A 57,671-nucleotide genomic window follows, 5' to 3' on the forward strand; every position below is an offset into this window, starting at 1 on the left:
TTCCATGAACTTACCGATGCCGGAATCGTTCGATCCACTATCGCCGACGGCGATCGATATTAAAGGCAATAATGCAGTCAGGCTCAGTCCTTCGGCAATACCGGCGATCAACAGCGCAACGAGCACAAAGGCACTACGCTGGGGGAAAACCATAATGTACGTAAATAATGTACGCATAAGCCGGTTATAAAAATAAATCGAAAATCATGGGTTTTTTTACGTGATTATGATGCATCGGGCAGGTCGCATAAAACGCCGTCGATCAATTGCTGGATGCGCTGAGCGCGATTGGCCAGGCGCGTGTCGTGCGTGACGATGACCAGACTGGCATTGATTTTATGATTCAGCTCCAGCATCAGATCAAATACGTGTTCAGCCGTCTGCCGATCCAAATTGCCGGTCGGTTCATCTGCCAGAATACAAGCCGGTTGCGTCACCAATGCGCGTGCTACGGCGGCACGCTGCCGTTCACCACCGGACAACTCACCGGGAGTGTGTGTCAGACGATGGCTCAAGCCGACCAGTTTCAGCATATCGGCGGCGCGGTCATACGCTTCTTTGTTCGGCAGGCGGCGGATCAGCAGCGGCATGGCGACATTTTCCAGCGCGCTGAATTCCGGCAGCAAATGATGAAACTGATAAATGAAACCGAGCGAACCGTTACGCAGGCGGCAGCGTTGTTCTTCGCCAATGTGGGCGATGTCTTGCCCGAGAATCCGGATATCGCCGCTACTCGGCGCATCCAATCCACCGAGCACATGCAACAGCGTGCTTTTACCCGAGCCTGACGCGCCGACGATGGCCAGCATCTCGCCCTTGTGCAGATCCAGGTTGACACCTTTCAGTACCGGTACCGCCAGATCACCTTGCGAAAACTGCTTAACCAGGTTGCGGCAGGAGATGACCACATCATTCATAGCGCAATGCCTCCGCCGGGTTTACTTTGGACGCGCGGTAGCTGGGGTAAATCGTGGCCAGCAAACTCAAGATAAACGACGTTGTAGCAACGGTGGTGATATCCGCCATTTGCGGATCGGTTGGGATCTTGCTGATGTAATAAATTTCGCGCGACAGGAATTGCACGTTGAATAGGCTCTCAATGAATGACACTACTTCACCGACATTGTAGGCCAGCAGCATGCCGCCGGTCACGCCGAGTATCGTGCCGAAAACGCCGATGAACGTTCCCTGCACGATGAAAATTTTCATGATGCTGCGCGGGCTGGCGCCGAGTGTGCGCAGAATCGCGATATCGGATTCTTTATCGGTCACGGCCATCACCAAGGTCGAGACGATATTGAACGCCGCAACCGCGATGATTAACGCCAGAATCAGCGACAGCATGCGTTTTTCGATCTGGATGGCGCGGAAGTAATTGGCGTGTTGTTTGGTCCAGTCGCTGATATGACTGTCGACGCTCAGCAGCGCGGGCAGTTCTTGCACGACTTTGGGCGCTAGAAATAGGTCGGTCAGTTTTAAACGCACGCCGGATACATTGTCGTTTTCCATGCGATACAGCTTTTGCGCATCGAACATATGAATCAAGACCAGACCTGAATCGTATTCAAAATGCCCCACATCGAAGATACCGACGACGGTGAATTGCTTCAGCCTGGGTAAAATGCCTGCGGGGGTGACTTGGCCTTGCGGGGAAATCAAAACAATTTTGTCGCCGACGAATGTCCCCATCATGCGTGCCAGTTCCATGCCGATGACGATGCCAAATTCTCCCGGCGCCAGATTGTCCAGTGCGCCGCTGATCATCGAATCGGAGAAATCAGCCACCTTATCTTCCATCGAAGGCAAAATGCCGCGCACGATCACGCCTTGAACCACTTGGTTATGCGACAGCATGCCCTGTGCGCTGACATACGGCGCGGCGGCTTCGACGGCAGGATGTTTTGCTGCTTCTTGCGCGATTTGCTGCCAGTGGCTCAAATTGCCATACGGACTGCCGATCTGCACATGCGACGCGACACCCAGAATGCGTGTGCGCACTTCTTTCTGAAAGCCGTTCATGACCGACATGACGGTGATCAGCGCCGTCATTCCCAATGTAATGCCCATCAGGGAAATCAGTGAAATAAACGAGATGAAGTGGTTGCGTTTTTTGGCGCGCGTATAGCGCAATCCAATGAAAAGCTCGTAGGGAGACACGAATTAAATTACCCGTAATAAGTTCAACTGCGAAGTTTGCCACATTTAAGCAAAACTTAACAAATAATCGGGCATCGTACGCCGGGAAAGTTACAACAGTGCAGGCAGTTAGAAACTGCCGCGAGCCTCATTGACCATTTGAGTCAGCTTGGCGATATCGAGCACATGTAAATCATGTCCTTGGCGCAGGATGAGGTTGCTTCTGACGAGATTGTTCAGTTCACGCGAGACCGCTTCACGGTGAGTGCTGACCAAATTGGCGATTTCGGTTTGCGTCGGCGACGGTGAGATGACTGCAACATTCGTTGAAGTCATGTGATTTCTTGCCAGGCGCAGCAATTCCGATTGAATGCGGTTACGTACCGCCAATGTGCTGTAATCGTACACACGTTCGGTCAGGCGGCGGACCTGTCCGGTCAAACGTTTCAATATGGTTTCCGCGATCAGCCGGTTGGAATACACCAGATCTTTGAAATCCAGCGCCGGCATCGATGCCAGCAATGTGCTGGTTCTGGCGATGGCCGTGGCGGAGCGGGGGTGGCCGTCGATGGCCGTCAGCTCGCCAAACATTTCGCCGGTGGGCAAATCGCACAGGATCACTTCCTGCCCGGACAGGCTGTGATACATCACGCGGATTTCACCCTGGACAATGAAAAATGCGCTATTGGTGTGATCGTGATAGCGCACGATTTCATTTCCTTCGTCATAGCGGTGCCATTGGCAAGCGGCTGCGACCATTTCAATGTCCTTGGGCGGCAGATGTTGAAACTCTCTAATAACTGACAACATGGCCGTAGCGCGGTCGATCGGTATATTCCGCATGCTCATCCTTTCCCGGTTTTCTAAAAAGTCTTTGTCCATTTTCAGATTTTAAACAACTCTTCTATCCCCTGATAGGGGTGATGATATATCAAAATAGAATAAGGTAAAAAGACTTCTTATTTGACTGGAAAAAAAACAGAAAAGCCTTGGAAAGCAATGAAAAAGATCATTGCTATCGACAAAACACTTAGGATTTGTTGATAATGATCAATGTTCATTTGCATAATCACAAAAGTTTTTGCAAAGATTGGTAAGATGAAATTGTAGTTTGATGAGTTTGTTGTCAATGTAGATGCATGCCGTTCAGTCTCACTTAACTAGCAAATAGTAAGGGGAAGATCCATGACAGCTTTTCTGAACAGTAGCAATTTCACAACGGGTTCCAGTGATGAACAGCAATCACTGGCTCAGGCATTAAGCGATATTCTGAAAAACGAGTATCACGGCAGTTTCTTCGTGCTGCTGGCTGAGTACCAGCGCATCCTGGCGGATAACCATCAGCGTCAGCGCTGGCCGGAAATCCATAAAAAGCTCGATACTTTATTTAAGTGCGGCAGTGCGGAAGTTATCAGCGGACCGATGATCGGTATTCCCGTTTCCATTCGCGACAGCGATTATTTCAAGGAATCGGCCCAGTTGATCGGCAAGGAAAGATCCATGATGGCCACCATCGAATGGATGGCCACCGCCTGGAATGCAACGTATGCCGACACCGGTTTGTGGATGGGAAAAACCTTTGAGCCGGTATCGCGCGAAACGGTGGCGGCAAAAACCCGCAACGATGCAAAAACAATGAGCGGTTATGATCCGGCCACTGTGCGCATCGGACGCAATTTTTTCCGTGAACCGCCCGATCCCAATGCGCTGCAAGCGATCGGATTGCCAGCGCTGACGCAATTATGGAAGTTGAAAGACCGGCCGATGCGTCCCGATGTGCGCGGATTTGACTGCCAGCTGCTGACGGAAAATCTGGCTAAGGAGAAAGCCATTCCGTACAGTAAAACCGGCGGCTATTTTCTTTGCAATATGGGCACTTCCGTGGTTCCGGAAATGAATGGTAAAGCTGTGTACCAGCTCAATTACCGCTGGCCTGACCTCGGTCCGGTGTACCCCATGACGCGCTTGATCGATGAAATCGTTCGCATCGACGACGGTATTTATTTGGGTCAATTGGTGTTCGCCACGCAGCATTACAGCTTGGGAGTCTTGGTTTTGCCGAATGGCCATGTCGTATCGATCGGCGATAACTACCCGTACTGCTCGATGATCGACAATATCAAACGAATTTTCCCCATGGGCTGGATGGATGAAAAAGATCCGTACGGCTATCAGAACAACGGGTTTTTCCTGATGATCGATCCGGCTTATGCCAAGGCATTTTATGCGGACGATGCATTTCCGCAATTGCGCCCGCGCCCGGGTGAAACCGGTTTCAACGAGCTGGGGTATGCGCAAACGGCATCCATTGCGTGCGTGTCCGAGGGTGAGAAAGCCGCAGCGGCGGGAGTGCAGCACTGGCCGGAAATCACCGATTGGGTTGATGGTTGGAAACAGAATGAAGCGCTGAAGCGTAAATTCACCACTTTTATTCTGGAAGAATCGACCAAGGGCGCGGAAGATGGCGATGTGACCCAATTGCTGCGCGAGGGCGAGTCGATTTTGCAAATGCTGCAACGCATCAGCGCGGAAATTTCCGCGCAGAGCAATCCGCAAGACAATCTGAAACATTTCGAGAAACTCAATCGCCTGTTCCGCCGGGGCGTCGCGCCAACGGTGGAAAATGGCTTATTTCAGGGACAAGGCGCGCGTGGCTACAACATCCGCATCGACAGCGATGAAACGGCGGATTGGTACGGTGAAACAACACGCACGGCCGGTTTCGATTATTACCACGGCGCAACGCTCAACCTGCATTGCGGCTTTGCTGAAACCTTCTGTCCTGATCCCAACGCCAAGCCGGACGATGAATATCTTTTCCCCGGCCGTCTTGCAAGCGATCTGGCGCTGGGACACAGTACACCCAACGTGCTCAACCTGATTTGGCACAGTATCGGCAAGTATATTTTTCCGTGGGCGGGAAAGTCCTACGAAAAAATATCCGGGCGGAAACTAAGCATGTTGCTCGACGAAAGCGATGATCTGGCCGAGCGCTATCCCGAGCGTGTGCATGCGTTGAAAACACATCTTGCCAGCGCCCCGCATTACACGCTGGTGGAAAAAAATAAAGCGCACTTTTGGGGTGCGGAAGGTGTGTATGCCCAGCATTTGAAAAGCGGCGCTTGGGATCGCGGTATGTCCGGTGAAGACAAGGCATTTTGGGAAAATGAGGCGGCTGCGCATTGGGTGGATGGCCACAATATTCAGGGCAAACGTGTCATTGCGGCGGATCCGCTGATGCGGATTATCGATATGAATTACCGGATTCCGGATGCAGCGCTGCAAGCCGCATCGGCGGCTGGGCCGTCGCCGTTTGCGCGGCAAGGCTACATTTTTCTCGGTGTGGACGATCGGGAATCAATTTTACCGATGAATAATGGCGGCGGAAAAAAGAAAAAGGTATTTCAGTTTCACTACCGCTTTCCAATGATCGGCGGGCCGGTTCCGATCGGTTTTTGTCTCGATGAAATTGTTGAGATCGCCGATGGCCTTTATCTGGGGCAATTGATTTATTCCACGGCATTGGATAAGCCATTCCATTCGTCCGTCGATCCTGCCGAGTATCGATATCAGCTGTTTGGCTATTTTTTGCTGCTCGATGACGCATGGCAGTATCACAGGCTGGCGATAGGATTGGATACATTGAGTTAATCAACGCGGAGGATGGAATCATGAGTAATGACAAGCACAATCGAGGCGGCATCCGGATCGATCTGGAACACGGAACGACCGATACTTCCGCACTCGGCAATATCGCTATTTTTCCTATTCCCAATACCACCCCCGATAAGATCAAGACATTGCGTGATCTTGCGTTGAGCGATATCAAGCTCAGCGATTTTCCGGTGGTGCAAGCGTGGCGCAATCAGCTGTTCGATCCGGAATGGATACCGGAGGTTTGCGATGAATTGCCGCGTTTGTTAACTGATTTTCTGCGCCAGCCCGATCATGCGGCGCTGCCGCCGGTGACGCGCCGCGCGCAGGCGTTGAAGCATGTGTTCAGCCACAAAACACCGCTGGTGCGCAGCACCGATTTGCTGCCGGGGCAAACGACCACCAGCTTTGTCGGGCCGGTTGTGTATATGGATATGAGCGGCTATTGCATTTGGCCCGAACTGGAAACGCTGGCGAAACGGCCGCAAAATCCGTTCAAGATCAAACCGGAAGTGGCCAAGCGGCTGAATGAGGAAATTTTTCCCTTCTGGCTGGAGCGGCGCACGGTGCAGGAGGCGGCGCGTTATAGCGATTACGATACCGCCGATTATGCCAACGATCAGCGCGATGAAGTCGATGGCGGAATGTGCGAAGGCAAGCCGTCCATTGACCCGCCGCTGAAAAAAAGCGCCGGTGAAACACCCAAATGCCAGGAACTGTTTGAACGGGTAGCTTTTTACTTATCCGATAAAGCCACGGCCGTTTCCCATACCGCACCGGATTTCGCCCGGGTGCTGCAATTCGGGTTTAACGGACTGATCGCGCAATTGCAGAAAGATATCGCGAGCGGTATTGCGGATACGCCGGAAAAAATTGAATTTGCGCACAGCGTTATCGCAGTGTACGAAGGCGCCAAGATCTATGCCGGTCATTTGGCCGAGGCTGCTGAGAAAGCTGGGAATAACGAGCTGGCCGCCATTTGCCGCAAGGTTCCGGCGCAGCCTGCCAGCACACTGGCGGAAGCGATTGCCGTCGTCTGGATTTGTTACCACTTGCTGTTGCAGGAAAATACCAATTTTGGCCTCTCGCTGGGACGATTGGATCAGACGCTGAACGAATTTTACTTGCGCGATTGGCAATCGCAGCCGGATGAAGCGGCGAAAACGGCGTATACAAAGCGGGCGGTTGAATTGATGTGCCACTTCTTTTTGCGCTGCTCCGATCATGTGCCGCTGTCGCCGGAAAGCGCGGAAGTATTGTTTGCTGGCAGCGGCTCAAACCAGGCCCTGACCGTGGGCGGCACGCGCTGGGAGAATGGTCAGACGGTCGATGCGGTCAACGACATGACCTACATCATCCTGAAAGCGACGGAGATGTTGTCCATCCGCGATCCGAACGTGCATGCCCGTTATCATAGCGATATTCATCATCGTGCGCCGGATGGCACGCCCTTGGCGGCGGATGAGATTTCCCCGTATCTGAAACGCATTTGCCAGGTGAATCTGGTTACACGCGCCACGCCTGCGCTGCACGGCGATGTGCCGGTGATTCGCAGTATGGCGAATTATTATGCCAAGCACGATCATGTCACGGCGGACGAAGCGTTGGCGGATGCGTACGACTACGCATCGATTGGTTGTATCGAACAGAATGCCGACCATAAGCATTACGGTCATACCGGTTCCACCTTGCTGGTGCTCCCGGCGGTGCTGGAGCTGGCGATGTTCGGCGGCAAGCACCGCAGCGACGGCATCGGCAAGAACGATCCCAATTTGTTTTACGGTAAACCGGACTATACCTCTCCGCCGTTGACGGCAATGACATTGATGCAGGATTTCATCGATAGCTTCCGTTTCCAGCTCGACGAAATGGCGCGGCATTGCGTGCAATTCAATAATTATCTCGGGCGCACGCTGGAAAAAGTCCGGCCTTCGCCGCTGCTATCGGGATTATTCGATGGCCCCACGAACAAACCGGGAGAAAGCGGCGCCAAATTTCGCGATGTATCCTCCGGCGGCGCCAAATATAACTCTTCCGGAGTGGCTATTATCGGATTGGCCGATGTCATTGACTCGTTTTGTGTCATCGATGCGCTGGTGTTTGGCGGCAAAATGTCCGCGCAGGAATTGATCGCGGTGTTGGATGCCAATTTTGGCCGTAGCCCATCGGCCGGTAATGCGGCGGAAGCGCAAAATTTTGTCAAAAACTGGCTGGATCGGATCCGGCAATTGGCAGGCGGTTCCGGCACGCATCCGGTAGCGGTCACGCCGCAACGGCTGCAGGAGTGTATGCGCTTGATCCGCTTAGCGCCGAAATATGGCGCCGGTGTCGATCAAACGCCCGGCGGGATTTATAACAATGCCTTGGCGGTGAAATACACGCGCCTGCTGACCCAAATGATCCAGGAGGTATTTTTCAAGTACCGCACGCACCGTGGCGGGCGCTATCTGACCGGTTACTGGAGTATGACCAATCATGCCGGGTTTGGCATGCTGAGCCGGGCCACGCCGAATGGCCGGATGAATAACGCGTCGTTTGCCAGCGGCATCACGCCGTGTCCCGGCATAGTTAAAGCCAATGGCGATGCGGTGATGCTGCTCGATCACATGCTATCGGTTGCCAGTGTCGATCCGGATACGGTACAAAACGGCTATACCTACAATCTCAGTCTGACGCCGCGCGGCAAAGCGTATTTCAACGAAGACTCCGAGCTTTTTGCCGCGCATATGAAAACATTCATGGATCAGAACGGCGTGCTGGTGCAGCTGTGCGTGACCTCGATTGAGGATTTTATCGCCGCCAACGCCGCCGCAACGGCGGCAAGCCGCGCCGGTGCCGGAGAAGCCGAGCAAAAAGCGCTGGCGCCGTACAAAGATTTAATGATTCGCGTGGCCGGTTACTCCGCTTACTATGTCACCTTGAGTCCGTTGATGCGGCAGGAAATCATCGATCGCGCCAATTTCGATATGAAAAGCGGCGTTGAGCAGCATGAAACCATAGGAGCATAACGATGCATGCCACTATTCCCGCGTTGCCCGGCGGTATTCACTATATTCTGAAATCCGGCATCCAACTGGGTGAAGCGGATGGCGCGCCGAGCGGATTGTTGAACCGCATGGAAGGCACGATGCTGGCTGCGGGCATGGCCGTAATGGTCAAGCTCGGTTTTGGCTTCTTGATCAATCCGGGTTTAACTGAGTCCCAAGCGAAAAAAGCACAGCATTTTTTTGAAAATAATTTTGTCATCAAAGATCCCAATGTTGCGGGCGGTATCCGCTACTATCAGGGGAAAATCCTGATCCGTACCCGTAAACCGCAAGATGACATGAATGTACTGATCAAATTCTGCCCCAATCCGGAAGCGCTCTATATTCAGACACTGCTTGGCCGGCAACTGAATCCGGTTGCCATCGTAACGACCGAAGCGCTCAGCGAAACGGAAGCGGACCGGATCGAGCGCGATCCGAATGAGGTCGATCTGGTGATCCGGTTCAAGGATACCCGGGCGATCCTGGGATTGGCTGAGCGCCCGAATGTGGATGTCGCACAATTATTGATTGAAAATCTAGTGCAAATCACCGGCAATTTCGGGCATATGTTCAAGTTCGGTGCGATTGGCATGAACGTGCAAGCGGCCATGAAGGATTTTTTATGAACGGCGAAAAGGGGCTGGTTTTCGACATCAAACGCGATTGCAGCGAAGACGGCCCCGGCATCCGCACGACGGTGTTTCTGAAGGGCTGTCCGCTATCCTGCGTCTGGTGCCAGAATCCCGAAGGCAGAGCGGTTAAACCCGAGACCGATATTCATGGCACACATATTGGCACGTGGTACACGGTGGATGAGCTGATGTACCGTTTGCTGCAAGACAAACCGATTTTTACTGCCAGCGGCGGCGGTGTCACGCTGTCGGGTGGCGAAGCGACGTTGCAAATGGGATTCGCCAGTAAACTGCTGCAAGCCTTGAAGCGCGAAGGCATTCACACGGCGATAGAAACCAGCGGTTTTTTCGATTATCAACACTTCAAGAATGAAATGCTGCCGTGGCTGGATTTGATCTATTACGATATCAAACTGATGGACGAGGCGGCCAGCCAAGAATATTGCGGGCACTCGAGCAAGCGCATGCTGGATAATTTTTCTTGCTTACTCAAGGATGCGCGGATACCCGTTATTCCCAGAATCCCGCTGATTCCGGGAATAACGGCGACAGAAGACAACCTCCGCGCAATCGCCGCGTTTCTCGATCAGCAGGGCGTTAAATCGTGCGCATTGATGCCCTACAACCCGTTGTGGAGCGATAAGCTGAAGCAATTAGGCTTGCCGGTTCGTTACGAGCACAAAGGCTTCATGACCCCTGCTGAGCAAAAAGCCTGCATCGGTTATTTTACAAAAACCAGTCAATCCAATTGAGAGGAGATCATGCAAAAAGACTTTCATCATGCGACAACTTACGTGCTGGCGCGATTGGCCGGTTTTGATCACCCTGAAGCGGATATCATTGCCTATGCTTCGCAGTACGTCGATGATGCGACCAATACCGGTGTGATTCACTTCACCGATGGTTCCATGTATGAACATATCAGCTCGGCGCATAAAACATTCGATTACAAAAATTTTGACGAGCTGGCCAACCACCAGGCATGGCTACCGTTCCATTTTTTGCCGGGTAATAATGAGGCGAATGCCGGACAGAATCCGCAGGATACCTTCATGGACAAAATCGTCTGCAAACCGGATAGCCCCATTGCCAGGGACATGGTAGCCGCGTGCATCCATAGCAAGAACAGTCCGCACGCGTTGCAGCGGCTCGGCATTACCCTGCATGTCTATGCCGATACTTGGTCGCATCAGGGTTTCGCCGGAGTTAATCACAAGAACAACGATATAAGTAAGCTGAACGATGAGGACAATCCCGGTAATTATCTGGCATCCCGGTTGAAGGATTTCTTCGGCGATGCGTTTGATGATGTTGCCAGTAAGCTGGTGGGCGATACCTTGCCGCTGGGTCACGGTGCCGCGCTCTCCTATCCGGATCGCCCCTATTTAAAGTGGAGCTACAAAGATCACCATAAGAACAAAGTCGTTAGAGATAACGCGGCGATTTTTTTACAAGCTGCGGAGAGAATGTTTATCGCGATGCAGCGTTACCGGCTAGGCGATGCCAATGCCAATGTACCTGGGTTGCAGGCTACGGATAAAGCCCGAATCGAAGCATTGTTTCGCAATATCAAGCACGAAGAGGAAAATGCCCGGCATCAAGCATGGCTGGAGCGTATCGCAACCGGTTATTTCAATTTTCCGCCGGTTAATCTCACGTATATCGCAAAAGGGCCCGGCTCGTGGAAACACAAGGCGCTGGGCACGATCAGAGTTACCGACGATAAAAGCGAGAGGTTTGAACTCAAACCTGACTTTCTGACCAGCCATTGGAAATTGTTCCACGATGCGTTGCAATTACACCGCTTTTATGTGATTCATGAGCTGTTGCCGCGCTATGGTATTTGCGCGGCGTAGCGGTAATGCGTTGAACGCTCTATTTCTGGCTGATTTTTTCGTCGAGATGCTCGACCTTGACTCTGGCCACACCGTGCAAGCCGATCTTTTTAGCCGCGCCATGCGATAAATCGATGATTCTGCCTTTCTTGAACGGTCCGCGGTCATTGACCAGAACGTCGACATGACGGCCATTTTGCAAATTGGTCACCCGGACGCGTGACGGCAACGGCAATGTTTTATGTGCGGCGGTCAAGCCTTGCGGGACGAAGCGTGTTCCCATCGCGGTGCGATTGCCCGATTCCGAACCATACCAGGAGGCATGGCCGACTTCGCGGTAGCCAGCGGCCGAGCGCATCGGGTAGTAGGTGACGCCCTTTATCGTGTAAGGTTTGTTGTACGGTGCGGTGAGATTGGGGTAGCGTTGACTGCCCGCATCGGGTGAACGCTGCGAAGTGCCGGAAAACATCGAAGCGCAGCCGCTGATCAAACCGGCGGTCAGCAATATGACGCTCAAATGCTTGCGATAGGTTGACTGTTGCATCGTATCTTTCATACAGAAATGTTTCCAAAACGCGCTGGATTATAGCGGTATCCGGCTGCCATTAGCTATGATCGGTGGCATGAGCTTTTGTTCGCATCACAAAATCTTGAATTTGCATTGATCAATCATATTATCATCGCAAGCCGGTGCTGAAATGACAAGATTGCGCCAGCGCATTCAACGACAGAGGAAGAAGGATTGAACTATGACCGATAACAGCCACATCAAAATCCATGGCGGGATCGCACACGAGGGTCACTATGGTATGTTGCGCGAGCCGACATTTTCGGGCGTGCTTTCCTTCATGCGGCGCAATTACAGCAAGGATATTACCGGGGCCGATCTGGTGATCAGCGGTATTCCGTTTGATCTGGCGGTGACTTACCGCTCCGGCACGCGTTTCGGGCCGCAGGGCATTCGCTTGGCGTCGGCGGAAGTCGCGTCGATGAAACCCTATCCGTGGGGGTTCGATCCGTTCGAGAATCTCGCCGTGATCGATTTTGGCGATTGCTATCTCGATGTGCATAATCCGATGACGATCCATGAAACGATTGCCGCTCATGCCCGGCATATTCTGGCATCGGGCGCGCGCATGCTGACGTTTGGCGGCGATCACTATATCAGTTATCCGCTGCTGAAAGCGCATGCGGAAAAGTTTGGCGCGCCGCTCGCGTTGATTCATTTCGATGCGCATAGCGATACCTGGTCAGACGATACGCCGAGTTCGCTGAATCACGGTTCGATGTTTTATAAAGCCGTACAGGACGGATTGATCGATCCCAAACACTCGGTACAAATCGGTATCCGCACCTGGAATGATGACTTCATGGGCATACATGTGTTGGATGCCACTTGGGTGCACCGGCATGGCACCGATGCGGTGATTGCCGAAGTTGAACGTATCACCGGCGATCGCCCGGCTTATTTTACCTTCGATATCGATTGTCTTGATCCGGCGTATGCGCCCGGCACCGGCACGCCGGTGTGTGGCGGATTGACTACCGCGCAGGCGCTGGCGATCATTCGCGGTTTTACCGGCATCAATCTGATCGGCATGGATATCGTGGAAGTGTCGCCACCCTACGACCACAGTCAGATCACGGCGCTCGCCGCGGCGCATATCGCCTGCGATTTGATTTGCTTGCTGGCAAAGCGCAAAGCGGATGGGCTGCTGCACATTTGACTGGGTGGCTTAAAAAACATAGCGTAAATTAATACCGCCACCCCAATCGGGACTGCGTTCCGAGAAACCTTTCAAGCCATAAATGTTGAGTCTGATATTGTTGCTGACTCTTTGGGAAAGATAGAGCGTGAGGTCTCTGCTGTCTTGCAGCCGCACGGGCGATTGTCCCATGTTGTAACTCGTTCCCACAGTGACGGTTCCGGATAGCCGGTAACCGATTCCGGCCCCGCCATAAAATACATTGTGAAACGTTACATGGGACGGATTGCCGAGTATCCGGTAACCAAAAGTGGCGCTGAGTGTGAAATTCGAGATGGTTTTATATAGATCTCCTTGAATTGCGTAATCGACCCGGCCGGTACCCAGATTCTGGCTGGTGCTGGCCGTGGGGATTTTTAACCGGGTGGTGATATCAAAAGCGATACCGGTCGGCGCATGATCGATTAAGTTGTAGCTGAAGGCGGTAACCATATCGCCCAACCCGGAGCGGCTTGTGCTTGAAAGCGCAGAACCGCCCAAAGGAATGCCGCCCGCCAGGCCGAGTGTGCCGACTTTACGCTGTCTCAATTTGCCGCTGCTATCGTCAACACCACTGCCGTCGTCAATGCCACCGCCACCACTGCCATCGTCAACACTACCGCCGTCGTCAATACCTCCGCTGCCACCGCCTCCGCCACCACTGCCGCTATCGTCGCCGCCGCCGTCATCGGTGCCTCCGCCACCACTGCCGCTGTCGTCACCACCGCCGTCATCGCTGCCTCCGCCACCACTGCCGCTGTCGTCGCCACCACCGTCATCGCTGCCTCCGCCGCCACTGCCGCCATCATCGCCACCACCGGATCCGGAATTTCCACCCGAGCCCGAGTTGTTTTCATTTTCGGAGATAATCACCGGACAATTGATGTTTAGTTCATCGCAAATAACGATACCGCCGCCACTGGAGCCTCCACTGACACCGCCTCCATTAATGATGGTTCCTCGGCCATCGATACCGCCGATCCCGGGACCCAGCACATTGCCCGGTCCGGTCATATTGAGGTATGGAAGGGTTATCCGGAAGGATGCCCGGCCCTTGTCGTAGCGTGCCGTGAAAGGGACATACCAAATATCGGTCGCGGATGGTCCGCCGTATTTGCCCGTTGTGAAGTCGGTTGCAGTGCTGAAGCTGAATCCATCCGCAAATACTGCGGGGGAATTACCGGCAATCGATAGAAGTAGAATGAACTGGAACGGCGGTGATGATAAGAATCGGCGCATGGAGACTTGCTATTGTTGGGGTTAGTTTTGTGCTCGACATGTATGGAATTATTTCCTACATAGTGGAGTGTAATTATCCTACATAGGATAAAACTAACAATTTGAGAAGTAAATAAGTATTTTACTGATTTAGGTTTGAGAAACCATTAATCGCGCGTGCTTGCTTAGCGATCCAAATCCCGGTCGCGATGACTGAAGTCCCTGTCTCGATGATCGCTATGATCGCGAATTTGATCTCGATCCAAGACATGATCTCTATCCAAGGTATGACTTCTATCAAGGGCATGATCTTTATCCAGAGTATGATCCCTGTCGCGGTTATGATCTCTATCCGGGGTATCGATGTCGCGGAGATTGTCTTTGTGATCGCTTGATTTCTCCAGGCGATCCGCCCCCTCTGAGGGCTTCTCGGGTTTATCCGCGGATCCGTGACCGGAAAGATTTTGCTCGCGGCTATCTTGCGGCTTTTCATCATGATCCTTTCCGGAAGAGCTAGGACGATCTATTTTCTGATCACTGTCGGGTGCGATTGTAGTGTCTTTGCCATGAGAGCCACCCCCGGATGTGTGATTCTTGCCCGAATTACTGTCAGTGTCCTTTTTTAATTCCCCTTTATGACCTGAGCCGGACCCGCCGCCCTGGTTCTGATCGCTCTTGTCACCGTGAATCGATTTGGCTTCGGGCTCAGTGCCGGAGTTATTTTTTTTGCCGCGATCGCTGGTGTCGATTCCATCGTTGCCGATTCTTTCCAGAATTTGCAGTTGCACCGGCACTTCTTGCTTGAGTTCAATCCGTTCGGGATTGATCCGCTGATCCGCACCGGGCCGGCCGCTGATCTGAATGCGTTGATCCAGTCTGAGATCGCTCCTTACGTTGCCGGATACCGGGCTGCCCGGATCCAATGTGACAATCCGGTTACTCAGGTTTAATTCCTTGCCCTCCAGCGCATGGATATAACCTTCGATCACGACATGATCGACATTGCCGATACTCTGCCGGGTTGGTTCCGCTTGAACCTGATGCGCCTTCATTTGAAGACCATCCCAACGGCCGGCAATGGATATTTCCATGCCTTTCGCGAGACCTTGCGGCATTAATTTGGCATCGTGATGAATGCGGGTGCCATTGACTTCAATGCCCTGTTCGTCGATTTGCGTGATATGGCCGTTTAATCTGGCTTCGGCACGCGGTGCAATGGTCTCGACGCGTGAAGCGGCAATGGTGCCGCTGGAAAGACGGTGACCGCTGACTTGTACCCAATCGCCGGTTTTGAGATTGGAGAGGCTGCTGTGTTCTCCGCCTTGTCCGATCCGAACGGTTTGACCCAATACTTGCATTTCTCCCTTGGTGGTATCGAAGTGGCTGACCGGCCCGACCGCGGCATGGATTACTGCAATGTTGCGCGCTGTGAGTTTATCGCCTGTGCCCAGTGCCCGGGCGGCAACGATCTGGCCCACGGCCAGTTCGCCTGCGCTGGCTGGCTGGCCATCCATGGAGATGGTTGTGCCGGAGCTGTAATGAATTTCAATGCCGTTGACACAAATGCTGGCGAATCCGGTGATGACACCTACAATTCCTGTGCCGCCGATACCGCCATCGTTTGCGATGCTTCCGGTTCCACCGATTCCGCCTTGCGGGTTGCCGGTGCCGCCCATTCCGCCATCGTGCAGTCCAGTCCCGCCGACGCCGGATTGAGCCGCACCGGTACCGCCGATTCCGGAGTGGGTAAGCATGACGGGATTAATGAGAGAAGCGTTGTCATCGCAGTTATTTTTTGCGAATGCGCTGACAGCGCATAAGAATGTCAAAGCGATCATGCCGAATTGATGCAAACTGGCTTGGCATATCGCCGCTAATGAAATTTTTTTCATTCGGATAGATTCAAGTTCTTGTGCTAGGAATGCGAATCGCTTGTGTGCCCGGGGGTTTTTTTCGGTTCGACCGGTTCGCTGTAATAATAAATGCCAAATGTCATGCGGTAATCCGGCTCGCATTTTTGCGCATCGGTTTTTTCCAGCTCCAAAGCGGTCTTGTTGATTGCAAGCAAGGATTCCATGCCCAGTTGCGCGGATTTCTCAGCGAGTAGTTTGACTGAGTCGGCGCTCAATCCATCGTAGTAAACACTGCGCTCCAGGAAAGGCTGGTTGTGACCGAGCAAGTTGCTGGTTGCGGCCGCCGCGTGATCATGCAAGTTATGGCCAAAATAAAAAACTTTTTCATCAAAGCCATGTGCGGGAATGAACGCTGCTGTATTAAGACAAACACGGTTTTCTTCGTCGAAGTGAGCAACGCCAAGTCTTAGCCACTCATCCAGCACAACCCGTGAGCGGATATCGCAGCTCACACTGGCAACCAATCCCTCAAAAGAAATATCGCCACCTTCCCGGGCAAATCTTGGCAATCGTTTGGGTTGATTGTTTTCGTCCAGATAACGAGGGTCGCTGCTCCAGAGACTGACCAGCCGGGCGCCGAGTGAAATCGCTTGCGGCGTGGTTTCGGCGCCGGAATAACTGCCATGGCGTAATCGCTTGATGTCTTTGCGGTGAATACCGGTCAGCAAACTGAGATGACTATCCGTCGAGGGTTTATCACCGATTTTGAAGTCGTTTGCGGCTACTTCAACATATAAATCTTTCAGCATTTCCGTCAGAAAGGGATAGGTAATTCCTTTGGCCAGCATCAGTTTGATGAATGGCCGTAATACCCGGCGCACTGCTGTGATCAGTGCCGGTGAAAGATTGGAATTGGTTGAATGAACGCCATGCATAACGATTGTCCGCGAGGAAGTGAATGCCATTAACGAATGATTGCAAAACATTTTAGCATGTTGTGGGAAAATATCACACAAATTGTTGACATGGAAAATTTTCCCACGTATAGTATTTCTTGTGCGGGAAAATGTTACACGTAAATAGCTTTCATCAATGATGAATCGAGAGCTGCCGTTTTAGTTAATGTTGAATGAGAGATTCACTATGTTTGAAATATCAATAAAAAGAAAGAGTAAAAAGGTTATTGCCTGCGGTGCGGCGATCCTGGCTTTATCGGCAAATAGCGTTGCTGCTGATAACCAAGTCAATTTTGCACTGACCGATATCCCGGGCCGCTGGTTTGATACCGGATCGTCAGTCGCGGGCAGCCGCTCGATTGCCATCGCCTCGCCGGGCGCAAGAGTCAATTTTTCGGGAAACTCCAATACCGTGCATACCAGAACCAGTTTGATTTACCCAACTGGCGCGGCGGGCATGCCATTTAATACCGATCCCAAAAAGGGTGGCGACAGTCTGATACTGACGACACCGGGATTGTATGTCTTTACTTGCAGCATTCACCCGTACATGTTCGGTGCGGTGATTGTGGACGATCCGGCAACTACCGGATTGGACCTGGGTTCTTCACTCAGCCTGATCAACGGTATTACGGTTCCAAGCAGCAGCGATCTCGCTACGCGGTTGTTACGAACATTCTTCATTGCGACCAATCCGGCTAACTGGCAGAACTACGCCAGTAATGCTAAGTGGCATATTACTTATCCCAACGTGGATGTGCGCGTGGACATCGGTGTCGTCAATTTGCCCGCCGTATTGAATGCGCGCTACGGCAATGACATCAATCTATCCGCGTTGCAAAATCCCGCGATTCCGGCGGTTGGAGAAATCTGGGCGGCAACGCAATTTGAAATGACTGCGGGAAAATCCAAACCGGGAACCGTTTCTGCAATTGATGGCACTAATTGGCAAGTAACGCGCAAGGTGGCGCTGCCTTCGATCAAAATGAACAATCCGCATAATATGTGGACTGATAGAGATCAGAACGTTATCTATGTAACGCAATGGTTTGACAAAAAACTGACGGTTTATGACCGCAAAACCGGCGCGCTGATCCGCAACGTATCCGTTGGCGAAGCGCCAGCGCATGTGATGACGCTGACCGATACTGATAGATTGCATATTACCAACAATGGCGATACCCGCACGGATTCGGTGATGGAATTGAGTCCACTGGCTGCTCAAGTGTTGCGCCGGGTGGATATTGGACGAGGCAATGCGCACGCGCACTGGATGAGCCATGACGGCAAAACCATGGTGACGCCGAATGTGCTGAGCGGTGATACCACGCAGTACAACTTCAAAACAAATTCCATCGAAGCCATTCTGCCCGTGAGTGGTCATTTCAGCCATCCGCTGGCTACCGGCATGATGCCGGATGCCAGTAAGTATTACGTCGCTAATTTGCTGGATAGCACTATCACCGTGGTTGACATGAAGTTACATAACGTTATCAAGCACATTAACCTGATTGAGCATTACGACCCGCTATCCGGCGTTATTTCCGGTCCTGTCGGCGCGTTACCGGTGCAAACGCCGGTATCGCCGGATGGGAAAAATATGGTTACGGCGAATACGCTCACCGGCACGATCACTATCGTCGATACACGCCCCAATCTGGCGACAACCGATGAAGTGGTGGCCATGCTGCCGTGCGACCCGGGCTGTCATGGCGTGCAATATGGCGCCAAGAAAGGCGGTGGCTACTATGCCTATGTCACCAGTAAATTCTCGAACAGAATGCTCGTTATTGATCCTGATCCCAACAGCGATGGCGATCCATCCGATGCCAAGATAGCAGGTAAAGTCGGACTGTTCGCCGCAAACTCTACCGTGAAGGATGACACGATTACGGCTAATCCTGGCATGGGAGGACAAGGTATTCTGCCGATTCCGCTGGTTTATAACGGCTGGGTTCAGAATTTGCCTGCAGCATGGCGCAATCAATTGACTGCGGCACAACAAGATCCAATTAAGTAACGGAATGTTGGATAAGAAGATAGTTTCAGAAATAGGTTGTTAATTTAAATGTTGTACAGTGTTTGTTACTTTTATCAATGAGGAGAAAAAAATGAGTTCAGGACATGACGGACGTGATGATGATTCATCGGGACACGAGCACAAAGCTTTTAAATTCACGATTGTGGATAGTAAGGTAACAGCTGCATTTGAGCTGGATGATGGCGTGTGGGAATCAAAATCGATCGACGATGACGGCAGTGAAACCTACGTAGTGGAAGGAACCGAGGTCGTTCGTACCGAGGTCAAAGCTTTCGGCACGGAAATAACCCGCTATGCCGACGTCGATGGCGACGGCACTTACTTGCGTGTTTCGGAGCAATGGACAGTTTCACCGGGTGCTAACGGCACGGTTCCAAAGTTTTCCGGGATACTGAGATTCTCACCTACCGATAGCGATGATGCGATTGCAGTGCGCGCCGGTGAAGACTGCTCTGGTGGACGTGGTTCCGATGATTTTGTAATCCGCGATGTATCGCATTTGCGCATCGATGATTTCAGCTCGCTGGAGCATGATACGCTGGTTTTTGATACCGGCCTTGGCTTAACGTCGAAGGAACACTTGGCCAGCTTTGTTACTGATATTCATCAGGAAGGCACCAATTTCATCGTGAACTTCGGTTCCGATGTATCAATCACGCTGGTTGGCGTTCAACCGGATCACATCAGCTGGGATGATGTTAGCGTGCTGAGCTAACATCCGCGCATCAAGAGGTTTTTAACTCCTCCCGTTTATCAATTTCAGCTTCTCGCGGAACTTCCCAAAACAGGCCGTATCGCGCCTTTTTGGGAAGCAGGGGGATTATTTTCTAAAAAATTGGCTAACCCGGCATTTTTTGGAATTCACAGATAAAGGAATTTACCATGAACACTTTACTTATCAGCCAAGAGCGTTTGCTGCAAGCGAAGATTGCTTATACGCCGCGCAACTTAAAATTGGAAACAGTAGCGGCGTTGTTGCAAGGGGACGAAGTAATTCCCGATGCCGGCGATATGGTGCTGGCGAAGGTTACCAAGATTGGCCACCATAGCGGGCTGGAATTGGCGCACGGACGGCGTTCCGCTCTATTTGCAGGCGATGAAATCATTGTCTGCTATGGCGATCGTTATGCGCCCGATCAGTTTGAGGCGAAAGTGCCGGATGATTTGCAGGCATGCGATCTGGTGGCATCCGGCGGCATAGCTTCGCGTGTTAATTACCGTCACGCCAGTGTCAAAGCACCCACCAGCATCGAACCCATCGGTTTATTGCTGGATAGCCATAATCAGCGCATCAATTTGCGGGATACCGCACTGCCTAAACTGGTCAGTTTGTTTCCACGCCCCTACACAATAGCGGTAACCGGAACTGCGATGAATGCCGGCAAAACAACCACTGCGGCCACTTTGATTCGCGGCCTGGTCAATGCAGGCTATACCGTAGGCGCAGCAAAAGTGACCGGCACCGGTTCCGGCAGGGATACTTGGCTCATGACCGATGCCGGATCTAAATTAACGTTGGATTTCACGCACGCCGGTTTTCCTTCGACGTATATGCTTACGCCGGAGCAAGTCGACCATATCGTGGAAACGCTTGTTATGCATCTGAGCGCAGCCAGAGTGGATGCGATTGTGCTGGAAGTGGCCGATGGCTTGTTGCAGCGCGAGACAGCTGCTTTGCTGGACTCCAAAGTCTTTGCACGAGCCGTGGATAGCGTAATTTTCGCCGCAGGCGATGCCATGGGCGCGGTGGCAGGTATTGAGCACTTAAAGCGTAAGAAGCTGCCGGTAAGCGCGGTCAGCGGCCGGTTGACAGCTTCTCCTCTGGCGATCATTGAAACAGAAAAGGCCACCGGATTACCTGTGTTTGATAAGGCTGCGCTCAGTTCTCCAGCTATCGCCAGTGCGCTGCATATTCCGCTGCAAGGTTCATCGCTGCGGAAAATATTGGCAGGCTAGCCAGCGTGCGAAGCGCACATTACTCTCAACATTATTAAGTCCGCACAATGAAAATTCCTCCGATACTTCACGGCTACCGCCGTATTCTGTTCATCCGCCTGGTTTCCAATGGGTTATTGCAAGCGGCATTGGCGATTGGCACGGCGTGGCTGGTGAAGGAAATATTCGACGGCTTTCTGACCGTGCAACAGCCGGTGTTGGATACGCGTGCGGTATGGCTGGTCGCAGGATTGATTATGGCAGCGGCGTGTATTGGCTGGCTGCGCATGGCGGAACGCATTGATGCTGAAAAAATGGGGCAGCACTATGCTGCCGAAGTGCGGATCTTGTTGTACGACTGCTTGAGTTTTTTGACTCCCCGGACATTACAAAAGCGCAGCCGGGGCGGTGTATCGCTTCGCTTTGTTGGCGATATGACGTCGTTGCGGCGCTGGATCAGCATGGGATTGGCGCGTGTCACCGTAGCGGGTGTCTCAACCGTATCCGCATTGCTGCTGTTGGGAATGATCAATTGGCAGCTCACCGTCACGGTAACCGTATCGCTCGCCATGGGCGCATGGTTGACTTATCTTTTCGGTAAGCGTATGCGCGCTGCGGCAAAAGAATCGCGGCGGCGCTTATCCAATTTGGCAGCCAATGTGAATGAAAAAGTAACCAGCATCGCGGTTGTGCAGGTATTCGGCCAGGTTGATCGCGAGCGTGAGCACATTATCCGTCAAGGAAAATATTTGCAGGATTCGATGGTTGCCCGGGCGCGCATAGCGGGTCAGATTCTGGGTATTACTGAATTTTCCGCTGCCATGACATCGGCAACCACATTGCTGGCCGGTATTTTTGCGGTAACAACCGGTACCGCGAGTGTCGGTGCGGTTATCGCGGCCATTACCATCGTCGGTATTCTTCTGCCGCCTTTACGTGACTTGGGGCGTATTCAGGAATATTGGCATGGCGCAGGTATAGCACGGGAAAGAATCAAGGAATTTTTGGATAGCCCATCCCTGGTGGCGCAAACAACCAATGCGCCCGATTTGACCGTACGATCAGGCGGTTTGAAGTTTGACTCAGTCAGCGTGACGGGTGGATTGAATAAGCTGAGCGGTACCATAGCGCCGGGTAAAGTGGTTGCAGTGGTTGGGCCCAATGGCGCGGGCAAATCAACGTTGTTGCTATTGGCTGCGCGGCTGATCGATCCGCATGAAGGCAAGGTGTTTCTCGATGGGCAAAACCTGGCGGAACATAGCTTGAATTCAGTTCGCCAAGCGGTTGGTATGGCTGGCCCAGATCTACCTTTGTTACGCGGCACAATCGAAAGAAATTTACGTTATCGCTGGCGCAATGCGCCGGACGAGGAAGTGGCCAGAGTTCGTGCACTGTGCGGGATTGATGAAATGCTAGTGCCGTTTCCGGAAGGAGACAAAACCCGGGTTGCGGAAGGCGGATTGAATTTATCGGTAGGCCAGCGTCAGCGTATCGCATTGGCCCGCGCTTTGCTGGGAAATCCTCCGCTGCTGCTGCTGGATGAAGCGGATGCCAATCTCGACAGCCAAGCCAGTAAAGTCATCGACCGCATACTGGCTAGCTATCAAGGGACTGTTCTCATGGTGACGCATCATGTAGACCATATCATGGCGGCTGATGAAATCTGGTATCTCGAAGCGGGCCGCTTGCTGGAAGCGGGTCCACCCGCTGCGCTGTTGTCCGGTGATGGGCCGGTTGCGCGGTTTTTCGGTATTAGCAAGCCGGTTGCGATTTGAAACAGATTGTTTGGGGAGCGATATTGATGCTATTACCGCTATCTTGCACTATGGCTACGAGTATTGTGCCGCGTTCAAAACCGATGGAGCGTGGCGTGGTGTTGCAACGTACTCTGCAAACGGATTCTCGCCAGAAGTATTTTCTGTACGTTCCGCGGCAGGGCGGAAACGGTGCAAAAATTTTTATTACGGTACATGGCATTTCGCGCAATGTGCGCCAGCATGCTAAAGAATTCGCGGCTTATGCTGAGAAATATGGCGTTGTGATGATCGCACCGTATTTTCCCGCGGATCGTTTTCCCGATTATCAGCGGCTGGGGCGTAAAGGCAACCGCGCGGATATCGTGCTCAATGCAATTGTGGCCGAAGTTGCGCAGCTAACGGGTGCCAGCTCAGATAAGCTTTATCTGTTCGGTTATTCAGGCGGAGCGCAGTTTGTGCACCGTTACATGTTTGCCTATCCGGAACGAGTCGCCAGAATCGTTTTGGGAGCACCGGGCTGGTATACCCTGCCGGATGCCTCGCTTAAATTTCCGATCGGGATACAGCCAGTTCTGAGCATACCGCAAGTACAATTCAATTCCACCCGTTTCTTGAACATCCCGGTATGCGTGCTAGTGGGAGAAAAAGATAACCGGCGCGACGCAGAACTGAACAAATCAACAACCATTGACAGACTGCAAGGTAAAACCCGGATCGAACGCGGCCGGCACTGGGTGGAGGAAATGAGCTACCAGGCCCGGTTGCTAGGCTTGCCGACTACTTATGCTTTTCATCTGCTGCCGGATTCGCCGCATTCGTTTGCGATCAGCATGGAGCGTGGCGGTATGGGAGAGAGAACGTTTGATTTTTTATTTCCAGAGAGCTGAGCATGTGCAATCACTTTCATCCGGCAAAGCAATCTCATTGAACAAACATCAGAACGATTTTGGGATAGTGAATTCACTCGCTCCGTCGTTTATTCCGATGAAAGTTACCTGGCTAAATCTCATGCTGGGCGCGGTTCTGTGCAGTTTTCTTGCCAGCACGGTCACTGTTGCGCAGGAAGATACTTCCGTGCGATCGCAGCAGATTGTCAGCAAAAAATCTTCCCAAGATAAGAAAAGGAAAAAAAGAAAGTCAGGTTTTTTCTATGGCAATGCAGGAACCGGATTCAGATGGAATAAAGGAAAAAGTGAAGTGCGGCTGGCTGGGTTTATGCAGGCGGATACCCGTACTTATTTTGACGATGTGGCGGATTCCGGCAAAGACAATTTTTTCTTGCGGCGGATTCAACCTTCACTCGAAGTTAAATTTAATAAAACGCATAGCGTTTTTATCATGCCGAGCTTTTCATCGGCGTTGGGAATTCTGGATGTGTACTGGGAAGGTAATTTTTCTAAGCCATTCAACATTCGAGCCGGTAAATTCAAAGCCCCATTTGGCTTAGAGCGCTTGCAGTCAGCTACTGCACTGGCTTTCAATGAGCGTGCTTTTCCCACCAATTTGTCACCCAATCGCGAGATTGGCGGGCAAATTTTCGGCGATATTTTGTGGGGTACCACGGAATATCAAGTCGGACTTTTCAGCGGCATGGTCGACAATAGCACCGGGTTGCGCGATAGCGTGATTTATTCAAACCACAGTGGGGTAGATTTCGTAGCGCGGCTGTTTTCCCATCCGCTCAAGCATAGTGATGTTGAGCTTGTAAAAGGTCTAGGGTTCGGAATTGCGTACAGTTATGGCACGCAGCAAGGCAATGCGCAACGTGGTGAGTCTCATTTGCCGGTGTTTATTTCTCCCGGCCAGCAATCGATCGCTTCCTATGTGCGGGGTGCTTTTGCCGATGGCAGCCGGGAGCGGATTGGTCCGCAGCTTTATTATTCCTACGGTCCATTGGGCGTGCTTGGCGAGTATACTGTCTCTCAGCAGAATGTGAGACTCGGTGCAGTGACCGATAAAGTCACCCATGATGCTTTTCAAGCGCAATTGTCTTGGGTGCTGTTTAACGGCGATGCTTCCTTCCGCCGGATCCGGCCGTACAATCCGCTTACACTGGAAAACATCAGTTCGTTGGGCGCGGTGCAACTGGTCGGGCGATATGCGGTATTAAACCTCGATGACAAAGCGTTTGCGCATGGCCTGTTTGACCCGGATCACGCGGTTAGAAAAGCGCAGGATTTCGGCGTCGGCATTAATTGGTATCTCAATCGCAATATTAAATTCCAATTGGATTACAATCAGACCCATTTCACGGGCGGTGCCGGTGGTGGAGCGAACCGGACGGAAGAAAAGGTGCTGTTCTCGCGCATGCAAATTGCGTTTTGAGTTGTTTCTCACGGGTTCAAATCAACCGGTTTTCACTTTCAGCTTCGGAATGAATGCGCTATAGTAAAACGGTTATGTTCCGGTATCGCAATTTCGTTATGATGCGCGGGCAATTGCATCACATACAAAAAGGAAAACTCATGGCAAATTGGTTTGAAAATAATTCATTATCGATTGGGCGTACCCCGCTGGTGCGGCTCAATCGGGTGACTGACGGCGCGGCAGCGCTGGTGCTGGGGAAAATCGAAGGGCGCAATCCGGCATACTCGGTGAAATGCCGCATTGGCGCGGCGATGATCGACGACGCTGAACGCAGAGGTTTGCTGGGTCCGGGCAAAGAGATTGTCGAACCGACCAGCGGCAATACCGGGATTGCATTGGCATTTGTCGCTGCGGCACGGGGAATTCCGCTGACCTTGACGATGCCGGAAACGATGAGTGTGGAGCGGCGCAAATTACTGGTTGCGCTGGGCGCCAAACTGGAATTGACTGAAGGCGCGCGCGGCATGAACGGCGCTTTGGCTAAGGCGGAAGAAATCGTCGCTTCTAATCCCGGGCGCTATGTGTTGTTGCAGCAATTTAGAAATCCGGCCAATCCGGCCATCCACGAGAAGACCACCGGTCCGGAAATCTGGGACGATACCGACGGCGCTGTCGATATTTTTGTCGCAGGCGTGGGAACGGGCGGCACGATTACCGGTGTTTCACGTTATCTCAAGCAAACCAAAGGCAAAGCCATTACCTCGGTGGCAGTTGAGCCTATCGCCAGTCCGGTACTGTCGCAAAAGCGCGCAGGCGTGTCGCTGGCACCCGGGCCGCATAAAATTCAAGGGATCGGCGCCGGTTTTGTACCGGATAATCTCGATCTTTCGCTGGTGGACGAAATTGAGCAAGTCAGCAATGAGGAAGCTATCCTGTATGCGCGGCGTCTGGCGCGCGAAGAGGGTATTTTGGCGGGTATTTCCTGCGGTGCTGCAGTAGCGGCTGCGGTGCGCCACGCCAAGCGCCCTGAGAATGCAGGCAAAACCATCGTGGTGATATTGCCGGATTCCGCCGAACGTTATCTGAGCAGTATTCTTTTTGAAGGTATGTTTGATGCGCAAGGCTTGGCAACAGAGTGAACAATAGCAAGCAGACACGGGATCTTTTGCTGCGCAGCGCGCAGCTGGATGTGGATAGTATCGTAGCGGAGCTGCGCACGCTGCGGCTGGCGTCATTGGAAAGCCGCAACCGGCATGACCGGCCGCCCAGGTTGCCGTCGCGCAGGATTCTGGCCAGTGTTGCGGAAGGCTTGAGCGCGGCCATGTTTCCGAACCGGCTGGGTTCATCGGAGCTGGCGGATGAAGGCATCGATCATTATGTCGGGCATACCTTGAATATGACGTTGCGCGAGCTGATGGTGCAGATTCAAAATGAATTGCACTACAACTCGGGATTGGAAATGCTCAGCGATGAAGATCGCGCGCAATCGATTGCCATTACGCAATCCTTTGCCAAACGTTTACCGCAAATCCGCACCCTGCTGGAGAGCGATATCAAGGCGGCGTATGAGGGCGATCCGGCAGCGCGCAATCTCGATGAAGTGCTGGTTTGTTATCCCGGCATCATGGCGATTTTGCATTACCGGCTGGCGCATGTTTTGCATGGCTTGGGCGTGCCGTTGATCGCGCGCATGATTTCGGAAATCGCGCATTCGGTAACCGGTATCGAAATCCATCCCGGAGCGCAGATCGGCGGCAGTTTCTTCATCGATCACGGTACCGGCGTGGTGATTGGCGAGACCGCCATCATCGGCCAGAATGTCCGGCTGTATCAGGCGGTGACACTGGGCGCCAAGCGTTTCCCGGTGGACGAGAACGGCGCCTTGGTGAAAGGGAATCTGCGCCATCCGATTGTCGAGGACGATGTGGTGATTTATGCCGGTGCTACGATATTGGGGCGCATTACCATCGGGCGAGGATCGACGATCGGCGGCAACGTCTGGTTGACGCGCAGTGTGCCGCCGGGCAGCAATATTTCCCAAGCGCAGATGCGCCAGGAAGTGTACGAAAATGGCGCTGGAATTTGATCTGTGCGATTTTATTGTAAACAAGGGTAAATTATGACGGCTCATAAACTCATACTGACGCTGGATGACGCAAAGAAAATAGCCGCCGGAGCGGAAGCGGAAGCCAAACGGAACGGCTGGCCGGTTGTCATCGCAATTGTCGACGATGGCGGGCATTTATTGCATCTGCAACGTCTTGACGGGGCGCAGTACGGCAGTATTCAAGTCGCGATTGAAAAAGCGCGTGCGGCGATTGCATTCCGCCGTCCGACTAAAATATGGGAAGAAAATATTGCCGCGGGGCATTTGCGCTATTTGAATTTGCCTGGAACATTACCGATCGAAGGCGGCCTGCCGGTTACGGTCGACAATCAATTTACCGGCGCAGTCGGTGTCAGTGGCGTGCGGTCGCATCAGGATGCGCAGATTGCTCAGGCCGGGATTGATGTTTGTTATCGAATAAGTAAACCGTAGTATCCGCGAGCTGTTTTTTATATCGCCCGAAAAACCGGCGGCCATTCAAATCTGCTGTGCTTCATCCGCTTGGGTCAGGTAAATGAGAATGGCGGCAATGATCATCACTAAACGGAATGCAGCCTGCTGTCCATTGGCTGTTTCCGATTGCCACATCAGAAACCATTCGCCGCCAACCGCCATGAATCCGGTAAACCACAGTAACAAGCCCAGTGTCAGTCCGAGAATTGCCAAACCTTTTGCTTGATTGAAAGCGGCGGGATTTTGGATGCTCCGGTATAAACGCAATCCGCCAAGCCAGCACAGCACGGCAATAACGATTTCGGTGCCTATGATGAGGCCGTAAACGGTGTGATGAATGACCGGAGAATGAATGGCGCGCCATAACCCTTGATTACCGGGAAACGTGGTGTCCATCGTCAGCACGTGTGCTACCAGCGTGAAATTCGAGTTGTAATCGGTGAGGTTATTGAACACCACCAGCGAAGCATACAGTGCGAAAGCCAACACCATGAGAAGTTTTGATAATCTCGTATACATGCTTCTGACTCAAGCGGGAATGCTGAGAATTGATGAAGAATTAGAAAAGAGATTCTGCTTTGGTTGAAACCCGGCCAGATTATAGTGTCAGAGGCTTGTCTGGCCGGGGTGAAGCTACTACCGTAAGAGTTACGAAACTTGTTGAATTCCGGACAATAACCAAGTGGCGTTAGGATCTTTCAAATCTTTTTGCACGTGCCAGATTTCATCAAATGCTTCCGGTTCGCCGTTTGGAAGTTCGCGCAGCTGACCGGTGAAGCGCACGCTGGCAATCGCCATATCCTCGGTAGTTTCCACTTCCAGCAAGTTGGCATCGATAAACATGACTTCCGATTTTTGTTGCGTATCGCCTTGTTCTTTCATCTGTGCGCTTATTTCTGCCAGCATTTCCGCGGTTGTGAAATCACGGATTTCATTGATATCGCCACGATCATGCGCGGCCTGTAAGCGGATAAACGAGGCTTTGGCGTTGCGGATAAAAGGTTCTACTTTGAAATCCGCAGGAATATTCGATTGCTGATATGTGCCTCCGCTGTCTTCACCGGAAGCAGTTTCTGCAGGTGCAGTGAAGGGGGGCGTATTGAAACGGTCTTGCGTACCCGCAGCAGCACCCATGCCGGAATACTGCATCGAAGCGGCGTGCTCCGTTTTGGGTTTTCGCAGCATACGGATGACGAAGAAAACAACGCCGATCAGTAACGCCATAATCACAAAATCCATCATGTTGATATTTTCAAACGCACCGCCCATGAAGAGCGCAGCCAATAAGCCGCCCGCTGCCAGGCCCGCTAATGCGCCGCCCCATTTGCTGCCAGCGGAAGGAGCCGCGGCTGGTGTTGCAGCAGGCGCTGCTTTTTGCGTATTGGGTGCCGGATTGACCGATTGGCGTTGCGTGCCTATATTTTTACCGCCGCCCATACGTTTTGCTTCCGCATCGAAAGCGAGTAATCCAAAACTAAGAAAAGCCAAAGTCAGAAAGGTGAGTGTCTGCTTCATCGTTTTGTCTCCCAAACTGTTATTAAAAGATTGAGTATAGCATCGTGCTTGTATTGCCAGCTATACAGAATTTTTCGACCTTGGATATCCTGAAAAATTTCAAGTTATTTTGTTACTGCAGGTAATGGATGAAGTGTCTTACGTGACTAACGCAGCAAGTGCAGACGGGGAATTGCGTCACGCTCTATCCACACAATCGCATTTTGGTTAAATTGCTGCCCTAATGATTTTGCGCTGTGTATATCGATCCCGGGGATAAAAAAACTTTTTTCTGCCGGCCATACGCCAGCCGGATCCGTGTGCACACTTTCAATGCTTGGATAAGCGTGACAGACCAGAAAATGTCTCAGCGATTCATGCGCCGCTACGTTTTCCTCATTGCTGACTAATTGGCTGCACGGGTTATAGGCGCTGATGATCGCCGCGCAAGATTGATTTGACGTCGCCAAGAATTGCGCGAGCGGTTCTGAGTATTGATCGATTTTTAGCGTAATGCATTCAGTTGCAGTGCCGATCCGGTAATCCGCGTGGGTGTAGTTTGCGATCAGTGAACCGGAGATCGTTGAAGAAATGGGATTTTTCCGGCTAATGTTCATGCGCATGGCTATGGTCATGCGCGGAATCCTTGGCTGAATGGACGAGCTCATCGTATTGCTCGGGTGTCATATGGCTCATTTTGAGGATGAAGGCGGTCATTGCCCAAATCGAATCATCGTCGTGACTGAGCCCCCAAGCCGGCATAGCGGTCATTTTCAAACCGTTTTTGATTACCCAGAAATATTCTTTGGCGCGATCCTGTTTTCCGGCTTGATCGATGACCGGTTCGCGCTGATGAAATACCGGCGGCTGGGGGTACAAACCGATGGAAAGTTCGGTTGGCTTCAAGCCGGGTGCAAGATGGCAGACCGGGCACATGGCATCGTAGTGAACCGCACCTGCCAACAGCAGCTTCTCATCATCCAAAGGCGGTACTTCGAGATCCTTGGCGCGCGCTTCAATGGAGCTTTCACGCACCCATTCGATGATTTTTTCAGTGATGGCCCAATGCTTCTCGGTGGCTGCCATATTGTAAGCACCGGAACCAAGAGCGGTTATGACCAGAACGAGTAATGCCAAAAACAAACTCAGAATCTTTTTCATGTTTCACCTCTATTAGATGATTGAGCGCTGGTTGCTTGGGCCGGATAGCTTTGCGATCATCGTACTTTCAATTCCGGTGAGAATCAACTTGCATTCTCGGGATCGGCGGATTTGCCTCTTTCCAGCTTGCTTTGAATACTGGCGTGATCAAGATGAGGCGCAAACATTTCGATGAAATCAAGAATATAACCACGCATATAGCTATTGCGGCTGATACCGATGCGTGTGGTGCTGGGTTCAAATAGATGACTGGCATCGATGGATCTGAGGGTTTTATCGCGCTTGGCATCGAAAGCCATGTTGGCAAGAATGCCAACACCCAGTCCCAGCTCCACATAGGTTTTAATCACGTCAGAGTCAATTGCGGTGAGTACCACATTGGGTTCTAATCCGCAGCTTGCGAATGCCTGGTTGATTTTTGAACGGCCGGTAAAAGTCGAATCATAAGTGATGATGGGATAGCGATTGATCGCTTCCAGCGTGAGTTTTTTTAATTTCAGCAACGGATGTTTGGGCGGCACGATGATGCAGCGGTTCCACTGATAGCAGGGCAGCATGATAAGCTCTTTATATTGTTCAAGCGCTTCGGTGGCGATTCCAATATCCGCTTCACCCGAAGTGACCAAAGCGGCAATCTGTACCGGGCTGCCTTGCCGCAAAATGAGTTTGACCTTCGGGTAGCGCGCGGTAAAACGCTTGATTACAGGTGGCAAAGAATAACGCGCCTGAGTGTGAGTGGTCGCGATGGTTAACGTGCCGCCGGCTTCGTTGGTAAATTCTTGTGCTATTTTCTTCAGGTTGTCAGCGTCACGCAGCATTTTGACGGCTGTTTGTATGATCAATTGTCCTGGCGGTGTTATTTTTACAATGCGTTTGCCATTGCGCAGAAAAATATCGACGCCGAGTTCTTCTTCGAGCAATTGGATTTGCTTGCTGATAGCCGGTTGAGAAGTGTGCAGATTTTTTGCCGCCCTAGATAAGTTCATGTCCTGATTGGCGGTTTCGCATAAATAGCGCAGTTGCTGAAGTTTCATAGGTTACGCCTGCTAATAAAAAATGGTGATATGTATCTAATATAATATTATTTTGATTTATAAATAGGTATTGGTATCATGCCATGCGGCTAAAAGTGGAAAAATGCGGTTGCAAGATTCATTCTGTCAGGTTCTCTGATTAGTTTCATTTATCATACACACTAGAATTGATTGCCGTGACAAGTTACAGGCGATTCCGCTTGGTTTTTTGATAAAATAACAAATTACGCTAAGCTCCGTAAAAAAATGTGAACAAAGACGGCTAAGCAGCGGTAACGGTTGTCAATACGATTGCAGTGTGTTGAATTTTAATAAAAGTGAAAAAGCTGATGCCGTGCATCAGGATGATAAGGTGAGCGGCTGGGGGGGGCGGATTGCTGATTATTGGCAGGTCTCGGCAATTTCCCATTAATGAAACTAGGATTAATTAATGAGTACAAATATTGAGAATAAACCGAAACAAGTAACATGGTTTAATGGGTGTGGCGGACGGATCGGTATCGTGGTGGGCGAAAGCGGTGAGCATGCCTATATCGGCATGGCATTGCGGCATGATGAAGACGATGATGTGGACCATATCATGAAGTATGGCGCCAAATTTCCATTGGATGCGGCCTTATTGCTGCCGGTATCGAAACGATATACGCAAGAATCCTAAAGGCAAATCCATTGGGTATCTTTGAATGAATAGGCGGGGAAATTAACGATGTATCGCTATGATGAATATGATCAGCAAATAGTGGATGAACGTGTCAGGCAGTACCGCGATCAGGTGCGCCGCCGTCTTTCCGGTGAATTGACCGAGCAAGAGTTTTTGCCGTTGCGGTTGCAAAACGGTTTGTACATGCAAATACATGGGTACATGTTACGGATTGCGGTGCCCTACGGTCTGATTTCTTCGCAGCAGATGCGTATGTTTGCGCATATTGCGCGCAAGTATGACCGTGGTTATGGTCATTTCACCACACGTCAGAACATTCAGTTCAATTGGCTCAAATTGCAGGATACACCCGATATCCTCGCCGATTTGGCGTCGGTGCAAATGCACGGCATTCAAACCTCTGGCAATTGTGTTCGCAACATTACCTCGGATGAATTTGCCGGTGTTGCACAGGACGAAGTGGTGGATCCCCGTCCGTATGCCGAGATTTTGCGCCAATGGAGCACGTTTCATCCGGAATTTGCCTATTTGCCGCGCAAATTCAAGATCGCCATCAGCGGTGGTAAAGAAGACCGTGCAGCCATTTATGCGCACGATATCGGATTGGCGGCTATCAAAAATGCGCAAGGTGAAGTTGGCTTCCGGGTTGTGGTGGGTGGCGGATTGGGACGTACACCGATTATTGGCAGTGAAATCTGTGAATTTGTGCCACGGCAGCATATTTTGACGTATGTCGAATCCATTCTGCGGATATATAACCAGTATGGCCGCCGCGACAATAAGTATAAAGCGCGTATCAAGATTCTGGTCAAGGCGCTGGGGATCGATGAATTCAAACGTCAGGTTGAAGCAGACTGGGCGGATCTGAAAGACGGTCCCGGCACGTTAACCGGCGAGGAAGTCGACCGGGTCGCATCATTCTTTACCGATCCGGCGTATGAAACATTACCCGATCATGATTCGAAGCTGAATGAATTCAAAGCGGACAGCCGCTCGTTCTCGAATTGGCTATCGCGCAACGTCAAGCCGCACCGGGTTCCCGGTTACGCGATTGTGGTATTGTCATTGAAAAAACCGGGCAATGCACCCGGCGATGCCACCGCTGAGCAAATGGATTTTGTTGCGGATCTGGCGGATCGCTACAGTTTCGGTGAATTGCGCATCACGCATAAACAAAATCTGGTATTGGCGGATGTCCGGCAAAAGGATTTGATCAGTCTGTGGCAAGAGGCTTCCGCTCAGGAGTTGACGACGCCTAATATCGGTATGCTGACGGATATTATCAGTTGCCCGGGCGCGGAATTCTGCACGCTGGCCAACGCACGCTCGATTCCGCTGGCGAAATTGATTGCCGAGCGTTTTGAGAATCTGGATTATTTGTACGATATCGGTGAAATTACGCTGAATATTTCAGGTTGTGTCAATGCCTGCGGACAGCACCACATCGGCAATATCGGTATCACCGGTGTGGAGAAGAAAGATCACGATGAGTGGTATCAAGTATCAATCGGTGGCGCGGAAGGTAACGACAGCTCGATCAGCAAAATTATCGGTCCTTCCTTTACCTTCCATCAAGTGCCGGAAGTCATTGAGCGGTTGATTCATGTCTATTTGCGTGAACGCTTCGAAGACGAAAGTTTTATCGGCACGGTACGCCGCATCGGCCATGCGCCTTTCAAAGAGCATGTGTATGCGACCGATTTCGTCGCACAGGAAGATGAAACTGCCAGCAAACACGTCGTGCTGCCCGCGCACTACGAGGTGCCTTATTATTCCCCCAGGTTTTAATGGACATGATTATCAAAAATAAAGCTATTGTCGCGGATGATTGGATGGTGTTGCGGTTGCAGGAACAAGAAACTCCTGAAAACGTTAGTGTTGCACCCGGTAAAGTCATTGTGCCGCTGAAAGTATGGCAAGCGCAACGTGAAACATTGCAACAACGCAAGGAAATCGGCGTATGGCTGGCCAGCGATGAGCGGCCTGAAGAATTGAAAGGCGATATAGAAAAATTTTCCGTAATTGCGGTTGATTTTCCGAAATTCTCGGATGGCCGTGGTTACTCGATCGCCTTTAATCTGCGCGCGCGCTTAGGGTATAGCGGAGAGTTGCGTGCGATTGGCGATGTATTGCGCGATCAGTTGTTTTATTTACAGCGCGTGGGTTTTGACGCGTTTGCGCCGCGCCCGGACCGGAAAATTGAAGATGTGATAAAAGGTTTGGGCGATTTTTCTGAAGTGTATCAAACTTCGTTTGATCAAAAACTGCCGTTGTTCCGGCGCGTACAGCGCAAAGCAAACGAAGCGGCATCCGGTCAATGAGTGATTTGCAACAAAAAATCGAGCAGGTTGTTGCGGTTCTGACCGAAACAACCTGTGACTTTGCGCCAGTTACCTTTGCCAACAGTCTGGGCGCGGAAGATATGGTTTTGACCGATATCATTGACCGCTATCAGCTCGATATCGATATGTTCAGTCTGGATACCGGCCGTTTGCCGCAAGAGACCTATGATTTGATGCAAGTCGTGCGGGAGCGGTACAAAACACCGTTGCGTATCTATTTTCCCAATGTAAAACAGGTTGAGGCCTATGTCGCCGAGCATGGCGTCAATGGGTTTTATGACAGTATCGAGTTGCGCAAGGCATGCTGCCATATCCGTAAAGTCGAACCACTGCGCCGCGCCTTGCAGGGTAAGCGCGCCTGGATCACCGGAATGCGAAGCGAACAAGCATCGACCCGGTCGAATTTGAAAGTATCCGCTTACGACATGGACAACCGCATGCAGAAAGTCAATCCATTACTGGATTGGTCCAATGCGGAAGTCTGGGAATATCTCAAGCACTATGAAGTGCCTTATAACAAGCTGCACGATAAGTTTTATCCCAGCATCGGCTGCGCTCCGTGCACTCGTGCCATTACACCGGGAGAGGATATCCGTTCCGGGCGCTGGTGGTGGGAAGCACCGGAGAATAAAGAGTGTGGATTGCACAGCAGCAAGGTTGTACCCATAAAATAACACCTGCAATTTGTTTGTACGTCATTGTTGTAAATCATTTGAGTTGGGCTGGAATCTGCTTAACTGTTGGAATGATTGCTTGATGGCTGTGATCTGAACAAAAATAAAACTGAACTGAACTGAACTGAACTGAACTTGTGTTTAATATTGCCGTGCCTTTCCCTTGTGAATTAGGGGGAAATTCATTGCGGCCGTAGTGTGTATTTCTGAGTGATATCAAATCAAGTATGCGATAAATTCGCAGATACAGGTAGAATATCGGCTGGAATTCATCGGGCTGGAAGTGCAAGGAAAATATTAAATCAAGCTAACAGTATGAATTTGATAAAAGAACAGAATAAAAAACTGAAGGGATTTACTATCCTGGTGGTGGAAGATAACGAATTGAACCAGCAAGTTGCTAAAGGCTTGCTGGAATATAACGGTGCGACTGTAGCGATAGCCAATCATGGAAAAGAAGCATTGGAGATGTTGAGTAAATCTCCCTTCGACTGCGTATTGATGGATATTCAAATGCCCGTGATGGATGGCTTGGAAGCCACGCAATTAATCCGTGCCAACCCGCAGTGCCCGGATACTTTGATCATTGCAGTAACAGCCAACGCAGATCAGCATCACAAAGATTTATGCCAAAGCGCGGGTATGAATGATTTTTTGACAAAACCAATTGATCCAGAACGGTTGGTCAATACGCTGTTGAAGTGGCTGATGCCAAAACCCGATGCACAGATCTCATGAGCGCTAAAAGATAAAAATGAATGGTTTTTTCTTGCTAAATCGGCTGCTTCTGATTGCGTATTAATTACATTTCTGGATGAATAACGAAAAGCCGATACGTGTGCTGGTGCTCGATGATGACAGATTTATGCTTGAATTTGTCAGTCATTTGCTCAGGGATCTGGGCGTCAGCGAAGTGCTGGTTGCTGAGGATGGCAAGGCTGGCTTGTTTGTTATGTCCGCGCAAGTCTCTGCGATTGACTTGCTGATTTGTGATATTGAAATGCCGGGTATGGATGGTATTGAGTTTCTGCGCAATATTGCGGATCAATATTACAACGGTAAGATCGTGTTATTTTCCGGTGTTAATCCCGATTTGCTCAAAGCAACAGAACGCTTGGCTTCTGTACGCGGGTTGAATGTCATTGGCACATTGGCAAAACCGGTGACGGTCGGTTCGCTGGCAGCCATTTTGGATCAGCTATCGATACCTGTCCCGAGACGTGCTAATCCGGCCCGGATACGGCAGATTTTCACGATGGAAGAGATTCAGCAGGCCTTGGCGGCGGATCAGATTGATTTATTTTATCAACCCAAAATCGACGTCTCCAGCCGCCGTGTTACCAGTGTCGAGTGCTTGGCACGGTGGTGCCATGCGCAATACGGATATGTTTCTCCGGATAACTTCATACCGGTGATTGAGCAAAGTGGATTGATCAATGACTTTACTCGTGATGTATTGAGAAAATCCGCTCTGCAATTGGATTTGTGGCTGCAACAAGGGTTTGATTTAAAGATTTCAGTCAATGTTTCCATGGAAAATCTGGACCGGTTTAATTTGCCGGAAATTTATGCAATGGCCGTGCGCGATTGTTATGTGCCGATTGACCGGATAACGCTGGAAATTACCGAGGGCAAGCTGGGAAAGGATTTCGCGCAATCCTTGGACATTCTGACGCGGCTTAGGCTGAAGGGGTTTGGATTGGCTATCGACGATTTCGGCATAGGCTACTCATCGATGGAAACGCTCAAACATATGCCCTTTACCGAGCTCAAAGTCGATCGTATTTTCGCGCATGGCGCGGCAAAAGATCCGGCAACTCGTGCCATTCTGGAGTCGAGTATAAAATTAGGTAAGGCGCTTGGCTTGAATGTCGTGGTGGAAGGCATTGAGACCCGAGCAGATTACCAGCTGGCGGTAGAACTCGGATGTGATGAAATTCAAGGATTTTTTATTGCGAAACCGATGCCCAGCGGTGAGTTTACCGAATGGTTATCGAAACATGAAAAAACACGGGATGAGCGATTCTAAACGATCGGGGTTTTGGACAATAACCAAACACCGGCTGTAAGTACATTCGTATAAAATTAAGTAACAAGTGACTAATTGATTAAGAATATGACAAAAATGGATGCAACGTTGCACACTCAAACGGGAACAATCGCTGATACGTCTAATTTTAGCTTTGGCTTTACCATAGCCGATTTCTACCGGCGAAGCGGCTTGGTCAGGCTGGATCAAGTATTTCTGGATTTTCTTCGCACCGGCGATGAAGCGCTGTATAAAAAATTAGAGACTGCACGCGCGCATCCGGATGATTTACTGCCTAAAGATGAATCCGCTTTATTGATCGAGATTGCGCCTTGGTTAGAAGATTTCATTGCCCGGTTGTTCAACATTGAGACCGAAGTGCAGCAATTGGCGGCGCGGCATCACGAATTGGCGCCGCTGTATTTTTGTAAGCGGCAATTTGTTCAGCGTCGCGCCAAAAGTAAAGTGAGCGATGAAGAGCTGGCAGGCATTGATGGCTTGGCGCTGGAAAAAGAACTGGCAGCTGAATTCGGCGAGGCTTTCTCAGAACTGATTTTCGCGACCAAAGTCACGCAGTGGATGGACGCGGAAGCGGAAAATGAAGCCCGTTTGAACAAAGCACTGCAATATGCAGCTTGGGCGTTACGCACACCGGCAGGCCAGCAGCATACGCATCAGGGTATTTTGTTCAAATCCCCTGCAAAGCTCGATTTTCAGCATCTGCTCTCGCTGCAAACGGATGATTCTGCCGGTTATACGATGCACCAGCTTGGGCATTTGCGTGAGCGCAACGGTTTTGCACTGACTGATAACGGCACCGATCTGATGGGTGCGCTTGATGAAACCAATTACTGCATCTGGTGCCATGAGCAGGGCAAGGACTCGTGCTCCAAGGGATTGATACAAAAATCCAAATCTTCGGATGAGCCACCCGCGTTCAAACGTAGCGAACTGGGTGCACTGCTGGCAGGTTGTCCGCTGGAAGAACGCATTTCGGAGTTTCATAAACTCAAATCGCAGGGTGTCGCCGTGGGCAGTTTGGCCATGATTACACTGGATAATCCGATGTGTGCCGGTACCGGTCACCGTATCTGCAACGATTGCATGAAATCCTGCATCTATCAGAAGCAAGAGCCGGTTGATATTCCACAAGCCGAGACCCGCACGTTGAAGGACGTATTGGCGCTGCCGTGGGGATTTGAGATTTATAGTCTGCTGACGCGCTGGAATCCTTTGAATCTGCACCGTCCGGTACCGAAACCGGCATCTGGACGCAAGGTTCTGGTGGTGGGTATGGGACCGGCCGGTTACACGCTGGCACATCATTTGATGAATGAAGGGCACACCGTCGTCGGCATTGACGGACTTAAGATCGAACCTTTGCCGGGAGACATCTCGGGTGTTAACCAGAAGGGTGAACGTGTGCCATTTCAAGCGATCCGCCTTGCCAGTACGCTGGAAGAAAATCTGGATCAACGGATGCCGGGCGGTTTCGGAGGGGTGGCGGAATATGGCATTACCGTGCGCTGGAATAAAAACTTTCTGAAACTGATCCGCTTGTTACTGGAACGCCGGGAAGAATTCGCATTGTTTGGCGGCGTGCGTTTTGGCGGCACATTGACGACCGATGATGCTTTTGCCATGGGATTCGACCATGTAGCCCTGGCTGCCGGTGCCGGACGTCCGACCGTGCTGGACTTGCCGAATGGATTGGCGCGCGGTGTACGGGCGGCATCGGATTTTCTGATGGGGCTGCAACTGACAGGAGCCGCGCAGAGCGATTCCATTGCCAATATGCAGCTACGCTTGCCGGTGGTGGTGATTGGCGGCGGTTTGACCGCGATCGATACCGCAACCGAAGCACTGGCGTATTATCCAGTACAGGTGGAGAAATTCCTGCAGCGCTATGAAATTCTAACGGCGGTGCAAGGGGAGGCGGCAATCCGTGCAGTATGGGATGAGGAAGAACAGCAAATTGCCGATGAATTTCTAGTGCATGCCCGCGCCATTCGCGCCGAACGGGCGGTAGCTGAACAGGAAAAACGCACGCCGCGTATCATCCCTCTGCTGCAATCCTGGGGTGGCGCAACCATCGCCTACCGCAAGCGTTTGATCGACAGTCCTTCCTATACGCTGAACCATGAAGAAGTGGAAAAAGCGCTGGAAGAAGGAATCTGGTTTGCCGAGGGAATGACGCCAACGCGGGTTAACATTGATGCCTGGGGACATACTCAGTCGGTGCAATTTGCCGTACAGAAACGCGATGAAACCGGACAGTGGCAGGATGCCGGCAAGGTTGAATTACCGGCGCGCGCTTTGCTCGTTGCTGCGGGAACGCAGCCCAATACGGTATTGGCGCGTGAAGATGGAGAAATTTATCAACTCGATGGCCGCTACTTCAATGCATGCGATGAAGATGGTCATCCGATCAAGCCGACGTACGCCAATCCCAAGCCGGACTATCCGTCGGTATTGCTGAGCCGTTACAAGGATGGGCAAGATGGGCGTTTCATCAGTTTCTTTGGCGATTTGCACCCTTCTTATTCGGGTAACGTCGTGAAAGCGATGTCCAGCGCCAAACAAGGTTATCCGGTGGTAAGCCGGGTATTGGAGCGGATCAAACCGTCGTTGGATCAACCCGCCGGGCAATTTTTCGCAAACTTGAACAACCGGCTGCGGGCAATGGTTTACAAAGTGGAAAGGCTCGCTCCGAATATTATCGAAGTGGTTGTGCATGCACCGATGGCGGCGGAACATTTTCAACCGGGTCAGTTTTACCGCTTCCAGAATTTTGCCACGCTGGCGGCACAGGCCGAAAATACCCGGCTGGCGATGGAAGGTCTTGCATTGACGGGAGCTTCGGTGGACATTGAACGCGGATTGGTTTCGCTCATTGTTCTGGAAATGGGAGGATCTTCCGATCTGTGCGCAATGTTGAAACCGGGTGAGCCGGTTGTGCTGATGGGGCCAACGGGAACACCGACAGAAATTCCATCCAATGAAACCGTGGTGCTGGTGGGAGGCGGTTTAGGCAATGCGGTGCTGTTCTCCATTGGCGCAGCGGCACGCGTAGCGGGATCGAAAGTGCTGTATTTCGCTGGCTACAAAAAGCTGGTCGATCGCTACAAAGTGGCGGAAATTGAAGCCGCGGCTGACATCGTGGTATGGTGCTGCGATGAAGCGCCGGGTTTTACGGCGACGCGTCCGCAAGATAAAAGTTATGTCGGGAATATTGTCCAGGCCATGGTGGCTTACGCCAGTGGCGAGCTGGGTGTGCAGCCGGTGGCCTTATCCGATGCCGACCATATTATTGCAATCGGTTCGGATCGCATGATGGCGGCGGTCGGGGTTGCACGTCATCATCAGTTGAAGCCTTACTTGAAAGCGGATCATTTTGCGATTGGTTCGATCAACTCACCGATGCAGTGCATGATGAAGGAAATCTGCGCGCAGTGCCTGCAACCTCATGAAGATCCCGAGACCGGAAAAATTACCTATGTATTCTCCTGCTTTAATCAGGATCAGCCATTGGATCAGGTCGATTTCCCCGGACTAGCAACGCGCTTGCGTCAGAATACGGTGCAAGAGAAATTGACCAGCCGCTGGATCGACCGTTGTTTAAAATCCGGAGCATGACGAAAGTGATAAAACAAGTCGAAGCAGGATCGGATCCGGAAGCGCCGTTACCGGTTGATATTTCCGTGATGAGTCAGATGTTTCATAACAACTCAGCGTTGGTGCGTAAATTCGGCCTCAAATTTATCGAAGTGGCCAATGACACGTTAGTGGAAATGAAAGCCGCGCAAGCCGAGAAAGATTTACTTGCGCTAGGCCGCTTAGGGCATAAATTGAAATCTTCGGCCAGAACAATCGGTGCCGCGGGTTTTGCCGATTTATGCGAAGCGCTTGAGACTGCGGGCGTCAATAATAACTGGTCCGACGCGGAATCGTTGCTAACGAAGATTCCGCCTTTGCTGGAGCGGATTACGCAGCAATTGGAAAACGAATTCAGCAAAATGGATGAGTGAACTTCGTGGCAGAAACCGCAGTTTTCCAGGCAGCTTAAGAAAAATGCATTGAGATGAGTGGCGGAGCAGTCGCTTTCATCCGCTGCTCTGTACGCTTCATGTGTTGTCATTATCACTACAATAAACTGGGTCAGTTATCAAAGAATCCAGTCATATCAAGTTTTTCCTGATCCAATTAATGGCATTGCGTGCAAATTGATTTATAATCCGCAATTCATTAAAAAATTAAGCACAATTTTAGTTTTTATTTGCAAGCAGGTTGGCAAGAAAAGGGAGATTATCAATGCATATAGGCATACCAGCAGAGATTCGCGGCGGAGAAACCCGTGTAGCAGCTACACCGGAGACCGTGAAAAAATATACTGCCAAGGGTGTTCATAAGGTTTCAGTGCAATCAGGCGCTGGGGCGGGAGCGAGTATACCGGATTCGGCTTATCAGGAGGCTGGTGCGACGATTGTCGCTGACGTGGCTGAGTTGTATGCGCAAGCGCAAATTGTACTCAAAGTGCGTGGCCCGGAATCCGCCGAGCTGGCCATGATGCGCAAAGATTCGGTATTGCTGGGATTATTGTCGCCGCATCATAAGGAAGGTGTCGATGCGCTGACGCAGCACGGGTTGACCGCCTTTGCGATGGAAAAATTGCCGCGCATTTCGCGCGCGCAGAATATGGATGTTTTGTCATCGCAAGCAAACATCGCAGGCTATAAAGCGGTGATCATGGCGGCCAATGTGTATCAAAAATTCTTTCCCATGTTGATGACCGCGGCGGGTACTGTCAAAGCAGCGCGGGTATTAATTCTGGGTGCGGGTGTTGCTGGTTTGCAAGCGATTGCAACGGCGAAAAGACTGGGAGCCGTGGTTGAAGCTTTTGATGTGCGTCCGGCGGTGAAAGAACAAGTGGAAAGTTTAGGCGCCAAGTTTGTGGAAGTGCCGCTCAGCGATGAAGAAAAAGCCAAGGCTGAAACAGCAGGCGGTTATGCGACTGAGATGTCGGATGATTACAAGCGGCGCCAGGGTGAATTAGTGCATGAACGTGCGATCGCGGCAGATATCATTATCACCACCGCGCTCATTCCAGGACGACCAGCGCCTGTTCTGATCAAGGAAGAAACTGTTCGGGCGATGAAGCCGGGTTCGGTGATTGTCGATATGGCGGTGGAAGCTGGCGGTAACTGTCCGCTATCGGAATTAAATCAAACTGTAGTTAAACATGGCGTGCATCTGATTGGTGTTGCGAATCTGCCCGGTTTGGTGGCAGCGGATGCCAGTACTCTGTATGCGCGCAACCTGATGAATTTTCTGAATCTGATGCTTGATCCGGCAAGCGGTGAATTAAAAATAGATCGTACGGATGAGATCATTGCGGGAACATTACTGTGCGGCGGCGGAGAGATCGCCGCTACATCATAATTTAAAGGAGTAATCATGATTGGTGAAGTCGATCCGGTGATTGTTAATTTAACGGTCTTTGTGCTGGCCATTTTTGTCGGCTACCATGTGGTGTGGAACGTCACACCCGCACTGCATACCCCGCTCATGTCGGTAACCAACGCCGTTTCCGGTATCATCTTGGTTGGTGCCATGCTGGCGGCCGGTCCTGCGGAAACCGACTGGGGTGTCTGGCTGGGTGCCGCAGCGGTTACGTTGGCTGCGATTAATGTATTTGGCGGGTTTCTGGTAAGTCAGCGCATGTTGGAAATGTTCAAGAAAAAAGATAAAAAAGGAAACGCCTAAATGTCAGCAAATCTAGTTGCACTTGCATATTTAGTAGCTTCGGTATTCTTCATACTGGCGTTAAAGGGGCTGAGCTCGCCCGAGTCTGCGCGCCGCGGCAATCTTTTTGGCATGATTGGCATGGCCATTGCTGTTGCCACAACACTGACGTTGACGCAAAACTGGATTTTGATTTTGGGTTGTATTGCCGTGGGCGGTCTGATCGGTGCAATCGTGGCGCAACGCGTGCAAATGACCGCAATGCCCGAGCTGGTTGCATTCATGCATTCACTGGTTGGTTTGGCGGCAGTTTTTATCGCGATTGCAGCAGTCAATAATCCGGTTTCGTTCGGATTACCCGCGGTATTGCCTGCGGGTAGTAAGCTGGAACTGTTTTTGGGCACGTTTATCGGCGCCATGACATGGTCGGGCTCCGTCATTGCATTCTTAAAACTGTCAGGGCGCATGAGCGGCACGCCGATCGTATTTAGCGGTCAGCATGCGGTTAATTTGCTGTTGGCGCTCGCGATGGTTGGCTGCGGTTTATGGTTCTTCTTCAGTGAAACGACTAATTGGACCGCATTTATTGCCATGACCGCAATCGCGTTTGTGCTGGGATTCCTGATTATCATCCCAATCGGTGGCGCGGATATGCCGGTGGTGATTTCCATGTTGAACTCCTACTCAGGCTGGGCTGCGGCAGGTATCGGCTTCTCGTTGGGTAATCCAATGCTGATCATTGCCGGATCGTTAGTGGGCAGTTCGGGTGCGATTCTCTCGTACATCATGTGTAAAGCGATGAATCGTCCATTCTTGTCCGTTATTCTGGGCGGATTTGGCAGCGATGGCGGTACTGCGGCGGCGGATAGCGGTGAGCAAAAAACCTACCGCAGCGGTAGCGCCGATGACGCAGCCTTCCTGATGGGGAACGCCGATAGTGTGATTATCGTGCCGGGTTACGGTTTAGCCGTTGCCAGAGCGCAGCATGCGGTGAAAGAATTGGCTGAAAAGTTGCATGAAAAAGGCGTCAATGTGCGCTTTGCCATACATCCGGTAGCCGGACGTATGCCGGGTCATATGAACGTGTTGCTGGCGGAAGCTGAGATTCCTTACGAACAAGTACAGGAAATGGAAGAAATCAACAGTGATTTCTCGAATACCGATGTGGTTTTGGTATTGGGCGCGAATGACGTGGTGAATCCTGCGGCTTATGTTGCTGGTAGCCCGATTTATGGCATGCCGATATTGGATGTGCATAAAGCGCGCACCGTTATGGTGGTTAAGCGCAGTATGGCCGTCGGTTATGCTGGGCTTGATAATGATCTGTTCTACATGGATAAGACCATGATGATTTTTGGCGATGCCAAGAAAGTTGTGGAGAGCATGGTCAAAGCTCTATGATGTAATGGATTTTAAAGTCTAAAACAAAAGGCGCAATTATAGTTAATTGCGCCTTTTGTTTTTATCGATACATTTTTTCAATACTTATGGCGCTAAGCAACCGATTCAAGATCATTGAATGGATGGGGCTTAGCAATACCAAATCCTTGCGCATAGTCCACACCAATTTCCCGCAGCTTTGCCGTGATGTCATCGGTTTCAACGAGCTCAGCGATGGTTTGAGTACCAGCTTTAGTGGCAAATTCGTTAATGCTGATTATTCTGGCTAAGTCTTCCTCATCGCGCAGTATGTTGCAAACAATGCTTCCATCAATTTTCAGATAATCGACTTTGATCTTATCGAGCAGACTGAATGATTCTGGAGTTTCATTGAAGCTGCATAATGACACCAGGCACCCTAATTCACGAATTTTATTGGTAAACGTGCGCGTGTCATTGGTAAGGATTTCCGCATCGGAAATTTCAACTTCAAAACAAAGGCTGGAAGCAGGAACGCCTGTTCTCTTTAATAAATCTTGAATGAAACCGGGGAAGGCCTGGTCATTCAGAGAGTCTTTGGCGACATTCAAATAAAATACTGAATTGGCATTAGGGTGATCCGACAGCCAATGGATAATGTGATTAATGATCCACCGATCCAGCTTGGGCATCATCTTGAATTGATCGACAAGCGGTAGGAACGAGCCCGGGGGCATAAGATTATTTTCTTCCTCGTGCATACGGATCAGAATTTCGTAATGGGAGGACGAAGAAACTGAGGGTTTGATGGGAATTATTTTTTGGCAATATAAATTAAATTCGCCGCCTTCAATGGCTTGAGCGATGCGCGCTGCAGTTACACCCTGTTGTTTAGAAGTCTGTGTGTTTGGCTGAAGGCTTGCTTCGATCTTAATAGGTGCTGGATCGGGTTTCTTCGGTTCTGCTTTTGCTGTGTTTTCTTCTTTGATATTTTTTGGTGAAACACGGGTTTTTTCTTGCGCCCGAGGTGTGTGCAATGTATAGAAGCCGATTGTTTTGCCTTTATTGTCAAGATGCGGAAGGTACTGTTCGGTGAAAATATAAGGAAAACCTTTGGTGGATTTGAGAACGCGTTCGTTATGTATGGTTTTCCCGGCTAAGATTTCTTCAATACGATTTTGAATATCGGAGAAGAATTCTTCATTCGAAAATTCCTTTAAATGCCGGCCATCAATCTGATCCGGTTTTAGTCCGAACCAGCGGCGGAAAATCCGGTTATGGTAGCGGCAGCGCAGATCGTTATTAAAATAAGCCAGCATGACTGGAATGTTTTCATCGATAAATTGCGATTTTACTTTATTCTCGGAAGCGGTTTTTTCTGCCCATAACCGGTGCTTGATCTCATTACCTAATCTTTCCTTGCTTACAATAAGTTGATCGGAAAGATTCCGGGTATTTTTCTCTGCGCGTGCTATCTGAATGATTGTAATCAAGATCATGAAGATTAATGAAAACCATAATGCAGTTTGCAAGTGCGGTGCAATTTCGGCGACCAAGTATGGGCCAGCTGCTAGCGTAACTGCCAGCGTGAACGTAATGCTGGTGGCCAAATAAGGCTTAACAATATTAAATAAAGAAGTTTTTTGCACGGTAATTCCTTATTCCTGTTAGCTGAAATTCTTGATAAAGGGATTAGCTGTATAGATATCGCAAGAATGCTTGTTCATAATCCGGCTAGTGTATTTTACTGTGGATGGAGAGTGGTTTGGTTATGCGCCAAAATTTCCATAAGTCGGAACTTGTCAACGAAAAGTCTCGCGATGAAGTCTCATTTAACGCCGTAATGGTCAATTGATTGATTTTTCCTTCCTTGAGCGCTGTATGTAAAGGAGAGAACCAGTTGTGCTCCATATCTTTAAGTGTCTCACGCCAGCCATAAGCATTTCTGTATTGAGCTTTCTCTCGCAATGAATCCAATACTATAAGATGATCCCCGTTTGGTTGCGTCATGAGCCATTCGTTTGCATCGGCCGGTAGCCTTGAATGGCTTGTACCATCGGCGAGTGCTAATGCGCGAGGTAAATCATCGTTACTCCACACATGCGTATAAGGCGACCGGACAAATTGCGGCATGCTTCCGCCACCCCATAACCAGATGCTATTAATGGTGAGCTCACCACGCGATTCACGTGCTTGATTAACCGGATGTTCATGCAATAACATTTGAATTTCATTGAAAACTTTATGCCATAGCACGCTGTCAGTACCGGATGGCAAGAAATTATTGATGTTTTTACAAGTGACCTGACTAAGCATGTGCGTTTGCATGTCTGCTATCGCAGGTAAGCGGATGTACCACCGGTCCGGTCGTAATGACAACAAAGTGAAACCATCATGACTGAAATTATGATTGATATCCTGTATCAATTCATTGGCTTCTTCTTCGGTGATCCGGAAAGCTTGGCTATCAGCGAGCATGATATGATTTTGTTCAATGCGAAGGTGAACAGGATCGGCACGCATCCAAAAATCTTTACTAGCTTTTGCCAGGTCAGGCGCATCGGTGTGCAACATGATCGGTGCAATAGGCCAGTTATTTTGTTGTCGTGCGATATTAAACTGTTGGCACAGCCAAGCTTCCGTTGCATGGATTGGATTTGTCGAGGAGATGCTTTTTGATAACAGTGTTACCAAGTGACGCATCGGTAATTCATCATAAATGTTTTGCTGCAATGCATCGGACCAAAATAGATCAGGTATGAGAAGATTTAAATTCATTATAGAGAATAAATCACATGAGGTGATTTTGATAATTTATTGATTTTGCTGAATTGAGCTTGAAAACTGATTCGAATGATCAGCATTAATAATGGCCATTGCTGATGTTGTCTGTCATGGAAAGGCATCCTGTTTATAACGTATAATGCTCATCGAGTTTAAGTCCATTCCAGTGCGAGATTGAGAATTTTTCTTGCGATGCGGTCGGGATAGGACGGCCATATAGTTTTGCATAAAAATCCCTGATAATTGGCTCATTATAAATTGTATTTGAATACTTGGAGATACTATGTATCAGCATGTAAAGATACCCAGTGATGGAGAAAAAATTCGGATCAGTACCGATGGTTTGTTGACAGTACCTGATAATCCAATCATTCCTTTTATTGAAGGTGATGGGATTGGTATTGATATTACTCCAGTAATGAAAAAGGTTGTTGATTCGGCAGTTGAAAAGGCCTACGGCGGGAAGCGCAAGATTTCATGGATGGAAATCTATGCAGGTGAGAAAGCAACGAAAGTGTATGGATCGAATGTGTGGTTACCGGATGAAACCTTACAGGCCGCAAAAGAGTTTGTGGTTTCCATCAAAGGTCCGCTTACAACTCCGGTAGGCGGGGGTATTCGTTCGATTAATGTCGCGTTGCGTCAGCAGCTCGATTTATATATCTGTTTGCGGCCTGTGCGCTATTTTAGCGGCGTACCCAGTCCTGTGAAAAGTCCGGAAAAAACGGATATGGTCATTTTCCGGGAAAATTCCGAGGATATTTATGCCGGCATTGAATGGGAGGCGGAATCTGAGTCTGCTAAGAAAGTAATTGATTTCTTGGTTAAAGATATGGGGGTAACGAGTATACGTTTTCCTCAAACCTCCGGTATCGGTATTAAGCCTGTTTCAAGAGAAGGTACTGAGCGTTTTGTACGCAAAGCCATTCAGTATGCCATAGACAATCAGCGTAAATCGTTAACGCTGGTGCATAAAGGCAATATCATGAAGTTTACTGAAGGCGCATTTAAGAAATGGAGTTATGCAGTGGCAGCCAATGAATTCGGTGCAGAGTTGCTGGATGGCGGTCCATGGATGAAATTGCTGCCGGAAAAGGGTGGAATTATCGTTAAAGATGTGATCGCGGATGCTTTTTTGCAGCAAATCTTATTACGCCCGGAAGAATATGATGTGGTAGCTACTTTAAATCTGAACGGTGATTATATTTCTGACGCATTGGCTGCGCAGGTTGGGGGGATTGGCATCGCACCGGGAGCTAATTTGAGTGATTCCGTTGCGATCTTTGAGGCGACGCATGGCACTGCGCCTAAATATGCCGGGAAAGATCAGGTAAATCCCGGTTCGATCATATTATCTGCGGAGATGATGCTGCGTCATATGGGTTGGATGGAAGCGGCCGATATGATTATCAAAGCGATGGAAGCAACTATTCAGCATAAGATTGTTACTTATGATTTTGCGCGATTAATGCCGGGCGCTCAGCAGGTTTCGTGCTCGGCTTTTGGAAATGCGATGATTAAATATCTGGCTTAATAAAGTTAGGGTTTGAAAAAGAAGGTAAAAAAATGCCTCTTCCTATTACAGGAAGAGGCATTTTACTATCAGGCTAAAACCTTATTATTGTCAATAAGTACTAAACCAGTATTTTATAAAAGTTAAGCGGATTGGATATTAGAGGCTTGTTTTCCTTTAGGTCCTTGAGTGACATCAAAACTCACTTTTTGACCTTCTTTAAGGGTTTTAAATCCGGACATGTTGATTGCTGAGAAGTGCGCGAATAAATCTTCACTGCCATCATCTGGAGTAATAAAACCAAAACCTTTGGAATCGTTGAACCATTTTACTGTACCTGTTGCCATTTCTACTTCCTATATAAAAAACTGGGCCGGAAACCCTAATACTATTTGAATTTCAAGACCATTGACGGATAAAACCAGTACCGCTGAAAACTTGAAGTCAAACGCCATTTGCTGTTTTACGCAAATCCAGGGTTAAAGTCAAGAGGTTACGGGATATTTATGTTTGCGGATTTGGTAATTATCTTAAGAGACTTGAAAATTTTGTCGTAATCGTCAAATATGTCATCACTGGAAGGAAGTATTTTTATGCTAATTATATTTATAATTGGAGTCAGATAGGGAAAAGCGTGATGACGGAAAGTAACACGGAAGCCGTTAAACTTGCAGAGGATAAGGTAAAGCATGAGCAGCCCCCGCTGTATAAGATACTATTATTGAATGATGATTTTACACCGATGGAGTTTGTGATTGAGGTGTTGAAACTATTTTTTTCTATGAATCAAGAGCAAGCGACGCGAATAATGTTAAAGGTGCATACGGAGGGAGTTGGAGTGTGTGGCATTTACCCTAGTGATATTGCAAGTACGAAGGTTAAGCAAGTGATTGAATTTGCCAGGAAGAATCAGCATCCACTGAGATGTGTAATGGAGGAAAACTGAAATGATCGCGCCAGATTTGGAAGTCAGTTTGCACATGGCGTTTGTAGAGTCCAGGCAAAAACGCTATGAATTCATTACAGTGGAGCATTTGTTGTTGGCAATGCTGGATAATGCAAGCGCCGCTGAAGTATTAAATGCTTGCTTAGTTGACATTGAAGAATTGCGGTTGGTATTGCTGGATCATATTTCACGGCATACCCCGGTCATTAAAGGCAGTGAAGAAGTTGATACGCAACCGACCCTGGGTTTTCAGCGGGTGATACAACGCGCTATATTGCATGTTCAGTCATCGGGGAAAAAAGAAGTGACCGGTGCCAATGTGCTGGTGTCAATATTCGGTGAAAAGGATTCTCACGCGGTTTATTTCTTGCATCAACGAGGTGTGACGCGTTTGGATGTGGTTAATTACATCTCGCATAATATCCGGAAAGTACCGCAAGAGAATGATGCTAAAACCGGGAGTGAAGGAGAGGCAGAGCATGAATCGAATGCCGGTGGATTGCTCGAAAGTTACACGGTGAATCTCAATCATCTGGCGCTTATCAATAAAATCGATCCATTAATCGGGCGTGAAAAGGAAATCGAACGCGTTATTCAAACGCTATGCCGGCGCCGTAAGAATAACCCTTTGCTGGTTGGTGAAGCGGGCGTCGGAAAAACAGCAATTGCTGAGGGTTTGGCAAAACGTATTGTTGAAGAAGATGTACCTGATCTTCTGCTCAAGCATCAGATTTATTCGCTGGATATGGGCGCATTGTTGGCCGGTACCAAATATCGCGGTGATTTTGAGCAGCGCTTAAAAACGCTGCTAAAACAACTTACTGATAATCCTGCTGCGATTTTATTCATCGATGAAATTCATACGCTCATCGGCGCAGGCGCTGCATCCGGTGGAGTCCTGGATGCATCGAATCTGCTGAAACCGGTTTTAAGTTCGGGGCAATTGCGATGCATTGGTGCTACCACTTTCAGTGAGTATCGCGGGATCTTCGAGAAAGATCATGCATTATCAAGACGTTTCCAGCAAATAGAAGTAAATGAGCCCAGTGTTGATGAGACAGTGGCTATTTTGCGCGGGCTGAAATCACGCTATGAGCAGCACCACAAGGTTAAATATACTGCTGGCGCATTAGTTTCTGCCGCCGAGCTATCGGAACGCTATATCAACGATAGGCATTTGCCGGACAAAGCCATCGATGTGCTCGATGAAGCGGGCGCTGCGCAACGATTATTGCCGAAATCGAAAAAACGTAAAGTTATCGGCAAAAGTGAAATTGAAAGTGTGGTCGCGAAAATTGCACGAATCCCGCCGCAGAATATTTCGACCAATGATCGCAATAAGCTAAGAACACTGGGTCGTGATATGAAAGCAGTTGTTTTTGGACAAGATAATGCAATCAATGCATTAACGTCCGCGATCAAAATGGCAAGAAGCGGACTCGGCAATCCACGGAAACCGGTGGGTTCTTTCCTTTTTTCGGGTCCAACTGGGGTGGGAAAAACCGAAGTTGCAAGGCAACTGGCTTATGCATTAGGCATTCATTTGCATCGCTTTGATATGTCTGAATACATGGAACGTCATGCAGTGTCGCGCTTGATCGGCGCACCGCCCGGGTATGTCGGATATGATCAGGGCGGTTTGCTGACTGAAGCGATGATTAAACACCCCTATTCGGTTCTATTATTTGATGAGATCGAGAAAGCGCATACGGATGTTTTCAATATTCTGCTGCAAGTCATGGATTATGGGACGTTGACGGACAATAATGGCCGTAAAGCTGATTTTCGCAACGTCATTATCATTATGACCACCAATGCAGGCGCCGAGTCTTTGACCAAATCCTCCATCGGATTTACACAATCGAAGTTTGCGGGTGATGAATTGGTCGATATTAAGAAGCTTTTCACCCCTGAATTCCGCAATCGGCTCGATGCCATTATTTCGTTTGCGCCGCTAAATCAGGAAATTATTTTGCAGGTAACCGATAAATTCTTGATTCAGCTTGAAACTCAGCTGCATGAGAAGAAAGTGGAGGCGACATTTACGGATAAATTGCGGAATCATCTTGCAAAACACGGCTTCGATCCGCTCATGGGGGCTCGTCCGATGGAGCGGTTGATACAAGACACCATTCGCAGCGCGTTAGCCGACGAATTATTGTTCGGGCGTTTAGTCAGCGGTGGTAAAGTGACTGTTGACATCGACGGTAACGATAAGGTGGTACTGCTATTTGAGGAAGAGGCCGCAATTATTTGAGTCCCGCCGCAACTAAATAAAAGTGCGATATAGATATTTTCCGGAGTGAAATACTGTTACGCGCTTTTATTTATGTCCTATTTTTATTGCCGCTGATTCAGACGGCGTTTGCGCAGATTTATCAATAACGATTGGCGTGTCTTGGCTGGAAGGCGCGCTAATGTTCCATATCGAAGCAAAGATTTTGATAGAAATTACTGAGAAAATCCACTTGCAAGAGAAGTTATTGAGAGTCAGAAACAATTTCCCGGCCAAGCCGAAGAATGGTCTAAAATTATAGATGCGGACTAGCGGTCATCAAGATAAATTCAAACCTTTTGCAAAGAATTTCCTGTCTTTTTTGTGCTGCTGCCATGAGATCAGCTATCAGCGTTTCAGCAGGTAGTGGTAATATACAAATTTTCTCGGTTCCAAAAAATTTCAAAGGATTGGTATCACCATGTTTTCGCAGAAACACACAATAGAAAATGTCGACCCGGAATTATGGCAGGCGATTAAAGGGGAGATGCAACGTCAAGAAGACTATATCGAATTAATTGCTTCGGAAAATTATGCAAGCCCCGCAGTCATGCAGGCGCAGGGTTCTGTTTTAACCAATAAATATGCCGAAGGTTACCCTGCAAAACGCTATTATGGCGGTTGTATGTATGCGGATCAGGTGGAGCAATTAGCGATTGATCGCTTAAAAGCGCTTTTCGGCGCTGAGTATGTCAATGTGCAACCGCACTCAGGATCTCAAGCCAATGCGGCGGTTTATTTATCCGTGCTGAAGCCTGGCGATACTCTGCTGGGCATGTCGCTCGCGCACGGAGGGCATTTGACACACGGCTCCAGCGTGAGCATGAGTGGAAAGATTTTTAATTCGATTTCATATGGCTTGCACCCGGATACTGAGCTGCTGGATTATGACGAAGTTGAACGGCTGGCTCATGAGCATAAACCAAAAATGATCGTTGCGGGTGCTTCTTCATACGCGCGAGTCATTGATTGGGGGCGTTTCCGCAAAATTGCTGATACCGTAGGCGCCTACTTGTTCGTCGATATGGCGCATTATGCTGGACTGGTTGCTGCCGGTTTTTATCCTAATCCCGTTGGTATCGCGGATTTCGTGACGAGTACCACGCATAAAACCCTGCGCGGTCCGCGTGGCGGCATTATCATGGCCAAGCCGGAGCATGAGAAAGCACTGAATTCCGCTATTTTTCCGCAAACTCAAGGTGGTCCCTTGATGCATGTGATTGCTGCCAAAGCAGTGGCATTTAAGGAAGCGGCCAGCAAGGAATTCAAGGATTATCAAGAGCAGGTGATCGAGAATGCGCGAGTCATGGCGAAAGTGCTGACCAATCGCGGTTTGCGTATCGTATCCGGACAAACCGATTGTCATATGTTCTTGGTTGATCTGCGGGCGATGAATCTGACCGGGAAGCAAGCGGAAGCATCGTTGGAGCATGCGCATATCACGGTTAATAAAAACGCTATCCCTAACGATCCACAGAAACCTTTCGTGACCAGCGGTATTCGTGTCGGTTCACCGGCCATAACCACGAGAGGTTTTAAAGAACTGGAAGCGGAACAATTGGCTAATCTGATCGCCGATGTGTTGGCGGCGCCGGAAGATGCGGCGGTTTTGTCACGTGTGGCTACTGAAGCAAAAAAATTGTGCGCAAAATTTCCGGTTTATGGATAAGCCTCATTAACCTGGATGGAAGTGAATAATCGTCTGTTCAGGTTGTTAATGCGGGTTTAACTGCGTATGAAATGTCCTTTTTGTAATGCCGATGACACCAATGTCATCGATTCCAGGGTCAGCGAGGATGGTCAAAAGATTCGCCGCCGCCGCCGCTGCCCTGCCTGCGATAAGCGTTTCACCACATACGAAACCGTCGAGCTTCGTTTGCCGCAAGTGGTTAAGCACGATGGCAGCCGGACGGAATTTGACCGCAATAAATTACTGACGGGGTTTAAGCGGGCGTTGCATAAACGCCCGGTTCCTACCAGTTATGTCGACGCTGCGATCGATCGCATTGTGCAAAAGTTTTTAGCCATGGGGGAACGCGAAGTTTCCTCGCGCAGCATCGGTGAAAGCGTGATGGAAGAGCTGTATAAGCTCGATAAAGTTGCCTATATCCGCTTTGCATCGGTTTATAAAAGTTTCCAGGATGTGGATGACTTTCGCGATGCAATCAAAGAAGTGCAAAAACCGCATCAGCCGTTGTCATCCAAGAAAGTATCCTGAATCAATAGAATGGCTCTGGACCTTCTATTGCCAGCACAGCCCATTACTCCACAGCAATAAAAGTGCCGATCTTTTCTGCCGCAGATTATGCCTTCATGTCGCATGCCTTGCGCTTAGCCGAGCGAGGGTTGTATAGCTCCACACCCAATCCGCGTGTCGGTTGTGTGATTGCGCGCAACGGGCAGATTGCGGGCAGCGGCTGGCATGAAAAAGCCGGGCAGCCGCATGCGGAAATTAATGCCTTGGTTGATGCGGGAGCAGCGGCCCGTGGCGCGACCGCCTATGTAACGTTGGAGCCTTGCAGCCATCACGGCCGGACGCCGCCTTGTGCCAATGCGTTGATTGCAGCAGGCATCGCACGGGTCGTTATGGCAATGGAAGACCCCAATCCGTTGGTGTCCGGGCGTGGGCAGGCGTTATTGCAACAGGCCGGAGTTATCGTGCAGACGGGATTGTTGCAAGCCGAGGCGCATGCATTGAATGCCGGCTTTGTTTCCCGCATGACGCGAAAGAAGCCTTGGGTGCGTTTAAAAACAGCCGCGAGCCTGGATGGTAAGACTGCATTAAATAATGGTGTCAGCCAGTGGATTACCGGTGAAGCGGCACGGCGCGATGGCCACCGGTGGCGGGCTCGTTCGTGTGCTATCATGACGGGTATCGGCACTGTAAAATCCGATGATCCGCAGTTGTCCGTCCGGTATATCAAAACAGATCGTCAACCCAGGAAAGTCGTGGTCGATAGCCATTTGGCGATACCTTTGGAGGCTCGCTTGCTGCAAGACCGGGAAGAAACATTCATTTTCACCGCCTATGCAGAGAATCCGGAAAAAGAAGCTGCGCTGAGTCAGATGAATGCCAGGGTTATTGCGTTACCGGACGACAAAGGCGCGGTTGATCTACCACTAATGATGACGGTGCTGGCTGAGTCCGGAATCAATGAAGTGCTGGTGGAAGCCGGTAGCGGGCTCAATGGCGCTTTGGTTGAGGCCGGATTAGTGGATGAATTAATTATTTATTTTGCTCCGCACTTAATCGGTGACGATGCGCAAGGTATGATTGCATTACCCGAACTGACCAATCTTGAACAAAAGAAAAAGCTTACGATTCAGGATGTACGCATGATCGGCCAGGATATCCGGATAATTGCGGGGTTTCTATAAGACTTGTCATTCACGCAGCGGCCGTTTGGCGAGCTTACGCTGCAATGTACGGCGATGCATGTTTAATATTCTGGCGGTGACCGAGATATTGTTGTCGTTTTCGGTGAGGATGCGTTGAATGTATTCCCATTCCAGCCGGCCTACGGATAAAGGATGCGCGCTGATCGGAATATTCGCTTCCCCGACCGTGCGTTCAAAAGCCGCCATGATTTCATCCGCGTCGACCGGCTTGGCGAGATAATGTGTGGCGCCCAGTTTGATCGCTTCTACCGCAGTGGCGATGCTGGCATACCCTGTCAACATGACGATTCGGGTGCCCGGATCCAGGTTTCTCAATTTCTCAACCAATACTAAGCCCGATTCACTGGATAATTTCAGATCGACAATCGCATATTCCGGTGTGGATGTTTCAGCCAGATTCAGCGCATCATCGATCGTGTGCGCGCAGGTGATGCTAAAGCCTCGCTTTGTGAGCGCTTTGGACAGTACATCGCAAAAAACTTCATCGTCGTCGACGATCAGTAAACTCGGGTATTCGCTATTATCCGTCAATAAAGATTCAATCATGCTATTCATCCTATTAGCGGTAAAACAACCTGTGTGCAGGCTCCGCCACCTTCGAGATTAAACAAGCGGACACTGCCGCCAAAGCGCTCAATATTGGCATTGGCGAGGAACAAGCCAATGCCAAAGCCTTGCCCCGGCGCCTTGGTGGAAAAGAAAGCTTCGCCGGCGCGCTGCATTACTTCCGCAGATAAACCTTTGCCGTCATCGTTAATTTCCAGTTTAAGCTCCAGATTACTGTCCCAATGACTTTTAATTTCAATGCATTCGGACGATGCATCCGCTGCGTTATTCAGCAGATTTAACAGCGATTGGCTTAATAATTGATTGTCCATGATCTTGGGAGCTGGCAGATCACCTGTGCTTTGATAAGTGAACTTAACCGAAGGGCGTATCAGCTTCCATTTATCGAGAATCTGATTAAGAAAGACGTCAACGGGTAATTCGCTGCCATGTTCGGCTCTGGCCTGGCCTGCTTTCGCCAATAGCTGCGTTAAAGTTTGCTTGCAGTGCGCGATCTGATCGCGAAGAATATGGATGTTATTCTGGAATTCAGCATCCTGCGTGTATTCCTGCTGTAATTCTCCCGCGACGACGGCCATGGTCGAGAGGGGTGTGCCGAGTTCATGCGCAGCACCGGCAGCTAAAGTGCCCAGCGCGATGATTTGCTCATTGCGCAATGCATGCTCTCGCGCCTTGGCGAGATCCTGATCCCGTTCGCGGATGGATGAGCTCATTTTCACGACGAACCAGGCAATGATGACGGTACTTAGCACAAAAGCCAGCCACATCCCTGATACATGCAATGCAAATTCAATCAGATGCTTGTTATGGTCGTGCGGTAATGGCACGTAATTGAACAGCAACAAGGTGTAGCAGGTGATTGTGATGATCGCCATGGTCCAGGTGTAACGCCACGGCAGCGTGGCCGCGGCTATCGTCATCGGTAACAGAAATAATGAAATAAATGGATTGGTTGAACCGCCGCTGAAATACAGCAATGTGCTGAGTGCCAGAACATCGATCTGGAGTTGTAAAAAGAATTCCAGGTGGGATACCGGCCAATTGCGATGCAAGCGGATCCATGTCAGTAGATTTAACACGGCGAGCAACGTGACCACGGTGATCATTTGCGTCCAGGGAATGACGATATCGATGGTCCAGTACACTAAAGCAAAGGTCAGGCACTGTGCGGCAATGGCGATGTTCCGTAACAGAAACAAACGTTGCAAATTTTTACTGAGGGGCGATTGACTGAGATCAGTGAACATTTAGGATGACGCAGCTTTAATTGCCTGGGAAACTTGTAACATTAGCTTAAATTATTCTGTATGGCTATGCGACAAATTGTCTCAGGTATAATTCGACAAGATTAAAATAGAAAAATCAGCGGATGTATTCATGCTGTGCAGCAAACGGCATTGTGAAAAACATGACGGTATGAACATTTGCCGGAATCGTGGTAAGCGGCGGTTTTTTCGGTTAGAATCGTGGGCCGGTTTTATGGTAGACCGGGAGCTGGCGTTATCTTATTGAAATTATTTTATGATTCTAATCCTTGCTCCCAATACCGTAGCACTGATAGTGCGGGATACAAACAGTTGATGGCACACTTGGCCAACTTCCTGGGAATATCGACACGTATTCATACTGAAGCGGGTACCGGATAAACGCTGGCAGAAATCTACCGGATTGGTAATGCCAAAGTGTTGTCGGCTGAGGAAGTTAGCAATCTTCCTTGTGTTGACCGGGTAGTCAGGATTTCCGGGGAAAATCGTGCCGCACTGGCGGGACGCTATCAAGCAGCGTAAAAATAATAGCGCCAAAATTTTAATGCCTGATGTTTGTATCAGAGAATGAGTATAGGCAAGCTATCCATTGTTGGAGGATAAATAGATGATCAAAGTACTACTTTCGAACCCGAGGGGTTTTTGTGCCGGTGTTGACCGTGCGATAGAAATTGTGGAACGCGCATTAACGATGCACGGAGCGCCGATTTATGTGCGCCATGAAGTCGTTCACAATCGTTTTGTGGTCGAAAACCTTGAGAAGAAAGG

The 57,671-nt window shown here is 50.0% G+C and carries 51 protein-coding genes (2 of these 51 cut by a window edge); 33 read left to right on the forward strand and 18 right to left on the reverse strand.

What is annotated here, in order from left to right:
- The 4 genes from R2103_RS00500 to R2103_RS00515 form a co-directional block, all read right to left on the reverse strand.
- Positions 1 to 177, reverse strand: the 5' portion of a protein-coding gene (locus tag R2103_RS00500; RefSeq protein WP_317529636.1) for an ABC transporter ATP-binding protein. Its footprint begins 1,527 nt before the window's first position; 177 of the gene's 1,704 nt are visible here — the first part of the coding sequence; its start codon is at positions 175 to 177; the stop codon falls past the left edge of the window.
- Between the two features lie 47 nt (positions 178 to 224).
- Positions 225 to 917: a lipoprotein-releasing ABC transporter ATP-binding protein LolD gene (gene lolD, locus R2103_RS00505; protein ID WP_317529637.1), complete on the reverse strand. Its 693-nt coding sequence runs from the start codon at positions 915 to 917 to the stop codon at positions 225 to 227.
- The gene (locus tag R2103_RS00510; protein ID WP_317529638.1) at positions 910 to 2,157 is read right to left on the reverse strand and encodes a lipoprotein-releasing ABC transporter permease subunit; all 1,248 of its coding nucleotides are present in this window, start codon (positions 2,155 to 2,157) and stop codon (positions 910 to 912) included. The genes lolD and R2103_RS00510 overlap by 8 nt, the downstream gene beginning before the upstream one ends.
- 108 nt (positions 2,158 to 2,265) lie before the next feature.
- Positions 2,266 to 2,979, reverse strand: coding sequence for a Crp/Fnr family transcriptional regulator (locus R2103_RS00515; RefSeq protein ID WP_317529639.1), 714 nt, complete (start codon positions 2,977 to 2,979; stop codon positions 2,266 to 2,268).
- Between the two features lie 342 nt (positions 2,980 to 3,321).
- On the opposite strand from R2103_RS00515, the gene R2103_RS00520 reads away from it, so the two are divergent.
- The 5 genes from R2103_RS00520 to R2103_RS00540 are packed head-to-tail and all read left to right on the forward strand — an operon-like array spanning position 3,322 to position 11,307.
- Complete coding sequence (locus tag R2103_RS00520; protein WP_317529640.1) at positions 3,322 to 5,787, forward strand: hypothetical protein; 2,466 nt, start codon at positions 3,322 to 3,324, stop codon at positions 5,785 to 5,787.
- Between the two features lie 20 nt (positions 5,788 to 5,807).
- Positions 5,808 to 8,798 (forward strand): pyruvate formate lyase family protein, encoded by a 2,991-nt coding sequence (locus R2103_RS00525; protein WP_317529641.1) that lies wholly within the window; start codon positions 5,808 to 5,810, stop codon positions 8,796 to 8,798.
- 2 nt (positions 8,799 to 8,800) lie between these two features.
- Positions 8,801 to 9,445: a hypothetical protein gene (locus tag R2103_RS00530; RefSeq protein WP_317529642.1), complete on the forward strand. Its 645-nt coding sequence runs from the start codon at positions 8,801 to 8,803 to the stop codon at positions 9,443 to 9,445.
- Entirely contained in the window at positions 9,442 to 10,203 is a 762-nt protein-coding gene (locus R2103_RS00535; protein ID WP_317529643.1) for a radical SAM protein, read from the forward strand. The genes R2103_RS00530 and R2103_RS00535 overlap by 4 nt, the downstream gene beginning before the upstream one ends.
- Before the next feature lie 9 nt (positions 10,204 to 10,212).
- Positions 10,213 to 11,307 (forward strand): DUF6765 family protein, encoded by a 1,095-nt coding sequence (locus R2103_RS00540; RefSeq protein ID WP_317529644.1) that lies wholly within the window; start codon positions 10,213 to 10,215, stop codon positions 11,305 to 11,307.
- 19 nt (positions 11,308 to 11,326) lie between these two features.
- On the opposite strand, the gene R2103_RS00545 is transcribed toward R2103_RS00540, so the two are convergent.
- Positions 11,327 to 11,842, reverse strand: a complete 516-nt coding sequence (locus R2103_RS00545; protein WP_317529645.1) for a septal ring lytic transglycosylase RlpA family protein — start codon at positions 11,840 to 11,842, stop codon at positions 11,327 to 11,329.
- 193 nt (positions 11,843 to 12,035) lie between these two features.
- On the opposite strand from R2103_RS00545, the gene speB reads away from it, so the two are divergent.
- A complete protein-coding gene (gene speB / locus R2103_RS00550; RefSeq protein WP_317529646.1) occupies positions 12,036 to 13,013 on the forward strand; it encodes an agmatinase in 978 nt (325 codons plus the stop codon).
- Positions 13,014 to 13,022: 9 nt separating this feature from the next.
- On the opposite strand, the gene R2103_RS00555 is transcribed toward speB, so the two are convergent.
- The 3 genes from R2103_RS00555 to R2103_RS00565 all read right to left on the reverse strand — a co-directional run bounded on the left by R2103_RS00555 (position 13,023) and on the right by R2103_RS00565 (position 17,067).
- A complete protein-coding gene (locus R2103_RS00555) occupies positions 13,023 to 14,270 on the reverse strand; it encodes a hypothetical protein (RefSeq protein WP_317529647.1) in 1,248 nt (415 codons plus the stop codon).
- 164 nt (positions 14,271 to 14,434) lie between these two features.
- Positions 14,435 to 16,141 carry a DUF5666 domain-containing protein gene (locus tag R2103_RS00560; RefSeq protein WP_317529648.1) on the reverse strand — a complete coding sequence of 569 codons (1,707 nt, stop codon included), beginning with the start codon at positions 16,139 to 16,141 and terminating at the stop codon, positions 14,435 to 14,437.
- Positions 16,142 to 16,164: 23 nt separating this feature from the next.
- Entirely contained in the window at positions 16,165 to 17,067 is a 903-nt protein-coding gene (locus tag R2103_RS00565) for a DUF6502 family protein (RefSeq protein ID WP_317529649.1), read from the reverse strand.
- Between the two features lie 178 nt (positions 17,068 to 17,245).
- On the opposite strand from R2103_RS00565, the gene R2103_RS00570 reads away from it, so the two are divergent.
- The 9 genes from R2103_RS00570 (at position 17,246) to R2103_RS00610 (ending at position 27,637) form a co-directional block, all read left to right on the forward strand.
- Entirely contained in the window at positions 17,246 to 19,078 is a 1,833-nt protein-coding gene (locus R2103_RS00570) for a copper oxidase (RefSeq protein ID WP_317529650.1), read from the forward strand.
- A 91-nt stretch (positions 19,079 to 19,169) separates the two neighbouring features.
- Positions 19,170 to 19,814, forward strand: coding sequence for a hypothetical protein (locus R2103_RS00575; RefSeq protein ID WP_317529651.1), 645 nt, complete (start codon positions 19,170 to 19,172; stop codon positions 19,812 to 19,814).
- 167 nt (positions 19,815 to 19,981) lie between these two features.
- Complete coding sequence (locus R2103_RS00580; RefSeq protein ID WP_317529652.1) at positions 19,982 to 21,055, forward strand: DUF1611 domain-containing protein; 1,074 nt, start codon at positions 19,982 to 19,984, stop codon at positions 21,053 to 21,055.
- Positions 21,056 to 21,102: 47 nt separating this feature from the next.
- Positions 21,103 to 22,809: an ABC transporter ATP-binding protein gene (locus tag R2103_RS00585; protein WP_317529653.1), complete on the forward strand. Its 1,707-nt coding sequence runs from the start codon at positions 21,103 to 21,105 to the stop codon at positions 22,807 to 22,809.
- Between the two features lie 50 nt (positions 22,810 to 22,859).
- Positions 22,860 to 23,678, forward strand: a complete 819-nt coding sequence (locus tag R2103_RS00590) for a hypothetical protein (RefSeq protein WP_317529654.1) — start codon at positions 22,860 to 22,862, stop codon at positions 23,676 to 23,678.
- Positions 23,679 to 23,745: 67 nt separating this feature from the next.
- On the forward strand, positions 23,746 to 25,116 hold the full coding sequence (locus R2103_RS00595; protein WP_317529655.1) for an OprO/OprP family phosphate-selective porin: 1,371 nt from the start codon (positions 23,746 to 23,748) through the stop codon (positions 25,114 to 25,116).
- A 140-nt stretch (positions 25,117 to 25,256) separates the two neighbouring features.
- The gene (gene cysK / locus R2103_RS00600; RefSeq protein ID WP_317529656.1) at positions 25,257 to 26,237 is read left to right on the forward strand and encodes a cysteine synthase A; all 981 of its coding nucleotides are present in this window, start codon (positions 25,257 to 25,259) and stop codon (positions 26,235 to 26,237) included.
- A complete protein-coding gene (gene epsC, locus R2103_RS00605) occupies positions 26,234 to 27,184 on the forward strand; it encodes a serine O-acetyltransferase EpsC (RefSeq protein WP_411172368.1) in 951 nt (316 codons plus the stop codon). Before cysK ends, epsC begins: the two co-directional genes overlap by 4 nt.
- Positions 27,185 to 27,217: 33 nt before the next feature.
- Positions 27,218 to 27,637 carry a heme-binding protein gene (locus R2103_RS00610; RefSeq protein WP_317529657.1) on the forward strand — a complete coding sequence of 140 codons (420 nt, stop codon included), beginning with the start codon at positions 27,218 to 27,220 and terminating at the stop codon, positions 27,635 to 27,637.
- 45 nt (positions 27,638 to 27,682) lie between these two features.
- Here the strand turns inward: R2103_RS00610 and R2103_RS00615 are convergent, their stop codons facing one another.
- The 5 genes from R2103_RS00615 to cysB form a co-directional block, all read right to left on the reverse strand.
- On the reverse strand, positions 27,683 to 28,177 hold the full coding sequence (locus R2103_RS00615) for a DUF2165 domain-containing protein (protein ID WP_317529658.1): 495 nt from the start codon (positions 28,175 to 28,177) through the stop codon (positions 27,683 to 27,685).
- Between the two features lie 129 nt (positions 28,178 to 28,306).
- Entirely contained in the window at positions 28,307 to 29,173 is an 867-nt protein-coding gene (locus tag R2103_RS00620; protein ID WP_317529659.1) for a Tim44 domain-containing protein, read from the reverse strand.
- A gap of 146 nt (positions 29,174 to 29,319) precedes the next feature.
- On the reverse strand, positions 29,320 to 29,787 hold the full coding sequence (locus tag R2103_RS00625) for a DUF3293 domain-containing protein (RefSeq protein WP_317529660.1): 468 nt from the start codon (positions 29,785 to 29,787) through the stop codon (positions 29,320 to 29,322).
- Complete coding sequence (locus R2103_RS00630; protein ID WP_317529661.1) at positions 29,759 to 30,313, reverse strand: cytochrome c; 555 nt, start codon at positions 30,311 to 30,313, stop codon at positions 29,759 to 29,761. The genes R2103_RS00625 and R2103_RS00630 overlap by 29 nt, the downstream gene beginning before the upstream one ends.
- A gap of 83 nt (positions 30,314 to 30,396) precedes the next feature.
- Positions 30,397 to 31,347: an HTH-type transcriptional regulator CysB gene (gene cysB / locus R2103_RS00635; protein WP_317529662.1), complete on the reverse strand. Its 951-nt coding sequence runs from the start codon at positions 31,345 to 31,347 to the stop codon at positions 30,397 to 30,399.
- A 430-nt stretch (positions 31,348 to 31,777) separates the two neighbouring features.
- Here cysB and R2103_RS00640 point away from each other — a divergent pair, with 430 nt between their 5' ends.
- The 11 genes from R2103_RS00640 to R2103_RS00690 all read left to right on the forward strand — a co-directional run bounded on the left by R2103_RS00640 (position 31,778) and on the right by R2103_RS00690 (position 44,196).
- Positions 31,778 to 32,005, forward strand: coding sequence for a hypothetical protein (locus R2103_RS00640; RefSeq protein ID WP_090314841.1), 228 nt, complete (start codon positions 31,778 to 31,780; stop codon positions 32,003 to 32,005).
- Between the two features lie 48 nt (positions 32,006 to 32,053).
- Positions 32,054 to 33,796, forward strand: coding sequence for a nitrite/sulfite reductase (locus R2103_RS00645; RefSeq protein WP_317529663.1), 1,743 nt, complete (start codon positions 32,054 to 32,056; stop codon positions 33,794 to 33,796).
- 5 nt (positions 33,797 to 33,801) lie between these two features.
- Complete coding sequence (locus R2103_RS00650; protein WP_317529664.1) at positions 33,802 to 34,329, forward strand: DUF934 domain-containing protein; 528 nt, start codon at positions 33,802 to 33,804, stop codon at positions 34,327 to 34,329.
- A complete protein-coding gene (locus R2103_RS00655; protein WP_317529665.1) occupies positions 34,326 to 35,024 on the forward strand; it encodes a phosphoadenylyl-sulfate reductase in 699 nt (232 codons plus the stop codon). Before R2103_RS00650 ends, R2103_RS00655 begins: the two co-directional genes overlap by 4 nt.
- Before the next feature lie 315 nt (positions 35,025 to 35,339).
- On the forward strand, positions 35,340 to 35,762 hold the full coding sequence (locus R2103_RS00660) for a response regulator (RefSeq protein ID WP_317529666.1): 423 nt from the start codon (positions 35,340 to 35,342) through the stop codon (positions 35,760 to 35,762).
- Positions 35,763 to 35,838: 76 nt separating this feature from the next.
- On the forward strand, positions 35,839 to 37,053 hold the full coding sequence (locus tag R2103_RS00665) for an EAL domain-containing response regulator (RefSeq protein WP_317529667.1): 1,215 nt from the start codon (positions 35,839 to 35,841) through the stop codon (positions 37,051 to 37,053).
- Between the two features lie 96 nt (positions 37,054 to 37,149).
- A complete protein-coding gene (locus R2103_RS00670) occupies positions 37,150 to 40,689 on the forward strand; it encodes an FAD-dependent oxidoreductase (RefSeq protein WP_411172637.1) in 3,540 nt (1,179 codons plus the stop codon).
- The gene (locus R2103_RS00675; RefSeq protein WP_317529669.1) at positions 40,686 to 41,081 is read left to right on the forward strand and encodes an Hpt domain-containing protein; all 396 of its coding nucleotides are present in this window, start codon (positions 40,686 to 40,688) and stop codon (positions 41,079 to 41,081) included. The genes R2103_RS00670 and R2103_RS00675 overlap by 4 nt, the downstream gene beginning before the upstream one ends.
- A gap of 283 nt (positions 41,082 to 41,364) precedes the next feature.
- Entirely contained in the window at positions 41,365 to 42,492 is a 1,128-nt protein-coding gene (locus R2103_RS00680; RefSeq protein WP_317529670.1) for a Re/Si-specific NAD(P)(+) transhydrogenase subunit alpha, read from the forward strand.
- A 15-nt stretch (positions 42,493 to 42,507) separates the two neighbouring features.
- A complete protein-coding gene (locus tag R2103_RS00685; protein ID WP_090314859.1) occupies positions 42,508 to 42,816 on the forward strand; it encodes an NAD(P) transhydrogenase subunit alpha in 309 nt (102 codons plus the stop codon).
- On the forward strand, positions 42,817 to 44,196 hold the full coding sequence (locus tag R2103_RS00690) for an NAD(P)(+) transhydrogenase (Re/Si-specific) subunit beta (RefSeq protein ID WP_317529671.1): 1,380 nt from the start codon (positions 42,817 to 42,819) through the stop codon (positions 44,194 to 44,196). It begins immediately after the preceding gene.
- Between the two features lie 92 nt (positions 44,197 to 44,288).
- Here R2103_RS00690 and R2103_RS00695 read toward each other — a convergent pair whose 3' ends face one another.
- A complete protein-coding gene (locus tag R2103_RS00695; protein ID WP_317529672.1) occupies positions 44,289 to 45,803 on the reverse strand; it encodes an EAL domain-containing protein in 1,515 nt (504 codons plus the stop codon).
- An 85-nt stretch (positions 45,804 to 45,888) separates the two neighbouring features.
- A complete protein-coding gene (locus tag R2103_RS00700; protein ID WP_317529673.1) occupies positions 45,889 to 46,887 on the reverse strand; it encodes a phosphoglycerate mutase in 999 nt (332 codons plus the stop codon).
- Positions 46,888 to 47,221: 334 nt separating this feature from the next.
- On the opposite strand from R2103_RS00700, the gene icd reads away from it, so the two are divergent.
- A complete protein-coding gene (icd, locus tag R2103_RS00705) occupies positions 47,222 to 48,472 on the forward strand; it encodes an NADP-dependent isocitrate dehydrogenase (protein WP_317529674.1) in 1,251 nt (416 codons plus the stop codon).
- 122 nt (positions 48,473 to 48,594) lie between these two features.
- On the opposite strand, the gene R2103_RS00710 is transcribed toward icd, so the two are convergent.
- On the reverse strand, positions 48,595 to 48,798 hold the full coding sequence (locus tag R2103_RS00710; protein ID WP_013964362.1) for a cold-shock protein: 204 nt from the start codon (positions 48,796 to 48,798) through the stop codon (positions 48,595 to 48,597).
- A gap of 290 nt (positions 48,799 to 49,088) precedes the next feature.
- On the opposite strand from R2103_RS00710, the gene clpS reads away from it, so the two are divergent.
- From clpS to ribD, 5 genes are all read left to right on the forward strand, one after another.
- Entirely contained in the window at positions 49,089 to 49,397 is a 309-nt protein-coding gene (gene clpS, locus R2103_RS00715; RefSeq protein ID WP_317529675.1) for an ATP-dependent Clp protease adapter ClpS, read from the forward strand.
- A 1-nt stretch (position 49,398) separates the two neighbouring features.
- Entirely contained in the window at positions 49,399 to 51,654 is a 2,256-nt protein-coding gene (clpA, locus tag R2103_RS00720) for an ATP-dependent Clp protease ATP-binding subunit ClpA (RefSeq protein ID WP_317529676.1), read from the forward strand.
- A gap of 439 nt (positions 51,655 to 52,093) precedes the next feature.
- On the forward strand, positions 52,094 to 53,341 hold the full coding sequence (glyA, locus tag R2103_RS00725; protein WP_317529677.1) for a serine hydroxymethyltransferase: 1,248 nt from the start codon (positions 52,094 to 52,096) through the stop codon (positions 53,339 to 53,341).
- A 66-nt stretch (positions 53,342 to 53,407) separates the two neighbouring features.
- The gene (gene nrdR / locus R2103_RS00730; RefSeq protein ID WP_317529678.1) at positions 53,408 to 53,890 is read left to right on the forward strand and encodes a transcriptional regulator NrdR; all 483 of its coding nucleotides are present in this window, start codon (positions 53,408 to 53,410) and stop codon (positions 53,888 to 53,890) included.
- Positions 53,891 to 53,958: 68 nt separating this feature from the next.
- Positions 53,959 to 55,050 carry a bifunctional diaminohydroxyphosphoribosylaminopyrimidine deaminase/5-amino-6-(5-phosphoribosylamino)uracil reductase RibD gene (gene ribD, locus R2103_RS00735; protein WP_317532034.1) on the forward strand — a complete coding sequence of 364 codons (1,092 nt, stop codon included), beginning with the start codon at positions 53,959 to 53,961 and terminating at the stop codon, positions 55,048 to 55,050.
- A gap of 6 nt (positions 55,051 to 55,056) precedes the next feature.
- Here the strand turns inward: ribD and R2103_RS00740 are convergent, their stop codons facing one another.
- Both R2103_RS00740 and R2103_RS00745 read right to left on the reverse strand, forming a co-directional pair.
- Positions 55,057 to 55,617, reverse strand: coding sequence for a response regulator transcription factor (locus R2103_RS00740; RefSeq protein WP_317529679.1), 561 nt, complete (start codon positions 55,615 to 55,617; stop codon positions 55,057 to 55,059).
- Positions 55,618 to 55,622: 5 nt separating this feature from the next.
- A complete protein-coding gene (locus R2103_RS00745; RefSeq protein ID WP_132425167.1) occupies positions 55,623 to 56,885 on the reverse strand; it encodes an ATP-binding protein in 1,263 nt (420 codons plus the stop codon).
- Positions 56,886 to 57,510: 625 nt separating this feature from the next.
- On the opposite strand from R2103_RS00745, the gene ispH reads away from it, so the two are divergent.
- Positions 57,511 to 57,671, forward strand: the start of a protein-coding gene (gene ispH / locus R2103_RS00750; protein ID WP_107802038.1) for a 4-hydroxy-3-methylbut-2-enyl diphosphate reductase. 784 nt of this gene lie beyond the right edge of the window; the window shows 161 of its 945 coding nt (coding positions 1-161); the start codon lies at positions 57,511 to 57,513; its stop codon lies off the right edge, out of view.

Source organism: Nitrosomonas sp. Is24, from assembly GCF_033063335.1.
Classification (GTDB): domain Bacteria; phylum Pseudomonadota; class Gammaproteobacteria; order Burkholderiales; family Nitrosomonadaceae; genus Nitrosomonas.

Bases quoted from the DNA above. Each gene is read 5' to 3' on its own strand.
- lolD (WP_317529637.1), bottom strand. From the start codon at position 917: ATGAATGATGTGGTCATCTCCTGCCGCAACCTGGTTAAGCAGTTTTCG.
- R2103_RS00515 (WP_317529639.1), bottom strand. From the start codon at position 2,979: ATGCGGAATATACCGATCGACCGCGCTACGGCCATGTTGTCAGTTATT.
- R2103_RS00520 (WP_317529640.1), top strand. From the start codon at position 3,322: ATGACAGCTTTTCTGAACAGTAGCAATTTCACAACGGGTTCCAGTGAT.
- R2103_RS00525 (WP_317529641.1), top strand. From the start codon at position 5,808: ATGAGTAATGACAAGCACAATCGAGGCGGCATCCGGATCGATCTGGAA.
- R2103_RS00530 (WP_317529642.1), top strand. From the start codon at position 8,801: ATGCATGCCACTATTCCCGCGTTGCCCGGCGGTATTCACTATATTCTG.
- R2103_RS00535 (WP_317529643.1), top strand. From the start codon at position 9,442: ATGAACGGCGAAAAGGGGCTGGTTTTCGACATCAAACGCGATTGCAGC.
- R2103_RS00540 (WP_317529644.1), top strand. From the start codon at position 10,213: ATGCAAAAAGACTTTCATCATGCGACAACTTACGTGCTGGCGCGATTG.
- R2103_RS00545 (WP_317529645.1), bottom strand. From the start codon at position 11,842: ATGAAAGATACGATGCAACAGTCAACCTATCGCAAGCATTTGAGCGTC.
- speB (WP_317529646.1), top strand. From the start codon at position 12,036: ATGACCGATAACAGCCACATCAAAATCCATGGCGGGATCGCACACGAG.
- R2103_RS00555 (WP_317529647.1), bottom strand. From the start codon at position 14,270: ATGCGCCGATTCTTATCATCACCGCCGTTCCAGTTCATTCTACTTCTA.
- R2103_RS00560 (WP_317529648.1), bottom strand. From the start codon at position 16,141: ATGAAAAAAATTTCATTAGCGGCGATATGCCAAGCCAGTTTGCATCAA.
- R2103_RS00565 (WP_317529649.1), bottom strand. From the start codon at position 17,067: ATGGCATTCACTTCCTCGCGGACAATCGTTATGCATGGCGTTCATTCA.
- R2103_RS00570 (WP_317529650.1), top strand. From the start codon at position 17,246: ATGTTTGAAATATCAATAAAAAGAAAGAGTAAAAAGGTTATTGCCTGC.
- R2103_RS00575 (WP_317529651.1), top strand. From the start codon at position 19,170: ATGAGTTCAGGACATGACGGACGTGATGATGATTCATCGGGACACGAG.
- R2103_RS00580 (WP_317529652.1), top strand. From the start codon at position 19,982: ATGAACACTTTACTTATCAGCCAAGAGCGTTTGCTGCAAGCGAAGATT.
- R2103_RS00585 (WP_317529653.1), top strand. From the start codon at position 21,103: ATGAAAATTCCTCCGATACTTCACGGCTACCGCCGTATTCTGTTCATC.
- R2103_RS00590 (WP_317529654.1), top strand. From the start codon at position 22,860: ATGGCTACGAGTATTGTGCCGCGTTCAAAACCGATGGAGCGTGGCGTG.
- cysK (WP_317529656.1), top strand. From the start codon at position 25,257: ATGGCAAATTGGTTTGAAAATAATTCATTATCGATTGGGCGTACCCCG.
- R2103_RS00610 (WP_317529657.1), top strand. From the start codon at position 27,218: ATGACGGCTCATAAACTCATACTGACGCTGGATGACGCAAAGAAAATA.
- R2103_RS00615 (WP_317529658.1), bottom strand. From the start codon at position 28,177: ATGTATACGAGATTATCAAAACTTCTCATGGTGTTGGCTTTCGCACTG.
- R2103_RS00620 (WP_317529659.1), bottom strand. From the start codon at position 29,173: ATGAAGCAGACACTCACCTTTCTGACTTTGGCTTTTCTTAGTTTTGGA.
- R2103_RS00625 (WP_317529660.1), bottom strand. From the start codon at position 29,787: ATGACCATAGCCATGCGCATGAACATTAGCCGGAAAAATCCCATTTCT.
- R2103_RS00630 (WP_317529661.1), bottom strand. From the start codon at position 30,313: ATGAAAAAGATTCTGAGTTTGTTTTTGGCATTACTCGTTCTGGTCATA.
- cysB (WP_317529662.1), bottom strand. From the start codon at position 31,347: ATGAAACTTCAGCAACTGCGCTATTTATGCGAAACCGCCAATCAGGAC.
- R2103_RS00640 (WP_090314841.1), top strand. From the start codon at position 31,778: ATGAGTACAAATATTGAGAATAAACCGAAACAAGTAACATGGTTTAAT.
- R2103_RS00645 (WP_317529663.1), top strand. From the start codon at position 32,054: ATGTATCGCTATGATGAATATGATCAGCAAATAGTGGATGAACGTGTC.
- R2103_RS00650 (WP_317529664.1), top strand. From the start codon at position 33,802: ATGATTATCAAAAATAAAGCTATTGTCGCGGATGATTGGATGGTGTTG.
- R2103_RS00655 (WP_317529665.1), top strand. From the start codon at position 34,326: ATGAGTGATTTGCAACAAAAAATCGAGCAGGTTGTTGCGGTTCTGACC.
- R2103_RS00660 (WP_317529666.1), top strand. From the start codon at position 35,340: ATGAATTTGATAAAAGAACAGAATAAAAAACTGAAGGGATTTACTATC.
- R2103_RS00665 (WP_317529667.1), top strand. From the start codon at position 35,839: ATGAATAACGAAAAGCCGATACGTGTGCTGGTGCTCGATGATGACAGA.
- R2103_RS00670 (WP_411172637.1), top strand. From the start codon at position 37,150: ATGGATGCAACGTTGCACACTCAAACGGGAACAATCGCTGATACGTCT.
- R2103_RS00675 (WP_317529669.1), top strand. From the start codon at position 40,686: ATGACGAAAGTGATAAAACAAGTCGAAGCAGGATCGGATCCGGAAGCG.
- R2103_RS00680 (WP_317529670.1), top strand. From the start codon at position 41,365: ATGCATATAGGCATACCAGCAGAGATTCGCGGCGGAGAAACCCGTGTA.
- R2103_RS00685 (WP_090314859.1), top strand. From the start codon at position 42,508: ATGATTGGTGAAGTCGATCCGGTGATTGTTAATTTAACGGTCTTTGTG.
- R2103_RS00690 (WP_317529671.1), top strand. From the start codon at position 42,817: ATGTCAGCAAATCTAGTTGCACTTGCATATTTAGTAGCTTCGGTATTC.
- icd (WP_317529674.1), top strand. From the start codon at position 47,222: ATGTATCAGCATGTAAAGATACCCAGTGATGGAGAAAAAATTCGGATC.
- R2103_RS00710 (WP_013964362.1), bottom strand. From the start codon at position 48,798: ATGGCAACAGGTACAGTAAAATGGTTCAACGATTCCAAAGGTTTTGGT.
- clpS (WP_317529675.1), top strand. From the start codon at position 49,089: ATGACGGAAAGTAACACGGAAGCCGTTAAACTTGCAGAGGATAAGGTA.
- clpA (WP_317529676.1), top strand. From the start codon at position 49,399: ATGATCGCGCCAGATTTGGAAGTCAGTTTGCACATGGCGTTTGTAGAG.
- glyA (WP_317529677.1), top strand. From the start codon at position 52,094: ATGTTTTCGCAGAAACACACAATAGAAAATGTCGACCCGGAATTATGG.
- nrdR (WP_317529678.1), top strand. From the start codon at position 53,408: ATGAAATGTCCTTTTTGTAATGCCGATGACACCAATGTCATCGATTCC.
- R2103_RS00740 (WP_317529679.1), bottom strand. From the start codon at position 55,617: ATGATTGAATCTTTATTGACGGATAATAGCGAATACCCGAGTTTACTG.
- R2103_RS00745 (WP_132425167.1), bottom strand. From the start codon at position 56,885: ATGTTCACTGATCTCAGTCAATCGCCCCTCAGTAAAAATTTGCAACGT.